The sequence below is a fragment of the Bradyrhizobium sp. AUGA SZCCT0169 genome (assembly GCF_018130085.1).
GTDB lineage: Bacteria > Pseudomonadota > Alphaproteobacteria > Rhizobiales > Xanthobacteraceae > Bradyrhizobium.
In genome coordinates this window covers 57672-115342 of sequence record NZ_JAFCMC010000017.1, presented here as the reverse complement: position 1 = coordinate 115342, position 57671 = coordinate 57672, and the positions used below count along the sequence as shown (strand labels likewise).

Genomic DNA, 57671 nt, shown 5'->3' with positions numbered 1-57671 from the left:
TGCTGCTGTTCGGGCCGTTCGCACAGCCCTGGGCAGCCACCGCGGTTCTGATGGCGTCACTGCCGCCGGCGCTCAACGTGTTCGTGATCGCGCGGCAGAACAACACCTGGATCGAGCCGGCGTCAGTCGCCGTCCTGATCGGCACCTTCGCCTCCGTCGTCACGCTGACCAGCGTGATGTGGTTCATCCAGAGCGGAAGGCTGGGGCTGCCGTAAAGATCGCCAGGGCGCCTACAGTCGGGTTCACGCCCTAGCCCACGCGCTTCCATGTCGGCGCGAGGCCCTCGCGCATGGCGAGCCGCCGCAGCGGACCGAACGAGCCGATCAGGTGCAGCCCCAACGCGCGCAGCGACTGCACGGGGAGGAAATCGCTGAGCAGCGAGCGGTTGGCGAGGTCGATGGCAAACATCCGGCTGGCAACATCGGAACGGCGGGCGGATTGATAGCGCGCCAGCACTTGCGGCGCGCCCGGATCCTCGCCGATCGAGATCGCGTGGCCTGCGATATCGGCGATGTCGGCGGCATCGCGCAATCCCATGTTGAGACCCTGCGCGCCGATCGGCGGCAACACATGGGCGGATTCGCCGACCAGCGCCACGCGATGGCTGGCGAACTGCTTTGGACTTTCGATCGAGAGCGGAAACAGGTTGCGCCCTGGCTCGACCCGCACGCTGCCGAGAATGAAGTGCGATTGCTTTTCCGCGGCGCTGGACAGTTCGTCGTCGCCGAGCGCCTTCAGCCGCTCAGCTTCCCTTGCGGCGGAAACCCACACCACGCTGCTGCGGTTGCCGGGCAGGGGCACGAACACGCACGGCCCGTGCGGGGTATGAAACTCGGTGGAGATATTCTTGTGCGGCCTTGAATGGCTGATGTTGAAGGTCAATGCCGACTGGTGCAGGTCGCGGCGCTTGACGTCGATGCCGGCGGCCTCGCGCGACAGGGACTGCCGCCCGTCGGCGCCGATCACCAGCCGCGCCGACAGCGGGCCGCCCGCACGGGTATGGATGGCAGCCATCGCATCCTGCGGATCGACCGCTGCGGCCTCATCGTCAAATCGCGTCAGGCCGGACAATTCGGCGGCGCGCTCTTCCAGGGAAGCCATCAGCGTCCGGTTGTCGATATTGTAGCCGAATTGGTCGAGGCCGATTTCCTGCGACGAAAACCGCACTTCCGGCGCCCGGATCAGGCGGCCGGTGTCGTCGACGAGCCGCATGGTCCGCAAGGCTGCGGCCTGATCCCGGCAGCGGCGCCAGACATCCAGACGTTCGAGCAGATCGGTGGAGGCGCCCAGCAGCGCTGTGGTGCGGTTGTCGGCATAGGCGGCGCGGCGGGCGAGCAAGGCGGTCCTGGCACCGGTCTCAGCCAGCGCGATGGCGGCGGTCAGTCCCGCCGGTCCGCCGCCGATCACAACGGCGTCATAAATTGGCGATGCATCGTTCATATTGGAACAATCGACATTCGCGGCGGCATTTTCAAGTCATTGACCTCCCTAAATGTTTCCACCGCTTCGCGCGGCGGAAGGCCGCAAGCGCCGATATGCAAAACGGGGCGATTCCTGTAAGCACTGCCGGAGCAATGGACCAGACACAAGAACCAAAAGCATCTCCCGCGACGACGCGAATGCGGACGGCCGCATTCGGCGTCCACGTCTTCACGGCGCTTGGGGCGGGCATCGGCCTGATTGCGATGTTGGAAGCGGTGCGCGAGCACTGGGCCGCCATGTTCGGCTGGCTTGGCGTCGCGCTCATCATCGACGCCATCGACGGTCCGCTCGCGCGCAAATTCGACGTGGTGCGGCTGCAGCCGAACTGGTCGGGGGAGGTGCTCGACCTCGTTGTCGATTTCGTCACTTACGTGTTCGTTCCGGCCTACGCCATCACCGCGAGCGGCTTGCTGTTGCCGCTGGCGGCGCCGCTGCTCGGCATCGGCATCATGACCTCCAGCGCGCTCTATTTTGCCGACCGCCGCATGAAGGCAGCGGACAACCATTTCCGCGGCTTTCCGGCGGTGTGGAACGTCGCGGCATTCTATCTGTTTCTGCTGCATCCATCGCCGGCGCTTGCCACGCTTGGCGTAGCGCTCCTGATCGCGCTGACGTTCGCGCCATTCCACGTGCTGCATCCGATCCGCGTCGTGCGTCTGCGCTGGCTGACCCTGTGGTTGCTGGCCGCATGGGCCGTGCTTGCGGCCTACACCCTTGCCTGCGACTTCGCTGTGGGCATTCCCATCACCGTCGGTCTCTGCGCAATCGCCATCTACGTCGCCGGCAGCGATGCCGTGATCCGCAAACTGAAATCGTTCAAGGCATGATGGAATTACTGACCAGCCCGGAAGCGTGGGTGGCGTTGCTGACGTTGACCACGCTCGAAATCGTCCTCGGAATCGACAACGTCATCTTCCTGTCGGTGATCGTCTCAAGGCTTCCGCCGGAGCAGGCCAATCGCGCGCGCCAGATCGGCTTGCTGCTGGCGCTGGTGTTCCGCATCATGTTGCTCAGCGTGCTGGTGTGGCTGATCGGCCTGACGGAACCTGTACTGATCGTGAAAAGCGTGACGCTGTCCTGGCGCGACATCATCCTGATCGGCGGCGGCATGTTCCTGATCGCGAAGGCGACGCATGAAATTCACGCCGAAGTGGAGGCGCGCGAGGCCGAGCCCGAGGCCAAGCCGAACGCGAGCGTATTCTTCTGGGTGATCATGCAGATCATCGTCGTCGACATGGTGTTCTCGCTGGATTCGATCATCACCGCGATCGGCATGGCCGAGGATATCGAGATCATGGTCGCCGCCGTCGTGATCGCCTGCTTCATCATGTACGTCTCGTCGGGCCCGGTTTCGAAGTTCGTGGCCGATCACCCGACCACCAAGATGCTGGCGCTGGCGTTCCTGGTGCTGATCGGCGTGGCGCTGGTGGCGGACGGATTCAAATTCCACATCCCGCGCGGCTACATCTATTTCGCCATCGTGTTCGCTGCCGCGGTCGAATTGTTCAACGTGCTGGCCCGGCGCAATCGCAAAAAAGTCGTCAAACAACGGGTTTAGGCCCCCGCGAGTTGACATTACGGCCTTGATGGCTTTCGCTCCGCCACGAGCCGGGGCGCTTGAAGCCGATACCGAGGGAGAAAAGGTGATGGTCAAGGCCGTGCGCGTGCACAAGGTAGGGGGTCCGGAAGCCCTGGTGTATGAGAGCGTCGACGTGCCGGCGCCGGGACCGGGCGAGGTCCGCATGCGCCAGCACGCCGTCGGCCTGAACTTCATTGACGTGTATTTCCGCACCGGTCTCTACAAGGCGGCGGGGCTGCCATTCATCCCCGGCAATGAGGCCGCGGGCGAAGTGGTAGCGGTCGGTCCTGGTGTCACCAACTTCCATCCCGGCGACCGCGTCGCCTATTATTTCAATCTCGGCGGCTACGCCTCTGAACGCGTGATCCCGGCGGACAAGCTGGTCAAGCTGCCCGACCACATCACCTACGAGCAGGGCGCGGTGCTGATGCTCAAGGGCCTGACGGTCTGGTACCTCCTGCACAAGACCTTCAAGGTCGAGCCCGGCCATCGCGTGCTGATCCACGCGGCCGCCGGCGGCATCGGCCTGTTGGCCTGCCAATGGGCGAAGGCGCTCGGTGCGCATGTGATCGGCACCGTCGGCACCAAGGCGAAAGCCGACCTCGCGCTTGCCAATGGCTGCGACCACGTCATCCTCTACAACGAGGAGGACTTTGTCGCGCGGGTCAAACAGATCAGCCGCAACGGACTGTGCGACGTCGTCTATGACGGCGTCGGCAAGACCACATTCCCGGGCTCGCTGTCGTGCCTGCGACCGCGCGGCCTGTTCGTCAGCTTCGGCAATGCGTCGGGCCCGGTGCCTCCGTTCGCGCTCGCCGAGCTCAATAACCACGGTTCGCTGTTTGCGACGCGGCCAAAACTCAACGATTACGTCAGCACCCGCCGCGACCTGCTGGAGGGCGCCGACACGTTGTTCGCCGCCGTCATCAACGGCAAACTGCACGTTCCGATCAACCACGCTTATGCGCTGAAGGACGTGGCGAAGGCGCACACCGACCTGGAGGGCAGGGCGACGACGGGTGCGATTATTTTGCGGCCGTGATAGGTGTCGTCCGGCCTTGAGCTCAGATGTGCAATTGCACATCGGGGGACCCATACCGCGTGATCCATCGATGGAAGAAAGGCGATAGAGACCGCCTGCGATTACAACGGCCGCGGCGTATGGGTCCCGGCTCAAGGCCGGGACGACGATAGAGCTACGCCACCATCCGCGCCGCTCCCATCTGGGTCAGCACCGTATCCAGGCAATCGATCATCATCGAGATTTCCTCGCGCGTGACGTTGAGCGCCGGCATGAACCGCAGCGCGTCCGGCTGCGGCGAGTTGAGCAGCACGCCATCCGCAAATGCCTGCGCGACGATCGCGGCGCCGATCGGCAGTTTGAGGTCGAGCGCCAGCAGCAGTCCCCGGCCGCGCACGTTGCCGAGACCGTGGCGCGCCGACAGTTTCTGCAATTCGCTTTCCAGAAACAGACCAGTGTCCGCCACCGACTTCAGGAAGCCTGATGTTGCGACGTGTTCGAGCACCGCAAGGCCGGCGGCGCACATCAGCGGGTTGCCGTTGAAGGTGCCGCCCTGGTCGCCATGCTCGAAACAGGACGCATAGTCGGTCGCCAGCAATGCTGCGAGCGGCACGCCGCCGCCGATGCCTTTGCCGAGCGTCATGATGTCAGGCTCGATCCCGGCATGCTCGTAGTGGAACAGTTTTCCCGACCGGCCCATGCCTGTCTGAATCTCGTCGACGATCAGCAGCAGCCCGCGCTCCTGGGTCAGCGCCCGCAACTCCCTGAGGAATTGATCGGTCGCCGGCCACACGCCGGCTTCGCCCTGCATCGGCTCCAGCATGACGGCAACGGTCTTGCCCGAGATCAGCCGCTTGACGGAATCGAGATCGTTGAGCTGCGCCTTTGGAAATCCGGTGACCTTGGGCTCGAACAGCGGCTCGAAAGCCTTCTTGCCCGACGCCGACATGGTGGCGAGCGTGCGGCCGTGGAAGCCGCCGACGAAGGTGATGATCTCGTGCGCGCCGCCCTTGTACAGCGTGCCAAATTTACGCGCGAGCTTGATGGCGCCCTCGTTGGCTTCCGCCCCCGAATTCGCAAAGAACACCTGGTCGAAGCAGCTGTTGGCGACCAGCGCATTGGCGAGCTTGAGGCTGGGCTCGTTGAAGAACGCCGGACTCGGCGTCAGCAGCAGTTTTGCCTGCGCGGCAATCGCGTCGGCGATGATGGCAGGCGAATGGCCGAGGCAATTGACCGCCCAGCCCTGCATGAAATCGAGATAGCGCTTGCCGCTGTCGTCCCACAGATAGGCGCCTTCGCCCTTGACGAAGACGGCGGACGGCCGTGCGGTGATGTTCATCAGGGCATCGAACGGTTGGGCAGCGTTGGTCATGTCGAACTCCTCGTTGGGTTTGGGTGAAGGGCAGGCCTAAACGCAAGAAGGCCGCACTTTTCGGGTGCGGCCTTCTCGAAAACGTTGCTGAATTTAGTTGATCAGCGGTGTCGTCGGACATGGCGCAGCCCATCATCGTCGCAAGAGCGACGACGGAAAGCTGCGCGGCGGTTGGTCCGGTTCAATGTCATGGCGCAGCCCCATACAGCCGAATGGCCGGCCGTGTCAAGCGGGGAGGGGCATCATCATTCGATCCCATAGCTGCGGAATTCATCTGAAATATCGGCATTGATCGCCCTGGCAGCGGCCATGTCGATCTCTGCACCGGCCTCATCGCCCTTTTTCCGCTTGGCGATGCCACGGCCGTACAGTGAGTTCGCCAGCCTCGGATTGACGTCGAGCGCAACGGTGAAACCCTCGATCGCCGCATCGAGTTGGCCAAGCTTGAGATGGCAGAAGGCGCGGCTGTCGAGCGTATGCGCATCGCCGGGCCTGTGCTTGAGCGACTCTTCGCAGTCCGCAAGCCCTTCCTGTGGCCGGCCGACAATGGCCCGTGTCAGGCAGCGCGCATTGAGCGCGGAGGCGTATCTCGAATTCCACTTGAGCGCCTGGTCGTAGTCGGACAGGGCCCGCGAGTAATCGCGACGGTCGAAATGAACGTTGCCGCGGGCATAGGCGTCGCGATATTCGCTCGGCGCCAGCCGCAGCGATTGATCGAAATCAGCCAGCGCGCGTTCGATGTCGCCCTTGTCCCTGAACAGACGCGCCCGGTTGCCGTAGGCGGCGGCGTAGTTGGGATCGAGCCGGATCGAGGTGTTCAGGTCGGCTAGCGCGCGGGCTTCGTCGCCGCTCTTGCGATAGAAGGTGCCGCGGTTGAAATAGGCGAGCGCGAATTGCGGGTCGAGCTTGATCGCGCGATCATAGTCGGCCATCGCGCGGTCGTTCTGGTTGATGTCGCCATGGGAGTTGCCGCGATTATTGTAGTACCATGCGTCGTCCGATTTTATCCGGATCGCCAGATCATAGTTGGCGATCGCCTTTTCGGGCTCTCCCTTGTCGCTATAGGTAATCCCACGGTTGAACCACGCGAATGAATCGAGCGGATTGAGTGTGACGGCGCGGTCGAGATCGGCAATGGCCTTGACGACCTCACCCTTGCGGCGCCAGGCTTCGCCACGGTTGGTGTAAGCGCCGCCGAGTTTTGGATTGCGCCGGATCAGTTCGCTGAAATCGGCAATGGCCCGGTCGATGTCGTTCTTGGCGAGGTAGTTGGCGCCACGATTGAGGTAGGCACCAGCAAGGTCCTTTGGCTTCGTACCCTTCGCCGCGATCACGCCGGTGCAGCCGGCGATGATCTGGTCAGGAGTGCCCTTACCACCGTTGAAGCACGAGGCTCGGGCCTTCGCCGCGGGAGACGATGGCTTCGCGAAAGCCGGCATAGCCGTGAGCAAGGCCGCCAGACACACCATGGCCTTTACGGCGCCAAAGCCAATCTCTGTCTTGTTAAAGCTCGCCATCATCGATCTCGCGCTGCCAATCCGAAAATTGTCTCCCTTTGTGACTGGAAGGTCCGGCTTGGTTCACATTCCAGGCTTCGCAATTGAACCGGCTCTATGATGCAGCCGACCAAGGCACGCCCATCAACCGCGCAAGGTCATCCCAGTGTCCGACGACTATTCCTATCCCATCGACATCGACAGCATCCGCCGGGCATTTCCGCCCGGCATCGAGGTCCCGCAATTGCTGATTGATTTCGCGGGCTGGCTCAAGGGGCGTGATTGGGGCAATGTCGGCTGCTACGAACTTGTCGGGGACTTTTCCGATAATGCGCCGATCGTCGACGGCAGCCCGCTGCGCGACCAGTTCGCGCTGTTTGCGCGGTTGCCGGAAGGCTCGGTCGTCGGCGCCTGGTACGGGGCCGGCACCAGCGCTGCGAATGCGCCGATCGTGGTGCTGGGCTCCGAAGGCCAATACGAAATCATCGCAGCTTCGCTCGAGGGTTTGCTGGCCAAGATCGCAATCCAGCGATTTGAGGAAGATGTGGTGTGGACCGACTTCACCCCGCACGAAGATGCCGAGGATGAGACGGACGAACTCGCCGATTGGTTGGCCAAGCGTCTGCGCGTCAAGAACCTCCGGAGTTTGACGGAGCCGCCGACCGGGCTGCCGGACTTCGGCCAATGGATGGAGAAATGGTGCAGGGATCGCGAGGCGTTTTGGGAAACGCATCCGGCGATGACGAAGCTAGCGGATCAGCTGGTTGCGCGCCGGCCACCTGGCAAGACGCCGTGGGATCGCACGATTTTCGAGGTCACGATGGCGGGCCAGCAATATCAGGTGCGCGTGCTGGATCGCGGCCGCCAGCCGATCGAAGAAGCCATCGCGATTGAACCGTTGCTGCGCGGTCTGCGCGACTGCATGTGGCGGGCGAAACCGGATCTCGGCCTTTGGTATTCGATGTCGTTTTCGATGGGGGCCGATGGCCGCATCCTGCCGCGGTTCGACTATGAGACGCGTCCGGGGATCAATGACGTTCCCGTCGCAATTGCTGAAGCGCGAGCCGACCTTGTCCGCGCACCCCGGCCTGAACGATGGGTGCCGGCCTGGCTGTCGACTTGAGCAGAAGGGTCAGAAGCCCGCGACGCTGCCGTGCAGATCGTATTGATCCGCGCGCTCGATCTTGGCGGTGACGATTTCGCCGACACGCAACGGCCGTCGGCTGGAAACATAAACCGCGCCATCGATTTCGGGCGCGTCGGCCTTGGAGCGGCCTTTCGAGACGGTCGGGCCGACCTCGTCGATGATGATCTGCTGCCGCGTGCCGACCTTGCGCTTCAGCCGGCGCGCCGAAATCTTCTGCTGCCGCGCCATTAGCGCGTTCCAGCGCTCCTGCTTGATCTCGTCGGGCACGGGACTGCCGATCGCATTCGAGGAGGCGCCGGCGACTGGTTCATATTTGAAGCAGCCGAGGCGATCGATCTCGGCTTCCTCGAGCCAGTCGAGCAAATAGGCAAAGTCGGAATCGGTCTCGCCGGGGAAGCCGACGATGAAGGTCGAGCGCAGCGTCAGCTCGGGACATTGCTCGCGCCATTTCTTGATCCGCGCCAGCGTCTTTTCCTGCGCCGCCGGCCGCTTCATCGCCTTGAGCACTTCCGGGCTCGCATGCTGGAAGGGAATGTCGAGGTAGGGCAAAACTTTGCCCTCGGTCATCAGGCCGATGACTTCGTCGACATGCGGGTAGGGGTAGACATACTGCAGCCGTACCCAGGCGCCGAGTTCGCCGAGTTCTTTTGCGAGATCGAAGAATTTGGCGCGGACCTTGCGGTCCTGCCACGGGCTCTCGGCATACTTGATGTCGACGCCGTAGGCCGACGTGTCCTGCGAGATCACAAGCAGTTCCTTGACGCCGGCGGCGACCAGTTTTTCTGCCTCGCGCAGCACGTCACCCGCCGGACGCGACACCAGGTCGCCTCGCAGCTTCGGGATGATGCAGAAACTGCAGCGATTGTTGCAGCCTTCGGAAATCTTCAGGTAGGCGTAGTGCCGCGGCGTCAGCTTGACGCCCTGTGGCGGCACCAGGTCGAGATGCGGATTATGGACCGGCGGCAGCGCCCGGTGCACCGCATCCAGCACGCTCTCATATTGCTGCGGACCCGTGATCGAGAGCACGCCCGGATAGGCGGCCTCGATCTGCTCGGGTTCCGCACCCATGCAGCCGGTGACGATGACCTTGCCGTTCTCCGCCATCGCCTCGCCGATGGCGCCGAGCGATTCCTGCTTGGCGCTGTCCAGGAACCCGCAGGTATTAACGATAACGATGTCGGCGCCGTCATGCTTGCGCGCCAGTTCATAGCCTTCGGCCCGCAGCCGCGTGATAATGCGCTCGGAATCCACCAGCGCCTTGGGGCATCCCAATGAAACAAAGCTGATCTTGGGCGCTGCGGCCTGTTGCATATCTTATCTGCCTGATTGATCAGCACGAGCTAGTCCCAATTGCCCACAATTACAAGGCTTTGCGCGGGACCATGACGTGCTATGGATGGGCCCGCCGGGTTAAGAGTTGATCGATGAGCGCTGAGTCGTCACCGAAAATCGTCATTGTCGACGAAAGCCCGATCCGCGCGGCCATTCTCGAAGAGGGGCTGCGGGAGGCGGGCTTTACCCGCGTGGTCCATATCAGCGAAATGCAGAGCCTGCTGGCGCGGATCTATTCGGAAGACCCGGATGTCATCCTGATCGACCTGGAAAACCCCAGCCGCGACGTGCTGGAGGCGATGTTCCAGGTCAGCCGCGCCGTGCGCCGCCCGATCGCGATGTTCGTCGACCAGAGCGACGCCGCCTCGATCCAGGCTTCCGTCGATGCCGGCGTCTCTGCCTATATCGTCGACGGCCTGAAGAAGGAGCGGATCAAGCCGATCCTCGACCTCTGCATCTCGCGCTTCAATGCCTTTTCCAAGCTGCAGGACGAGCTCGACCGAACCAAATCCGCGCTGGAGGAACGCAAGGTCATCGACCGCGCCAAGGGGATCCTGATGAAGGTAAAGGGCCTCACGGAAGACGAGGCCTACGTGCTGATGCGGTCGACCGCGATGCGCGAAAAGAAGAAAATCGGCGAGATCGCGCAGTCGATCCTGACCGCGTCGGAGCTGCTGAAATGACGACACCGCTGCATATCGGCTTCATCCCGCTGGTTGACGCCTCTGCGCTGATCATTGCCGTCGACAAGGGCTTTGCTGCCGCCGAAGGGCTCGATGTCACGCTAACGCGGGAAGTGTCGTGGTCCAACGTCCGCGACAAGCTCAATATCGGCCATTTCGACGCGGCGCATCTGCTGGCGCCGGTTGCGATCGCCTCGAGTCTCGGCCTCGGCCACGTCAAGGTGCCGATCGTGGCGCCGTTCAATCTCGGGCTCAACGGCAATGCGATTACAATCTCGCCGGGGCTGCATGCGGCGATCATGGGCGAAATCGACGGCGATCCGCGCAATCCGCTGGTGACGGCGCAGGCGCTGGCCCGGGTGGTCGCCGCACGGCGCAAGGCCGGCGCGGAGCCGCTGACGTTCGGCATGACGTTTCCGTTCTCGACCCATAACTACCAGCTTCGGTTCTGGATGGCGGCGGGTGGGGTCGATCCCGACGAGGATGTCCACCTGGTGGTGCTGCCGCCGCCCTACATGGTGGACAGCCTGGCCAACGGCCATGTCGATGCGTTCTGTGTCGGCGCGCCCTGGAATTCGGTGGCCGTCGATCTCGGCGTCGGTCACATCCTGCATTTCGTCTCCGACATCCTGGTGCGTGCCGCGGAAAAGGTGCTCGCGGTCAGGCAAAGCTGGTCAGACAAGAATCCGGAAGTCCTGGCGGCCCTGATCCGGGCCGCCTCGCGTGCCGCGCAATTCATCGAGCAGCCGGACAATCGCAGCGAGGCTGCGCATATCCTCGCAAGGCCGGAATATATCGGCGTCAATGCCGAAGTGATCCTGCGGACGCTGGATGGCCGGTTGAAGATTTCCCCCGACGGCAAGATCCGCGAAAGCAGCCGCTATCTGCTGGTCGGACGCGAGGGCGCCGCGCGGCCCGATCCCGCACAGGCCGCCTGGCTCTATGCCCAGATGGTGCGCTGGGGACAGACGGCGATGCGGCCGGACGCGCTCAAGACCGCCATGGGGGTGTTCAGGCCGGATCTCTATGACGCGGCCGTGGGACATTCCTTGGGACAGCCGGGCAAGTCCGGCAGCGGTTCGGATGCGGTCGGCGCCTTTGCAGGTCCCGCCTTCACGCCCGACGATATCGCCGGGCATCTCGCGGCGTTCGAGATCGGCCGCTGGAAGCCGTGACAGCCCGACTCGGATGAAGCAAAATTAGGCACTGGTACTGATGCCTAATTGTTAGGCCAAATGCCTTCCAAGTACCTGTGAAGCTAGCTTCAGAGTTTCATCGACCAATTCCCAACGCTTTGATATTTCTTACAATTTTCACCAAATCGGTTTGGCACGCAACTTGTATGTTGCAGTGCAGCCAAGCCGACGCGGATGTCGGTCGGCCCAAGTCCAAGATGGATTTCCGCAGCAACGAAGCTGGTCGGACCGAACAGGAGCAAAAGCCCGGCACCGCGGCTGCGCCGAGTTCCAAACGGTCAAACCCATTCGTTGACGCCACCGATCGTGGCCGCAGGAGCTTCTCACGCGCTATGAAAATGGAAACGCTCACAGTCGACTTTACCGACGAGCAGAAGCGCTACCTCGAGGGCTTCACCACCGGCCTGCAGATCAGCCGGGTCGGGCGCGGGCTCGGCGGCGGTTCGGGCAAGGCAAATGCCGAGCCGAGCGGACCTGAGGCGGCGCACATCAAGGCGCAGGACAGGGTTACCGTCGCCGGCAAGAAGCTCGTCGAGCAGGAAAAGTGGAAGCGCGAGGAGCATCCGTTCGATGTCTATCCGCGGCTGAAGCAACAGGCGCTGGTCGATGCTAGGCCGTCGCCGGCGGACAATTTCCGCTGGCGCTATTACGGCCTGTTTTATGTAGGACCGGCGCAGGACTCTTACATGTGCCGGCTGCGGATCCCGAACGGCATCATGAAGCACTGGCAGTTCGCCGGCATGGCTGACCTCGCCGAACAGCTGTGCGGCCCGTTCTGCCACGTCACCACGCGGGCGAATTTGCAGGTTCGCGAAATTCCGCCGAAGAACGCCGTGGCACTCATCGAAGGCATTCAGGACCTCGGCCTGTGCTCGCGCGGCTCCGGCGCCGACAACATCCGCAACGTCACGGGGACGCCGACGGCGGGGATCGATCCGCAGGAAATTCTCGACACCCGCGAATACGCCCGCGAGTGGCACTATCACGTCCTCAACGACCGCTCGCTGACGGGACTGCCGCGCAAGTTCAACGTCGCCTTCGACGGCGCCGGCAAGATCGCAGTGCTGGAAGACACCAACGACATCGCGTTTTCCGCCGTCGAAGTGAAAGACGGTTTTGGCGTCGAGCCCGGTGTCTGGTTCAAGCTCGGCATCGGCGGCATCACCGGCCACCGGGATTTTGCCGCCGATACCGGCATCATCGTCAAGCCATCAGATGCGACCAGGGTGTCGGATGCCATCGTCCGTGTTTTCATCGATCTCGGCGACCGCACCAACCGGCTCAAGGCGCGTTTGAAATATGTCATCGACGGCATGGGGATGGAAAAATTCCTTGTGCTGGTCGAGGAGAAACTCGGCGACGCCTTTACGCGCGTGCCGGCGGAGGCGCTGGCGCCACGGCCCAAATTCGACCGCACCGCCCATATCGGCGTGCACAAGCAGAAGCAGGTGGGCTTGAACTGGATCGGCGTCGCACTGCCGCTCGGCAAAGTGACCTGCGAGCAGATGCGCGGCCTCGCCAGGATCGCGCAGGATCTCGGCGACGGCGATATTCGCCTGACCGTCTGGCAGAACCTGCTGATTCCGGGTGTGCCCGACGACAAAATTGCGCTGGCTACGGCCGCGATCGAGGCGATCGGGCTGGCGATCGGGACCTCTGAACTCCGCGCCGGCCTGATTGCCTGCACCGGCCGCGCGGGCTGCAAATTCGGCCTTGCCGACACCAAGCGCACGGCCGCCAGGATCGCGGATTGGTGCGATCCGAGGGTGGCGATCGAAACGCCGATCAACATCCATCTCACCGGCTGCCATCATTCCTGCGCGCAGCATTACATCAGCGATATCGGCATGATCGGCGCGCGCATCCCGGTCGGCGATACCGACGACACGGTCGATGGTTTTCACGTTTTCACGGGCGGCGGCTTCGGGCCGGACGCCGATGTCGGGCAGGAGGTGTTTCGCGACGTCACGGCGGAGGACGTGCCTGTCTATGTCGAGCGGCTGCTGAAGGCCTATCTGGCGCATCGTGCTTCGCCCGATGAAACCTTCCTGACATTTGCGCGCCGCCACGACGGCGAGACGCTGCGCAAACTGGCTGACGCTGAGGTGTCCTCATGAACCAGATCACGCCGCCGCCCAAGATCGAGATCATTCCCTCCAGCGCGCCGTTTTCCGAGGCGCAACGTTCGTGGCTGAACGGATTCTTTGTCGGGCTGCTGTCGGATGCGCCGACGCCGCTCTCGGCTGAGCAGGGCGCTGCCGTCATGGACGGCGGCGATGTCGATGACGGCGCGCCGTGGCACGACCAGACCATGCCGATCGCGGACCGCATGAAGCTGGCGGAGGGCCGCCCGCTGCGGCGGCGGATGATGGCGGCGATGGCGCAGCAGGACTGCGGCCAGTGCGGCTACAATTGCAACGACTATTCGGACGCGATCGCCGGCAAGACCGAGGCGCGGCTCAATCTCTGCGTCCCCGGCGGCAAGGAAACCGCCCGGATGCTGAAATCGCTGTATGAGGAACTGGACAAGGCGCCGGCGGCGTCGCCATCGGCGGCTGCGGCACCCGCCGCCGCAGCGCCTGCGGTCGTCGGAGAGCCCGGCCGCTCGCGCGACAATCCCGCGCCGGCAAAATTTCTCGGGCGCTATCTGCTCAACAAAGGCCAATCGGAAAAGGAAACCTGGCACATCGACTTCGACCTGTCGGGCTGCGGCCTCGATTATGTCGTCGGCGATTCCTTCGGCATCTTCGCGCGCAACGATCTCGGCAATGTCGATCAGATCATTGCCTTGCTCGGCGCCTCGCACACCACCAAAGTCCGAGGCAAGACCTTGCGTGAGGTGTTGCTCGACGACGTCTCGCTGGCACCGGCGCCGGATTCGCTGTTCGAACTGATCTCCTACCTCACCGGCGGCACGCAGCGCGAGAAGGCGAGGGCGCTGGCGCAGGGTGAAGATCCCGATGGCGATGCCGCGACGCTCGACGTGATGGCGGTGCTGCAGAAGTTTCCCAACGTGCGGCCGCATCCCGAAGCCTTCGTCGAAGCGCTGGAAGCGTTGCAGCCGCGACTCTATTCGATCTCTTCCTCGCACAATGCGACGCCTGGAAAACTCTCGCTGACGGTGGACTGCGTTCGCTACGTCATCAACAAGCGCAGGCGGCTCGGCCTTGCCTCGACTTTCCTCGCCGAACGGATCCAGCCCGGCGACGAGGTCAAGGTCTATGTACAGAAGGCCCACGGCTTCGCGCTGCCGGAAGATCCAAAGATTCCGATCATCATGATCGGGCCGGGTACCGGCATCGCACCGTTCCGCGCCTTCCTGCATGATCGCCGCGCCACCGGGGCGCCCGGCAAGAACTGGCTGTTCTTCGGCCATCAGCGCAGCGATTGCGACTTCTTCTACCAGGACGAACTCAACGCGATGAAAACGTCGGGGCTTCTGACGCGGCTGTCGCTGGCGTGGTCGCGCGACGGCAACAAGAAGTTCTACGTGCAGGACCGCATGCGCGAAGTCGGCCGCGAAGTGTGGACGTGGCTGGCCGAGGGCGCCAACGTCTACATCTGCGGCGACGCCAAGCGGATGGCCAAGGACGTCGAGCGCGCGCTGGTCGATATCGTCGCCCAGTTCGGCGCAAGGTCCACCGACGAAGCTGTCTTGTTCGTTGCGGAACTCAAGAAAAAAGGCAGGTTCCAGCAGGACGTTTATTGATGAGGGTACAATCGTAGCGCCGCGGGTTCCAATTCGCTCAAATCGGCCCGAATAAAATTCTCACCGGAATTGGGACGAGAGAATTTTTCACTGGAAAGTGAGTCCACAGGAGGGGCCGTATCACTATTTTTCGCGCCCGCTTGCAAGTTGCCGCGAACGATATTCCATATGCATCCCATGCTGCGTTGGAGATCGACAATGCGCGAACTATCGGCGGAAGCCCGCCTGCACCTCTATGCACGTTCCCTGTCCCGCCGGACCGGAACCGGATTCCATACCGCCGCGCTCTACGGCTCGTTTGCGCTCATCGCGGCCATCGTGTTCAGCTCGCTCTCGGTTCACCCGTTCTAATCTTCATGTCCTACGGCCACGCCGCGTAGGACGCGCCGCGCCGCATCTGCTCCAGTCGAGAACGCCGCCGGTAGACGCCCGGCGAAACGCCCTGGTGCTTGCGAAAGAACCGGCTGAAATAACCGGGATCACGAAATCCAAGACCGTAACCGATCTGCTCGACCGGAAGATCGAGCTGCTGCAGGCGCGTGCAGGCTTCCTTGATCAGTCGCAGATGCACGACGGCGCGTGGGCTGACGCCTTTCTCGCGTTTGCAGTGGGCGTGCAGCTTGTCCTCGGTCACGCCAAGTGCGGCCGCATAACGCGCGACCTGCCAGCCATCGCGGTAATGCAATTCGACCATCTGGAGAAAATTTCCGACCAGGCGGGTGCCGTCACCTCGGTGCGCGGCTTCGTCGGGCGGTTCGCCTGAGATGACGGAGCGCCACAGATGCAGGCAAAGCAGCAGCACGTGCGATGACGTCATCGTCGCGGTGCCGCGCCCGGGAGAATGCAGTTCGCGCACCAGCGCGTCGCAGCCATGGACCACGGCATCGAAAGCTTCGCCGACCTGTCCCGCCTTCAAGAGCACCAGCCGGTCGATGGTGCGGCGGAGGTGAAGCGCCTCGGCGCTGCCAGCGACGGTCTTGGTGAGAAAATCTTCGGAGATTGCGATCAGATAACCTTGCGCGCCGGCTTCGACCTGCAGATCGCCCTCGAGATCAGCCGGCAGCCACAGCAGTGCCGGCGCCTCGAACGCCACATGGGTGCCGCGCAGCGCAACGGCGCCACGCCGCGCCTCGATCGCCAAGAGGTGGGAACGGCGAAGTCCGCGCTGACGAATGACCCATTTTGCCGGCGCAAGGCTGGCGGAAAATCGCTCCGCATGGAGGGCCGGAATCGGCTTCTCCGTTAAGGCTTCCAGCCCCGAACCCAACTGCATGGCTCACTCCAACCGTGACAATCTACCGCTTGTTGCGGGCACCCTCTGACGGAAGGATACAATCAATCCCCGGATGCGTCCAATTCTATGCTGACAATGCTCCCATAGGCTGCATCGGGTCGCACGCCGCTCCAAGGCGATGGACGCAAAAGTCTCTGGGAGGAGAACATGGGGTCATCAGTCACCCGCTTCGCAGCGGGATTACTCGCCGTCACCGGGGCGGCCCTTTTCGCAGCCGATGGGCCGGCGCTGGCACAGAGCTCAGTCAAGATCGGCTACGCGCTTTCGCGCACCGGCCCCAATGCCGGCGGCGCCGCGGTGACGACGCTGCCGAACTACGAAATGTGGGTGAAGGAGGTGAACGCCGCGGGCGGCTTGAAACTCGGCGACAAGCGGGTGCCGATCGAAATCGTGCAATATGACGATCGCTCCAGCGCCGAAGAAGCGGCGAGGTCGCTCGAGCGGTTGATCACCCAGGACAAGGTCGACTTCATCCTGCCGCCCTGGGGCACCGGCCTCAATCTTGCGGTCGGGCCGATCCTCAACAAGGCCGGCTATCCGCACCTCGCATCGACAGCGGTGACCGACCGCGCGCCTGAACTGGCCAAACGCTGGCCCAACAGCTTCTGGCTGCTCGGCACCAGCGCCGGCGCCGCCAACACGCTGGTGGATCTGCTGGTCAAGCTGCGCACCGAAGGCAAGATCGGCGACACCGTCGCCATGGTCAGCGTCGCCGACGGTTTTGGCATCGACCTGTCCGGCGCCGCGCGTCCGGCGCTTGCCAAGGCGAACTTCAAGCTGGCCTATGACAAGACCTATCCGGTCGGCACCCAGGACCTCAGCCCGATCGTCAACGAGGTCAAGGCGCTCAATCCGGATGTCTTCATCGCGTTCAGCTATCCGCCGGATACGCTTGGGATCACCGAACAGGCGCGGATCGCCAGCTTCAATCCCAAGATCTTTTACACCGGCGTCGGTACTGCTTTCCCGCTGTTCAAGCAGAAGTTCGGCGCCAATGCGCAGGGCGTGATGGGGATCGGCGGCTGGAGCGGCGACAGCGCTCCGATCAAGGATTATCTGGCGCGCCACAAGGCGTCAGCCGCGAACGGCGCCGAGCCGGATCGCTGGGCCAGTGCGGTGACCTACGCCAGCCTCCAGATGCTGCAGCAGGCGATCGAACGCGTCGGCAAGATCGACCGAGAGGCCGTCATCAAGGATCTGCAGACCGGGACCTTCGACACCATCATCGGCAAGGTCAAGTTCGAGAACAACCTGCCGACCAAATATTGGTGGGTCGGGCAGTGGCAGGACGGCGAATTCTACGGCGTCGCACCGGCCACCAATGAGGGCGCGCGTACGCCCGTTATTCCGAAGCCGGCATGGAAGGCGCCGTGATCGGCGATTGGTCCAGACGGCACTGAGCAATGACGAACGCCATCTTCACCGGCCTGATGCTCGGGGGCATGTACGCGCTGATCGCCATGGGGCTGACGCTCCAATATGGCGTGGCGCGGATCATGAACCTGTCCTACGGCGAGTTTCTCGTCGCGGCAGCCTTTTCCTCCTACTGGCTGTTCACGGGATGGGCATTGAACCCGTTGCTTGGACTGGCGCTCGTCATTCCCCCCGGTTTCGGCGTGAGCCTGTTGCTGTACCGCGTCCTGCTCACGCCACTGGTGCGCCGGGCAAGGACGCGGGGCGCGCTCGAAGTCGACAGCATCCTGGCGACCTTCGGCATGATGTTCATCGTCCAGGGCATCATGCTGTCGATGTTCGGCGGCGCGTACTTCAGCTACTCCTTCCTGGCGATCCCGGTCAGCCTGTTCGGCGAAATCCTCGCCTTGAACCGGCTGATTGCGTTCGGCCTGGCCGTGGCGGTCGGGCTTGCACTGTATCTGGCGCTGACGCGCACCCGGCTTGGCACATCCATCCGCGCGGTTGCGGTCGATCCGATGGCCGCGCAGCTGGTCGCGATCGATGTGGTCAGAACTTCCGCGTTTGCCTTCGCGCTTGGCGGCGCGCTGGTGGCGGCGGCCGGCGTCCTGATCAGCATGTTCCTGACCTTCAGCGCCTCATCGGGCGTGATCTTCACCATGAAGGCGCTGATCGTGGTTGTCATGGGCGGCGTCGGCAATCTGCTCGGCTGTCTCGTCGCCGGGCTGGCGCTGGGCTTGAGTGAATCGCTGGTCGCAACCTTCGTCGATCCGGGCCTGACGCTGGCGGTGAATTTCGCGCTGTTCCTCGGCGTGCTGCTGGTCAAGCCCGCCGGCCTGTTCGGGAGGGCACAGCGATGAGCGCAATGCGCCTTGCCGCCGCGCTCGCGGCCTGTGCTGGTCTTGCCGTGCTGGCGCTGCTGCCGACGTACGTCGATGCCTATTACCTCGCACTCGCGATCGGGCTTTTGCAATTCACCGTGCTGGCGACCGCATGGGGCCTGTTCTCCGGACCGACACGTTATGTCTCGCTGGCGACGACAGCGTTTTTCGGGGTCGGGGCCTATACGGTGGCGGTGCTCGGCGAGCTGCTGCCCTGGCCACTGGTGCTGCTGATCGCGACCGCGATCGGCGCCGTGATGGCCGTTGTCGTGGGCCTTTCGACGCTGCGGCTCAGCGGCCTGCATTTCGTGATCTTCACGTTCGGGCTGGCCGAACTCATTCGCCAGCTCGTGATCTGGTTCGAAGTCAACAAGTCCCGCGTGCTCGGCCGTTACGTGTTCGTCGACATCACCCAGAAGGACATCTACTGGCAGCTTCTCGTGCTGGCGGTCGCGGTGTTCGTGATCGGCTGGCTGATCGCGCGCTCGCGGCTCGGTTTTGCGCTGCGCATCATCGGCGAGGACGAAACCGTCGCCAAGCATTGCGGGATCAACGTCACCGTCGCCAAGGTGACGCTGTTCACGATCAGCGCCGTGTTCATGACGCTGGTCGGCGCGATCATGGCGCCGCGCTGGACCTACATCGAGCCGTCGATCGCCTTCAACGCCACGATTTCCTTCGAAGTCGTGATCATGGCGCTGCTGGGCGGCGCGCACCGGCTCTGGGGACCGGCGCTCGGCGCCATTCCGCTGACCTTGCTGTTCGAGTTCCTGGCGGCGCGGTTTCCGACCGCCTCGACACTGATCATGGGCGTCATCTTCCTGTTGATCGTGTACGCGCTGCCTGCCGGCGTCGTCGGCCTGTGGGACAATTTCCGGCGGCAGTGGCGGCCACAGCGCGTTGAGCAAGGGGCCAAGGCATGACGGCCGCAGGCTCAACCGTTCTCGACATCAAAGGCTTGGTCCGGGCGTTCGGCGGCCTTGTTGCGGTCAATGGGCTGGATATGACGGTTGGGTCCGGCGAGATCGTTGGGCTGCTGGGGCCAAACGGATCAGGAAAGACCACCGCGCTCAATCTCGTCTCGGGCGTGCTGCGTCCGGATTCCGGCGCGATCCACTTCGCCGGGCACGACATTGCGGGGATGGCGACGCATCGCATTGCGCGCCTGGGGTTAGGGCGAACCTTCCAGCTGGTGCGTGTGCTCGACGGCATGAACTGTGCCGAGAATGTCAGGGCGGGTCTCGCTTTTCATCCGGCACGCTTCGCACGCGGCGAAATGGACGCTGCCGCCATCCGGTTGCTGGAGCGGGTCGGATTGAAAGACTCCGATCAACGCATGGCGACCGAGCTGACCTATATCGACCGCAAGCGCCTTGAACTGGCGCGCGCGCTGGCGCTGAAGCCGCGGCTTCTGCTGCTCGACGAATGGCTGGCCGGACTCAATCCTTCCGAGCTTTTGATCGGCATCGCACTGATCCGTTCGTTGAAAGAGGAGGGTTTGTCGATCCTGCTGGTTGAACACGTCATGGACGCGATCCGCTCGCTTTGCGATCGCTGCGTGGTCATGAACAGCGGCCGGAAGATTGCCGAGGGGACGCCGGACAAGGTGCTGTCAGATCCCGCCGTCATCGAGGCCTACCTGGGAGCGCCAGCAGATGCTTGAGGTCGCGGACATCAGCGTCGCCTATGGCCAGCACCGGGCGCTGACGGATGCCGGCTTGAGCGTGGGCCGCAGCGAAATCGTCGTCATCCTCGGCGCCAATGGCGCGGGGAAAACCTCTCTGCTGAAGGCCATCGCCGGCATCGTGGCCTGCTTGCCCGGCAAGCGCGTCACGCTTTCGGGGCGCGATATCGCAGGTCTTCCGCCGCATGAGATCGTCGAGGCAGGTCTGGCGCTGGTGCCGGAAGGCCGCGGCATCTTTGCTGATTTGACGGTCGCGGAAAACCTGTTGCTCGGCGCCAATCCGAAGCGCGCCCGTGACGGGGAGGCGGCGCGGCGGGAGCGGGTGCTGGCGCTGTTTCCGCGCCTCGGCGAACGGCTCGGACAGACGGTGCGGACCATGAGCGGCGGCGAGCAGCAGATGGTCGCGATCGGCCGCGCGCTGATGTCCAATCCGGACGTTCTCCTGCTGGACGAGCCCTCGCTCGGCCTGTCGCCGCTATTGGTACGCGAATTGTTCGCAAGCCTGCGCAAGGTGCGCGAGAGCGGCGTCGGCCTGCTGCTGGTCGAACAGAACGCGCGCGAAAGCCTCGCCATCGCCGATCGCGGCTATCTCATCGAGAACGGCAAGATCACCGGCAGCGGCACCGGGACCGAGCTGATGTCCAACGATGCCGTACAGCGCGCCTATCTCGGCGGAATTGTCGCAAGCGCGGTTTGAAATTCACGAAAATAACCTGAAAACACGGAGGATCACGCCATGAACCAGATCAGTCTGCTGCTCGAAAACCAGGACGTTCAGGCTGTTGACGGCGTCACGTTCGATCGCCTCAACCCCATCACGGGCGAAGTCGCTACCCGCGCTTCCGCCGCGCAGATATCCGATGCCAAACGCGCGGCCGATGCAGCCGCGGCCGCGTTTCCGGCGTGGTCGGTGACCGGGCCGGGCCTGCGCCGAAAGATTTTGCTCAAGGCGGCCGACGCGCTCGAAGCCAAGACGGCGCAGTTCATCGAACTGATGGCGACTGAAACGGGTGCTACCGCCGGTTGGGCCGGGTTCAATGTGATGCTTGCAGCGGGGATGCTGCGCGAAGCCGCCGCCATGACGACGCAGATTTCGGGCGAGGTGATCCCGTCGGACAAGCCGGGCTGCATCGCGATGGCGGTCCGGCAGCCGGCCGGCGTCGTGCTCAGCATCGCGCCCTGGAACGCGCCCGTGATCCTCGGTGTCCGCGCCGTGGCGTTGCCGCTCGCATGCGGAAACACGGTTATTCTGAAGGCCTCGGAAATCTGTCCGGGCACCCACCGTTTGATCGCAGAGTGCCTGCGCGATGCGGGATTGCCGCCCGGCGTGGTCAACGTCATCACCAACGCGCCGGAAGATGCGCCTGATCTGATCGAGGCCCTGATTGCGCATCCGGCGGTCCGCCGCATCAACTTCACTGGCTCGACCCGCGTCGGCCGCATCATCGCCCAGACGGCAGCAAAGTATCTCAAGCCGGCCCTGCTCGAGCTCGGCGGCAAGGCGCCGCTGATCGTGCTTGATGATGCGGATATCGATGCCGCGGTCGCCGCCGCCGCTTTCGGCGCGTTCATGAACCAGGGACAGATCTGCATGTCGACGGAGCGGATCGTGCTCGACAACAAGGTCGCCGACGCCTTCGTCGCCAAACTGGCGACCAAGGCCGACTCGCTGGTGGCGGGCGACCCGCGCAAGGGCGGCACGCCGCTGGGGTCGCTGATCGGCGCTGATGCCGTCGACCGCATCCAGGGTCTGATCAAGGACGCGGTAGCTAAGGGCGCGCGCGTTGTGGCCGGCGGCCGGTCGGAGGGGACGTTGATGTCGGCCACCGTGCTCGATCACGTCACCTCTGTCATGCGGATCTATGGCGAGGAATCGTTCGGTCCAGTGGTCAGCATCGTGCGCGTGAACAGCGTGGATGAGGCGGTGCGGGTCGCGAACGACACCGAATATGGATTGTCAGCGGCGGTGTTTGGCCGTGATATCGGCCGCGCCATGGAGGTCGCCAAGCGGATCGAGTCGGGCATTTGCCATGTCAACGGCCCGACGGTGCACGATGAAGCGCAAATGCCGTTCGGCGGTACGAAGGCGTCCGGTTATGGCCGTTTCGGCGGCAAGGCAGGCATCGCCGAATTCACCGAATTGCGCTGGATCACCATCGAGACCGGTCCGCAGCACTACCCGATCTGAGTTTGGGCTGACATCGCGCCGCGGAAATCCCGCGGCGTGACGCCAAAGAAGCTCTTGAACGTCCGGGTCGCGTGCGCGCCGTCGGCGAAACCGCATTGCATGGCGAGCGCGGCAATTGAAGTTTGCGACAGGGCAGGTTGCAGCAGCAGGTCTCGAAAGTGATCGGCACGCAGCTGGAGCACGTGGCGTTCAAACGTCGTCTGCTGGTCGGCGAAGACGCGATGAAAGGTCCGCTCCGAAACGCCGAAGGCGGCCGCAATCGCCGGGGCCGGCCGGATCGCCGCAATGTTCGCCCTCAAATAAGTGTCGATCAGGCCGAATAGCTCGGTGCGGGTAAGCCCGTGGTCGTCACCGGTTGCGAGGCGCAGCAGGGTCGACAGATAAGCCACGATATCCGTTTCGTGCTGGCCTGGCCGCGCATCCGACAGACGGATGGCCGCACGAATGAAAGCCGCGATCGAGCGCGCGATGGCGCCGGACAGAGGGACGGGTCTCGCGCATAGCCGCTCGGCCTGCGGAAACATCCGGAGCAACGTCGCGGCGGGAACCGTTGCGATCAGCACTTCGGAACGCTGTTCGGGTCCATCGAGCCGGTCCTCGAACGGCCGCCGCGCGTCATAGAGTACGCCATATCCCGGCTCGATCGTGCCTTCGTTACCGGCCTGCGCCATCGAGCTTCGGCCGCGACGCTGAAAATCGAACATGAATTCGTCCGAGCCCGCCTTGCTCACGAGCCTTGCGTCGCGGCTGTAGCATTGCGGGCTGCTGTCGAAACGCACGAGCTTGACGCTGCCGAGTTCCACGAACTCGAAGTGACCGCTGACCCGCGTCGGGCCGATCGGCCTGGTCTCGATATGGGCGAATGATCGACAGATCGACTCGGTCCAGAACGCCTGGCGTTCGGCGGGGTGGATTTGGTCTGTCGAGACGCTGATCGGCATCGCGGATGCGGTTCCACAGGGTGACAGCTACCGTCGCCCGAATTCGGGCCGGCTGGCAAGGTCGAAAAGCTGGCAGGTTCATTCAAGACGGTGCACCCTGGTTACCCTAACGTGCGGTCCAATGCTGCAAGGTGCGAATATGGACCTGACGAGAGAACCGGCCGGTACGGCCGTCACGCATCCCCTCGATCCCCTTAGCGAGGCCGAGGTCGCGCTGGCGTCTGAACTGCTGCGCGACGCCAAGCAGCTTGGCCCGGATACCCGCTTCTCCCACGTCCAGCTCGAGGAACCGGCCAAGGCCGATATCCTGAGTTGGACACCCGGCACGTTGCCGAGGCAGGCGGCGGTCACGCTGTTCGACTGCAAGACCGGGGCGACCCATATCGCGACCGTAGACCTCGGATCGCGGAAGGTGATGGCCTGGCGCGAACATCCGACCAAGGCGCATCCTTATGGCCAGCCCCCCGTCACGATCGAGGAGGTGTTCAAGGTCGGCGACATCGTCAAGCGTGATGCCGGATGGCGACACGCGATGAAGCGTCGCGGGCTGACGGACGAAGACATCGAGCTGGTCCAGGTCGATCCGTTCTCAGCCGGTTATTTCGACCGGGACGTCGAGAAGGGCCGCAGGCTTGTCAGTGGGGTTTCCTTTTGGCGCCGCGATATCAAGGACAATGGCTATGCCCATCCGATCGAGGGCGTGGTCGCGCTGGTTGATCTGATCGAGGACAAGGTCGTCCAGCTCGTGGACGAGCCGGAAATCGTTCCGATCCCGAAGCGGTCTCGCAACTATGATCGCGCGTCGATCCCGAAAATGCGCGAGGATGTCAAGCCGCTCGACATCGTGCAGAAAGACGGTCCCGGTTTCTTCGTCGAGGGTTGGAAGGTTTCCTGGCAGAACTGGTCGTTCCGAGTCGGCTGGACCGCACGCGAAGGCCTCGTGCTGCATCAGATCGGCTTCAACGACAGCGGACGCGAGCGGCCGATCATCTATCGGGCGAGCGTATCCGACATGATCGTGCCCTACGCTGATCCGACCGCGAACCATTTCTGGAAGTGCGCGTTCGACGCCGGCGAATACGGTCTGGGCAAGCTTGCCAACGCGCTGGAACTCGGCTGCGACTGCCTTGGGCACATCCATTATTTCGACGTGCCGGTCGCCGACGATTACGGCAAGCCGTCTGTCATGAAGAACGCGATCTGCCTGCACGAGGAGGATTACGGCATCCTTTGGAAGCACTATGAATTCCGCAACGAGACCTTCGAGGTGCGGCGCTCCCGCCGTCTCGTGATCTCGTTCTTCACGACCGTCGGCAATTACGATTACGGCTTCTACTGGTATTTCTATCAGGACGGCTCGATCCAGCTCGAGGTCAAGCTGACCGGCATTATCCAGACGGCGGCGGTAGCGCCCGGCCAATCCTATCCCTGGGGCGGCATGGTCGCGGAGGGGCTGGGCGGTCCGACGCACCAGCACTTCTTCAACGCGCGCCTGCACATGATGGTCGATGGCGAGCGCAACAGCGTCACCGAGCACGAATTCAAACCACTGCCCTTCGGCAAGGACAATCCGTACGGCAACGTGTTCGACACCACAGCGCGAACGCTCGCGCGCGAACAGGATGCGGCCCGCGAGGCCGACGGCCGCACCGGGCGTTATTGGAAGATCATCAATCCCAATCAAACGAACAGCGTCGGCGGGCCGACCGGGTACAAGCTGCTGGCGCATGCGGCGCCTGTCATGCTGGCGCAGGAGAACTGTTACATGACCGCGCGCGGCGGCTTTGCGACCAAGCACCTCTGGGTCACGCGCTATACGCCCGACGAACGTTATGCCAGCGGAGAATTTCCGAACCAGCACGCCGGCGGCGACGGTCTGCCGAAATACGTGGCGCAGAACCGCGGAATCGAAAACGAGGACATCGTGGTCTGGCACACTTTTGGCGCTACCCATGTCTGCCGGCCCGAGGATTTTCCGGTCATGCCGGTCGAATATGTTGGGTTCGCCCTCAAGCCGAACGGCTTCTTCGCCGAGAATCCGGCGATGGATTTGCCGCCTGACCGCAACGATGCAAGTCGCGACGTCAGGGAGAAGGGGGCGTGCTGCGGCTGATACTACTGGTTTCGCATCCGATCCAAACAGGAGATGGGCCATGAACCGCAGGAACCTTCTCAAGGGCGCCGGTCTTGCCGCCGCCGCAACGGCTGTCAGCGCGCCCGCGATCGCACAGTCCGCTCCAACCGTGCGCTGGCGGCTGACGACGTCGTTCCCAAAATCCCTCGATACGCTCTATGGCGCGTGCGAGATGTTCAGCAAGGCCATGGCGGATCTGTCGGAGCAGAAATTCCAGATCAGCGTGTATGGCCCGGGCGAAATCGTGCCGGCCTTTCAAGTGTTCGACGCGGTGGCCAACAATACCGTGGAGATGGGGAACAGCGCGTCCTACTATTACATCGGCAAGGATCCGGCGTTCGCGTTCGGCACTGCCGTGCCGTTCGGGCTCAACACGCGGCAAATGAATGCCTGGCTCGCCTATGGCGGCGGGCTCGACCTGATGAACGACCTCTACAAGCCCTACGGCATCTACGGCCTGCCGTTCGGCAACACGACCGCGCAGATGGGCGGTTGGTTCCGCAAGGAGATCAAGACGCTCGATGATTTGAAGGGTCTGAAATTCCGGGTCGGCGGCGTGGCCGGGCAGGTGCTGGCCCGCATCGGCGTGGTGCCGCAGCAGATTCCGCCGGGGGATATTTATCCCGCGCTCGAGAAAGGCACGATCGATGCCGCCGAATGGATCGGCCCTTATGACGACGAGAAGCTCGGCTTCCTCAAGGTCGCGCCCTATTACTACTATCCCGGCTGGTGGGAAGGCTGCGCCAATGGCTTTCTCTACATCAACACGGCGAAGTGGGCGGAGCTTCCAAAAGTCTATCAGGACATGATGACGATCGCGGCCGCACAGGTCGCCGCCGACCTGACGGCGAAATATGACGCGCGCAACGCGCAGGCGATCAAGCGCCTGGTCGCGGCCGGCGCCCAGCTTCGGCCGTTCTCGACCGACATCCTCGACGCCTGCTTCAAGGCCACCAATGAGCTGTTTACGGAGGTTGCGGCCAAGAACGACAAGTTCAAGGCCCTGAACGACTCCATGACGGCGTTCCGCAACGAGCAATATCAGTGGCATCAGGTCTGTGAAGCCACCTACGACAATTACATGATCCGGCGAAGCCGCGGCTAGGCTGACATCGCCAGCGGCTCGCCAGAACTGGGGACCCATTTGGATATTCGCACCGGCCGTCCGGTCTCGCTCGCACCTCATGGCATGGTGACGTCACCGCATTCGCTGGCTTCATCAGCCGGCGTCGACGTGCTTCGCGCAGGTGGATCCGCCGTCGATGCCGCGATTGCCGCGAGCGCCGTACTGGCGGTGGTCTATCCGCACATGACAGGGCTGGGCGGCGATGCGTTCTGGCTCGTGCATGACGGCCGCAGCGGAGAGATCAGTTACCTCAACGGCGGCGGCAGGGCGGCAGCGGGTGCGTCGCTGGCGTCCATGGCGGCGAGAGGGTTGAAAGAAATCCCGCTGCGCGGGATCATCCCGGCAACGCTGACGGTACCGGGCGCGGTTGCAAGCTGGGTCGCGGCGCATGAGACCCATGGCCGGCTGCCGCTGCAGCGCGTGCTGGAAGGCGCGATCGGTTATGCGCGCGAAGGCTTTCCGGTCACCGGACGGCTGGCGAGCTTCATCGAGATGATGCGCGACGATCTCCTTCGGCAATGCGAAACCGCCGGGATTTTCCTGCCCGGTGGCGCCGTGCCGTTGCCCGGCACAAAACTCACCAACCCCAATCTGGCGAGGACGCTTGAAGCGATCGGGGATCATGGATGGTCCGGCTTTTACGAGGGGCCGGTCGCCGCTGAAATGCTGCGCTTCTCGCAAGCGCGAGGCGGTTTCTTTCAGCCCGGAGATTTCGAGGCGCAAAGGGCGAGTTGGGATTTGCCGCTGACTGGCCGCTACCGGGACGTCACCATTTTCAACACGCCGCCGCCGACGCAGGGTTTTACCGTGATCGAGATGCTCAATCTGCTCGCGCCGCTCGAACCGCGCCGCATGGACCTCCTCGGACCCGACCGCCTGCACCTGATGGTTCAGGCCAAGCAGATCGCCTATCACGACCGCGATCTCGTGCTCGGCGATCCCGCCTTTGCCAAGGTGCCCGTCGAGACCCTGATTTCCAAAGGCTACGCACGCCAACGCAGCGGGTTGATCGATCCGGCGCGCGCATTGAAATGGGATGAGGTGCCGTCATTCGGCAGCCTGGCCGGCGATACCGTCTACATTGCCGCGGTCGACCGAGACGGCAACGCGGCCTCGCTCATTCAGAGCCTCTATGGCGGGTTCGGGTCATGCGTGGTGGCGGGAGCTACTGGCGTCGTGCTGCAGAACCGAGGCGCGTACTTCTCGCTCGATCCCGATCATCCCAATCGGCTCGAGCCCCGAAAAATCCCGCTGCACACCCTGATCGCCTCGATGGCTAAACGCGACGGCAAGCTCTGCAGCGTGCTGGGCTGCATGGGCGCGGATGGACAGCCGCAGATCCAGCTGCAGCTCTATTCGGCGATGATTGATCACGGGCTCGATATTCAGGAGGCGATCGAACTGCCGCGGTTCCTGTCCGGCCGCTTCGCACTCGGCGAAGCGCGCGACACCCTGCACATGGAAAACCGCTTTCCCGCGGACACGATCCGTGCGCTGGAACAACGAGGCCACACTGTCCATCGCTGGGCCCCGTGGGAGGAGATGGCCGGCCACGCCCATGGCATCACCATCTCCGCGCACGACGGGACCCTGAGCGGCGGTTCGGACCCCCGCAGCGACGGCGCCGCGATTGGATACTGAAAACGTCAATTCGCCGTCTTGAACGGCGCCACCGCGATCCCGGCATCCTTCAACGCCTGACGCACGCCGCGCCCGATCTCGACCGCGCCCGGCGTATCGCCATGAATGCAGACGGTATCGGTGCGCATCTTGATCACCTTGCCGGTGACCGAGACCACGGCGCCGTCCTGCACCATCCGCACCACCCGGTCGGCGATCATCTTGGGATCATGCAGCACCGCGCCCGGCTTCTTGCGCGACACCAGCTGGCCGTCGTCTTCATAGGCGCGGTCGGCAAACACTTCGTGCACCATCGGCAGGTTGGCGGCTTCGCCCGCGGTCACCAGCTTGGAATTGGCCAGCACCACGAAAATCAAATTGGGATCGACCGCCTTGATGCCGTTGGCGATCGCCCGTGCGGTCATGTCGTCCTCGCAGGCGACGTTCGAGATCGCGCCATGCGCCTTGACGTGGGTGACCTTGTGGCCGGCCGCGGTCGCAATCGCCTGCAACGCACCGATCTGGTAGGCGATCAGGTTCTCGATCTCGGATGATTTCAGGCCGGGCATCGGCCGCCGGCCGAATCCGTGCAGGTCGCGGTAGCCGGGGTGGGCGCCGACGCTGACGCCGCGTGCCTTCGCAAGCTCGACCGTGCGGCGCATGATGTCGGGATCGCCGGCATGGAATCCGCAGGCGACGTTGACCGAGGTCGCGAGCTCGATCATCGCGGCATCATTGCCCATTTCCCACGCGCCAAATCCTTCGCCGAGATCGCAGTTGAGGTCGATGGTTGTCATGGTGTTGGTCCGCTTCTTGGTGAGTGGATCTTGAATCAGTCCGGTCCCGATACATCCGCAGGCGACGTGACCTGCCAGGTCGCCGCGTCGACGGCGCTGACGGCATAGCCGGCGACGTTGGCATCTTGCAGCGCGTCGATGTCGAGATCAAAGCTTTCGATGGGCCGCAGCCGGTCGGGCAGGGAACGCAGCAATTCCCAAAACTTTCTTGCCGCGGCTTGTGCCTCAGCCATGCTCACGGCCTTGAAGCGAAAGGCGCGCCCCGCCGGCGTCTGCGCAAACCGGCCGAAGTCGGCGGAAATCACCGTCGCGATCTTGGGATAACCGCCGCTGGTGCCGCGATCCGGCATCAATACGATCGGCTGGCCGTTGCCGGGAACCTGCAGGCTGCCGTTCACGGTTCCGTCGGAAACGATGTTGTGGCCGTGCAGATGCTTGATGGCGGGGCCTTCGAGCCGGTAACCCATGCGGTCGCTGGTGGCCGAAATCTTCCACTCGCTGTCGATAAACAGTTTCTTGGCATCGTCGCCGAATTCGTCATCCTGCGGCCCCCACACGATGCGGATCGGCGCCTCTGCCGTGGCCGGCAGCTCGATCCGGCGTTCCGGTGCGCCGCTGGCCGGTTTCGTCTGCAATTCGTCTCCGCCCTGCAGCGGGCGCGGGTAGGGACTGCCGAGCCCGGCGCGGGCGTTGACGGAGAGGCTGCCAAAGTCAGGTTCGCCGGCGATGCCGCCCTCGATGGCGAGGTAGCTGAACGAACCGCTGCGGGCAAAGCCAAGCGTCAACGTCTCGCCGTCGGCCAGCGTCGCCGATGTATCGATCACAACCGGGCGTCCGGCGATGTCGGCGTTGCGCGACGCGCCTGACAGCGCGATGCGAACGGCGCCGCCGCGCGCGGTGAAGGCGGCGCCGAACGGGCCGATTTCGACAGCGGCAGCAAACGGCTCGTTGCCGACCAGCGTGTTGGCCGCCGCCAATGCCAGCCGGTCCATCGCGCCGCTCGGCACCAGGCCATAGCGCTGCGAGCCGGGGCGGCCGCCGTCTTGCACCGAACTGGCCGGGCCGATGGAGGTGACGACGAGCTTGCTCATGACGGCATCAACTCGGCCACGATCTCGCCCGCGGCCGCAGCGCGGTCCTGGTCGGCAAAGGTTTTGCTGTCGACCGGTACAAACGTGATGGCGTCGCCGGGCTCCAGCAGGAAAGTCGGATCGCGATGCAGCTGATAGGTTCGAACTGCGGTCTGTCCGAGCAGATGCCAGCCGCTCGGGCCGGCCAGGCATTGCACCCCGGTTTGCACGCCGCCGATCGAGACCGTGCCGGCCGGCGTCAGTAGCCGCGGATTTTGCCGCCGTGGCATCTGCAGGGAATCCGCCAATCCCGAGAGATAGGACCAGCCCGGCGTAAAGCCGATCATGGCGACGCGGTAGTCGCCGGCGACATGCCGCGCGACGATGTCGTCGGGCGTGGTCTTGAGCGTCTTGGCGACGTCCTCGAGGTCGACGCCGTGCTCGCCGCCATAGACCACGGGGATGCGCCAGCGCCGCGTCTTTGTCGTTGCCGGTACCGGCAGCTGCGCCAGCGCCAAAATCTGCTCGCCAAGCGCTTCAAATGAAATTCGCACGGGATCGTAATGCACCAGCAACGAGCGATAGGTCGGAACGGTCTCGGTGACGCCTTCAACCGGCGTGGCCGCCATCGCGCGGTCGAGCGCCAGCACCCGCCCGTTGGCGGCATCGTCGATGTTGCGGGAAAACTCTACCGTGATGGCGCTGTCGCCACTGGGCAAAAGGCGGGGCGGGGGTAGCGTCGCGGCCATGGCCTCGGTACTGCCTCGGGGATCTGTCTCAGGGACGGTCTCAGGAACGCTTGGGCTGAGATCAAGCTGTAGCGTGTTTCGCGCGCCAGTGGAATTCGCTTCGTGCGAAATCATTGAGCAAGTTCAATAAATTAATCTGCATGACAGTGATAAGCTGTTGTGATCGAACTCTTCGAACGAACCCTTGACGCGATGCCCGCGCCCCGCAAGATGCGCTACCTTTTGATCCCCTCCCATTGGAGCGTTGCCTTACCGATGTCCCTGACCCCCGAAGCGATCGCGACCCTGTCCCGCGTGTCCACCGCCACCATCACCACAGTCCTCCTGAAGAAGGGCCTGCGGAACGTCTGGATGCGCGGCACCAAACCGTTGCGCCCGGGACAGCCGCGGCTGGTCGGGCCGGCCTTCACGCTGCGCTTCGTGCCCGCGCGCGAAGATCTCGCCACCCCCGAGTCGTGGTCCTCGCCGATCTCCACTCGGACGGCGATCGAAGCGATGCCGCAGGGCTGCATTGCCGTGGTCGACGCGATGGGCGTCAAGGATGCCGGTATCTTCGGCGACATCCTGTGCGCGCGCATGGTCAAGCGCGGGGTCGCGGCGCTGATTACCGACGGCGTCGTGCGTGACGTCGAGGGTGTGCTCGGTACCGGCCTGCCGGTCTGGTGCGATGGTTACGCGGCGCCACCGTCGGTGGCCGGGTTGACCTTCGTCGGTTGGGGCGAGCCGATCGGCTGCGGCGGGGTGGCGGTATTCCCGAACGACGTCGTGGTCGCCGACCAGGACGGCGCGGTGCTGATCCCGCAAGCGTTCCTCGACCTCATTCTGGCCGAAGGCGCCGAGCAGGAGCGGATGGAAGCCTGGATCGTCAACGAAGTGAACAACGGCGCCGCGCTTCCCGGCCTCTACCCCATGAATGCCGAGACCAAGGCCCGCTACGCGGCGACCAAGAAATAACATCAACAAAACGAGGTAATGCCATGGATATTCACGTCTCCGGCTCGAGGCCGACGCGCAAGGCTCCGCCCGATTATTTCACCGGTACGGTCTGGCAGGATCCGATCATCGCCACTGAAGCGCCGGCGCGGCTGGTTTCCACCCGCGTCTCTTTCGAACCCGGCGCGCGTACGGCGTGGCACTCGCATCCGCTCGGGCAGACCCTGTACGTGGTTTCGGGGATCGGCCGTGTGCAGGCCGTGGGCGGACCGGTCCGGGAAATCCGGCCCGGCGACGTCGTCTGGATCCCGCCCGGCGAGAAGCACTGGCATGGCGCCTCGCCAACCAACGGCATGACCCACATCGCGATGCAGGAAGCGCTCGACGGTAGCTACGCGACCTGGATGGAGAAGGTCACGGACGCCGAGTATTCGGCAAAGGTCGGGTAGCGTCTCCCGGATGAAGCGAGCCGAGACCCGTTCTGCTTTGCATGGGGTTGTTTTCGCGATTTTTTGTTCGGGCCCTACCGTTCATCGCCCATAGCGTGAACCGATGGCCTGAGAGGTCGACGCGAACGAGAACCCGCAAACAAAAAGCCCCGCCGGCGAAGGCGAGGCCCTGGTTGAATGTGCGTTGTTGGCGCGTCAGTTCACGCGGGTCCAGGTCTGGCCACCGCAGAACATGCCGCCAAAGGCGCAGCCCTGAACGCGAAGGCTGTCAGTGCCTTTAAGCGCGAGCGTTGAATCATAGGTGCTGCCGGAACTCGGATCGAAAATCCGGCCGCTCCATTTGTTGTCCTTGCCGGGCTTCATGTTGATCAGCACCTGCTCGCCGTTGCGGTTCGACTTCTTGTCGACGGAGTAGCCGCAAAGATTGGGGCCGCATTGTTCGATGCGGACCTTGCCTTCCTTCTCTTCCGTCAGCCAGACGCCAAGCGGCGAGTTTGCCGCCTGCGGGGCCGCCGGCGTCGGTGCGGGCGGCGGCGTTACCGCAGCGACGGCAGGCGCGGGCTTCGGCGCGGGAGGCGGCTCTTGCTGGACCTGCGGGGCTGGTGCGCTGGGCGGCAGTGGGGCGGGCGGCACAGTCACCGGATCCGCCGCCGGGGCAACGGCGACAGTGGCGGTCGAAGGTTCAGCGGGCGCGGCCGCGACCGGTGCGGGAGCTGCAGGGACGGGTGCAGGGGCCGGCGGCACAGCGGCCTGCTCGGCGGGGACGGGCGCGGCGGGGACAGGTGCGGCGGGAGCGACCGTGTCGGGTGGCGTCCTGGAGTCCGTCTTTGCCTGTTGCGGCGACTGCTTGCGCGGGCGATCGCGATCACCGTCCTCGTTGCGCGAGCGTTTGGCCTTCGGCGTATTGTCGTAGACGCCCGGGATCTGAACGGTGCCGCGATCGGGATCGATGCGAATGGTGCGGCCGCCGTAATCGAAGGTGTACTGCGCCTGCGCGGCACTGCTCGCCAGCAAAAACGCGGCGATCGCCAGAAGCTTCTTCATAATGACCTCCTGAGCAGGGAATCCCAACCCCCGAAGCTACGCAATGGCAGCTCGCAAAACGTGATCCAGATCACTTTCAAATGGTAAGTCGTGCACTAGCGGCTTTGGTTCAATGTCGTCTGAGCAGCCTAATTTGCAACCGATTGACGGTCAATTTGCGGCGAAAATTGCATATTTTGCCGGCCGATCAATCGAACCAGGCGGCGTAGATTTTCCTGAAGCTGCCGTCCTCTCTCGCAATGTGCAGCCACTGATCGACGAAGGCTTTCAGCGCGACGTCGCGCTGCAGCCAATAGGCCTTCTCAGCGAAGTCGAACGGCTTTTCGGGATGCACCGCGCACAGCACGCCGGGATGTAGCTTCTGCTGGTACAGCGTCTCCGACGAATCCGTCATCATCAGGTCGGCATTGCCCTTGGCGATCTCGTCGAAGATCGTGACGTTGTCGTTGTGGAGTTTCACTTCCGCGTTCTTGACGTTGGCGCGGGCAAACCGTTCGTTGGTGCCGCCGGGATTGACGATCACGCGCGTGCCTGGCTTGTCGATGTCGGCAATGGTTTCGTACTTGCCCTTGTCGGCGCAGCGGGCGATTGGCGTCTTGCCCTCACGCATGATCGGCGTCGAAAACAGGCCCTTCTTCTGCCGGTCGAGTGTGATCGATACGCCACTCATCGCGACGTCGAAATTGTCGGACTCGAAATCCTTCATCAGTTGCGGCCATGCGGTGTGGACGAATTCGACCTTGACGCCGAGCGCCTTGCCGAGCGCTTCCGCCATGTCGACGTCAAAGCCGCTGAATTTCGAAGTCGTCTTGTCGAGATAGCTGAAGGGCCGGTAGTCGCCGGTCATGCCGACCCGCAGCGTGCCGCGCTTGATGATGTCGTCGAGGCGGGAAGGCGCCGGCTGCTGGGCATGGGCTGACATCGTCAACAGGGCAGCCATGCCCAGACCAAATAGCATTCGAAGCATCAGTTCTTCTCCGCCGGTGAGTTCGATGACACCTTGTTTGTGATGACGCAGGATTTAGACCAGATGTCGGCGCCGCGCCAGACGGAGAGATCCAATCGTGACCATCTCGCTCTGTGAAACGTCGGTCGATGTTTTCGTGCCGTATCTCGGCAATCTGTCGACGTTGCTGGACCACGCCTCGACCTATGCCAAGGCCAAAAACATCGATCCGGCGATCCTGCTCGATATGCGGCTCTATCCCAACATGTACAATCTGACGCGCCAGGTCGGGGAGGCCAACCGTCATGCGGTGGTTGCCTGCGCGCTGCTGGCCGGGCGCGAGCCGCATGTTTTTCCGGTGGCCGAGCCGGATATTCCCGAGCTCCAATCGCGTATCGCGGCAGCGATCGCCTTTGTGCAAAGCCTGCCACGCGCGGAGATTGACGGCGCCGCAGACAAGGAGGTGGTGTTTACATTCAAGAACGGGGCGACACGCAGATTCATCGGGCGGTCGTTGCTGCTGACATTCAGCGTGCCGCAGTTCTTCTTCCACGTCACCACGGCTTACGACATCCTGCGCCATGCCGGCGTGGATCTCGCCAAGAAGGATTTCCTCGGGCCGCGGCGATAGCGCGTCCGATTACGCCTCGCCGTTGTCTTTGCGCACCAGATTGGCGACGGCGGCGCGTCCTGTCATTTCGCTTTTCAGTTGGTCGAACCGGCGACGTGCCGCGGCTTCGCGGTCGTCGACCAGCTGGATCGCGGCATCCTTGTTCATCGGTCCACTGACAATGGGCGTTGAATTCTCCCCAATGGTCTCATCGACGTAATAGTCGCCATCGTCCTCGCGGACCGTCCATTTGAAACGGATCGCGGCCATGGGTCCGGGCCCGACCTTGGAATAGCCATCGGCCTCGAACGGCAGAAAGACCTCAGGTGGGGGGGCCGCCTCGATCGGCGCCGCGGTCTCAAGCGGCGGAGGAACCGCGAGCGAAGGTGCTGCTTCGATCGGTTGAAATTCTTCGAGTGGCGGAGGGGTGGCCGCCACCTCGTCAACGGCAGGCCGTTCCCGCTCGCGGGGGATCACGGGCGGCTGATCGAGAATGCTGGCGATCGCCGCCAGGGCGTTGTCGGTCGGGTCGTTTTGGCTCACGATTCGGCCTCCGGATCGAGCTCCGTCTGCGGAATCGGTGTCCCCGTTGCCGCCCGGTATCTTTTCCTCGCTTCCGAATGAGGCTGAGTTTTGTCCGTTCAGGCGCAAAACCGGCTATGCCGGGCACGGATCTGCACGGTTAGCCCGCAATACGGAATAAGGGTTCCTTATGATCTCGCCAGTATGAAAACATTCCCGGGCGGCCGCTCGATCGTTCAGCCGTCACCCGGTTTGATGATGCCGGATCGCTCAGAGCACGTCCTGGTTGATGACGTTCTGACGCAACGGATCGCCGTCGAGAACGCTCAGGATATTGCGTGCGGTCTGTTCGCTCATGCGATCGACGGCTTCCCTTGTCACACCGGCGACATGGGGTGCGAAGATGACGTTCGGAAGCGCGAACAGCGAATGGCCGGCTGGCGGCGGCTCCTGTTCGAACACGTCGAGACCGGCGCCGGCAAGTTTGCCGGACACCAGCGCGTCATGCAGCGCGGGTTCGTCGATGATGCCGCCGCGCGCGGTATTGATCAGATAGGCGGTCGGCTTCAACCGCCTCAAGCGCGCGGCATTGATCATGCCGACCGTCTCCGGGGTCTTCGGGCAGTGCAGGCTGACGAAGTCGGCGCGCGGCAACGCCGCGTCGAGATCGGTGACTGGCTCGCAGCCGGCGGCCTTGATGTCGGCGGCGGGCTTGTAGGGATCGAAAACCAGCACGTTCATTTCCATTGCCTGGCAGCGCTTGGCGGTGCGGGTGCCGATGCGGCCGAAGCCAACGATCAGCACGGTCTTGCCATAGAGATCGTAGGGCAGCATGCCGAGCCGGCTCGGCCATTTGTTGTCCCTGACGATGGAGTGCATTTCCACCGCGCGTTTTGCCAATGTCAGCATCATGAACAATGCGCACTCGGCAACGGAGGGCGAATTCGCGGTGCCGGCGACCATCAGCGGCACCTTGCGGCGGCTCAGCGCCGGCACATCGACCGCGTCAAAACCGACCCCGATCCGGGTCACCACCAACATGTCCCTGGAAGCTTCCAGTTCCGTTTCGCCGAAGCGGGTGCCGCCGAGGGCGACACCATGGACCGGCGCATGCTCCTTGAGCTTGGCCTGGAAATCCGGTTGCGAGATCATGTTGGGGAATTCAACGAGTTCGATATCCTCGCGTGCGTCGAGCAACGCGCGCCCCTGCTGTGACATCGATTCCGTGACGAAGATTTTCTTCTTGTTGGTCGCCATTTCCTGCCCTTGCGTGACTGTTAACTCCGCCGTCAAATGACGGCGCCGCTCACCTCGTTTAGCAGGTGCATATTGTTGAGGTCCACTGCCAATCGGAGCGGGGCGCCATCCTGTGCGCCGGCGTTGGGATTGACCCGGCCGCAAACCTGCGTGCCCTCGAGCGCGAAGTAGATCAGCGTCTCCATTCCCATCGGCTCGGTTACGTCGAGCGTGGCATCGAAGTTCTCGACGCCGGTTTCCGGATGCGGGCTGGCCTCCGTGATGTGCTCGGGCCGCAGTCCCAGCAGCAGCTTGTCGGTGCGCGACACGCCTTGATATCTGGCGGCGCGTGCCGGCGGCAACGGGAAGGCGAGACGGTCGGTGATCCGGACGTGCAGCTTGCCGCCGGATTCCTCGAGCCGGCAAGGAATGAAGTTCATCGCCGGCGAGCCGATGAAGCTCGCGACGAATTTGGTGGCGGGATTGTGATAGAGTTCGTTCGGCGTTCCGATCTGTTCGATGCGGCCGTGGTTCATCACCACGACCCGGTCGGCGAGCGTCATCGCCTCGACCTGGTCGTGGGTAACGTAAACCGTCGTGGTGCGGACCTTCTGATGCACCTTCTTGATCTCGATCCGCATCTGGACGCGGAGCTTGGCGTCGAGGTTGGACAGCGGCTCGTCGAACAGGAACACCTTGGGGTTACGCACGATGGCGCGGCCCATGGCGACGCGCTGGCGCTGACCGCCTGACAGCTGCTTCGGCTTGCGGTCGACGAGTTCGACGATGTCGAGCATGCGCGCGGCTTCGTCGATCCGGGTCTTGATCTCGGCCTTCGGATAGCGTTTCAGCCGCAGCCCGAACGACATGTTCTCCGCGACCGTCATATGCGGGTAGAGCGCGTAGTTCTGGAACACCATGGCGATGTCGCGATCCTTTGGCGGCACGTCGTTGACGACGTCGCCTCCGATCATGATATCGCCGTCGGTGATGTCCTCGAGCCCGGCGATCATCCGCAGCGTGGTCGATTTTCCGCAACCCGACGGGCCCACCAGCACGACAAACTCATGATCGGCGATATCGAGATCGATGCCGCGCACCGCCTCGACGTCGTCGTACTTCTTGACAACCTTGCGCAACGTCACGTCAGCCATGAGTTCAACCCTTTGTCGCACCGGCGGTCAGGCCGGCAATGTAATAGTCCATCAGGAACGCGTAGATGATCAGCGGCGGCGCGGCGCCGAGCAGGGCGCCGGTCATGATCTGGCCCCATGCGAACACGTCGCCCTTGATCAAGGTCGTGACGATACCGACCGGCAGCACCAGTTGATCCGTCGATGTCGTGAAAACCAGCGGATAGAGAAACTGCGCCCAGGAAACCGTGAAGGCAAAGATGGTCGCCGCGATCAGGCCGGGCAAGGCGACAGGAATGAAGATCCGCGTCAGCGTCTGGAACCAGGACGCGCCGTCGATGATCGCGGCCTCGTCGAGCTCCTTGGGGATGGAGGCGAAGTAACCGATCATGATCCAGGTGCAGAACGGCACCGTGAGCGTCGGATAGATCACCAGCAGCACGTACCATTTGTTGATCAGCTGGATCCCGGTCAGGTCGCCGAACGCCACGAACATCTTGAACAAGGGGAGAAACAGCAGTGTTTCAGGGATGAGGTAAGTCAGGAAAACGCCGGTCGCGAGCGTTGCCGAGCCCCAGAACCGCATCCGCGCCAGCGCAAAGGCCGCGGGCACGCTGATCAGCATGGTGATGGTCACGACGAAGATCGAGACCAGCGCCGAATTGCGGAAGAAGGTCAGGAACTGGTTCGATGTCAGCAACTCGACGTAGTTCGACAAGGTCGGATGGTAAACCCACCACGGGTTCGTCGCCGCGGAGATTTCGGCGCTGGTCTTCAGCGACGTGATCACCATGTAGAGCGGAGGCACCAGCGCGAACACCGCGAACAAAGTGAGGAAGAAGTACGACCATCGGAGCGCCCAGGTGCGGTCGCGGCTCATGCTGCGCAGTTTGACGGGGCGGGTCGGGGCGGCCTTGTCGATCACGACGGTGCTGGTCATCAGGATTCATTCCCGCGTTTGTTGATGTCGCGCAGGATGAACACCGCCGCGATTGCGAGTATCGGCACCATGAACAGCGAGACGCTGGCGCCGAGTGGAATGTCGCCGCCCTCGATACCGATGCGGAATGCCCAGGTGGCGAACATATGGGTCCGGTCCAGCGGACCGCCCGCGGTCAGGATGCGCACGATATCGAAGTTGGCGAAGGTGACGATCAGCGAAAACAGCGTGGTGATCGCGATGATGTTGCGCATCATCGGCAGTGTCACGTACCAGATGCGTTGCCACCAGTTGGCGCCGTCGATGGCCGCGGCCTCATAGAGCTGGTCGGGCACCGACTTCAGTGAAGCCAGGTACATGATCATGAAGAACGGGGCGCCGAACCAGATATTCACCAGGATGACCGAGAAGCGGGCCCAGCCGGTCTCGCCGGTCCATGGAATCCGGTCGATGCCGATGCCGGCCAATAGATAGTTGAAGGCGCTGTACGACGGATCGAACAGCCACAGCCACGCCAGCGTGCTCATGGCCGGCGGAATGACCCAGGGCACCAGCAGCATGCCGCGCCATTTGCGCTGGCCCTTGGCCGGAATGTTGTGGACGAAGTGCGCCACGATGAAACCGATCAGGGCCTTGAAGACGACGGCCGTGATCGCAAAAATGCAGGATTGCTCGACCACCAGCCAGAAGGTTTCCCGCTTGAACAGGAACTGGAAGTTTCCGAGTCCGATGAAGCGCTGCATCGACTTGTTCAGGGTGGCCAGATGCAGCGAGTAGAAGGCAGGATAGATGACCAGCAGCAAGATCAGCAGGATCAGCGGCAGCGTCATCAGGAAGGCCGCGGTCGATTTGCGCTTCAGGGCGGTTCGTAAACTGGCGCGCTTGCGCCCCGTTCGCGGAGCGGCGTTACGCTCAATCGCGACATCAGCCATGATGCATCTTCCTCGCGAGTTTCATTAGAGCAGGGTAGTTTCCTCGTCGAGAAGCCGGCGCGGCGCCGGCTCCCATCGTGTCGGCAGGCGGATGTACGCCGCCACGGCCCGATATCCGACGGGCCGCGGCGGCGAAATCGCCTCAGCTACGCATGAAGCCTTCGAGTTCGCCTTCCGCCCAGGCCAGCGTCTTCTCCATGGGCTCGCCCCGGTAGAAGCGCACGCACATCTTGGTGAGCGTTGCCTGGGTGTAGATCTGCTGGGCGACCTTGGGCGGCGCGGGCGACGCCGAGATCGAAAGCAACTGATGCTTGTGCGGATTCGGATAGTGGTAGAGCGTGCCCTTCGGCGGTCCTTCCTCGGCCCATGTCTTCAGGGTCGTCAGTTTCTCGAAGGCTGGCAGGTCGTAGCCGCCGCTCGCCGCCACCATTTTCTCGACCGCATCCGGCTGCGACAGGCGCGTCAGCACGCTCTTTGCCGCCGGCTTGTTCTTGGAGAAGCTCCAGACGCTCCAGAAGTAGGGCAGGAACGGCGCGAAGCGGCCCTTCGGACCGACCGGGAAGCCGTGGGTCCAGCATTGCTCCGCGATCTGCGGCGCATCGCGCTTGGCGACGGCCCACGCGCTCGGCGGATTCATGATCAGGGCGCCTCTGCCCGAGACCAGCCACCTGTTGTTGGAGCCGTCGTCCCATGACGGCGCGTCCGACGGCAGGAAGGCCATCAGCTTTTTGTAATATTCGAGCGCCTGGCGCACGTTGTCGTTCTTGACGACGACGTTGCCCTTGGCATCGACGACCTCCGCCCCGAAGGCCAGGAAGAACGCCCCGACGGTATCGACGGAATCGCTGGTCTCGCCAAGTCCGATGCCGAAGGGAACGCCGCCCTTGTGACAGGCCTCCGCCGCCTTCAGGAATGTGTCCGTGGTCCAGCCATCGGCTTTCGGCGCCGAACCCGCCGGGTACATGGCCAGGACGTCGATGCCGGCGTGCTGCTTCATCAGATCGATACGCGAGCAGGGTCCCTTGATCTGGCTGCCGACGCAGGCCGGAACGCCCAGCCATTTGTTGCCGGCCTTACCGAGGTACTGGACGGTGCCGTTGACTTCGCCGTTCTGCTTGATGAGCCCCTCGACCACGTCATTCATCGGCTCGAGCAACTCCGCCTGCGCGTGCGGCCACCAGGTCGGCATCGCCAGAATGTCGTGGCCCGACTTCGCCTGGGCTTCGGCGGCGATCGTCAAGAGGTTCTTGTTACCCTGGCTCGGGATGTAGTCGATGGTGACCTCGACCTTTTCCTTCTCGGCCCACTCATTGACAATATCGGTAGAAGCCTTGTTGGCGCCGGGTACCCAGTGGTCCCAAAATCCGATCGATAGCTTGCCGGCGGCATGCGCGCCGCGCACGTAGGGCGCTGTCACGAGTGCAGCCGATGATAGCGCTGTCGCAGCAATGAATTGGCGTCGAGTAAGCTTCTTCCGTGTCATGGCGTTCCTCCCTGGATGGGCCAATCGGATATGAAGGAAATTCCCGTTTTTGCTTTTTTATTCGGCTCCATTCGGACGCCGCGGATATTTCATTATTGACGATCAGAGCAGAATTGCCAGCGTCTGTCGAGAAATCACGTAGGCGCTGTCCTAGAACTAACGTTGCGTGCAAATCGAAGGCGGCGACGACCGTTGGCCCGTTATCTACCGCTCATTCCTGACTCATGACGCGGAATATTGCGTTGCACCTATCGAACTCATCGGAGGGGTGAGGATGCGAAATAGCGCCGCAGGTTCCCCTACCACGTGTCCAAAATGGGGATACGCCGGCGTTTTCATCACTGGGATGACTAGGCGCGGCAGGTAGACTCGCGCGGCGCGAAAACGATAAAATCGGATTCGGCCGCGGTCCTTGGCCCAGCACCACCCCGCCGGAAACTCACGATCGACCATGGAGACCAGACAATGACCAGCCCGACATCGAAGCTGCGCGCGCGGTTCAGATTGTGCGCAGCCCTTGGGGTGGCCGCCCTTATGCTGTTTAGCGCGTCGCTCACGGTGGAGGCACAGGTGGTTGAGGGGGTCCAAAAGGGCGCCCGCGAGGGGAACAAGGCGGCCGGACCGGTCGGCGGCGTGCTTGGCGGCGCTATCGGTGGTGTTGTCGGGGTGGTGACCGGTGTTACCGGCGTCCTCACCGGCGGCGCACAACAGCAACAGCAACAGACGGCCCCTGCGAAGGGTGGCAAACAGGGCGATACCGCAAAGCAGGACGATGCCGCCAAATCGGGCAAGGCGGCCAAGGGGACAAAGACGGCGGCGAAGCAGCCGCAGGTGCTGACCCAGACGGGTGCACCGCAAATCACGGCCGAACAGATCGTTGCCAACAGCGACGCCAATATCGAGCGTATCAAGAAGCAATTGAATCTGACGCCAGAGCAGGAGAAGAATTGGTCCGGCTTCAACAGTGCGATGCACTATCTCGGCCATAATGGCGCCGATCGCCTCAATCTGCGTATTGCGCGCGCCAAACGCGATCCGCCCGACGACATCATCGAGCAGATGCGGAACGAAGCCCAATTTCTCAACGACCGTGCGGTGGACCAGCGCAATGTGGCGGATGCCGCCGAACCTTTATTTGCAAGCCTGGATGAGAAGCAGAAAAAGATATTCATCCAGGAAATGGTCAATCTCAGCCACGAGCGCGGGCTGGATTAGCGCGGATAGACTGACGCATTCGCACCTAACGTCATCCGCCCCGGAACGAGTCCGGGGCGACTTCCCCATCATGGTGGGGCTTACCCGTGGGCGAATAGCCCGGGCACGCATGCCCTGGGGTAGGTGAAAGGCGAGGCACCCGGCTATCCTGCCGCAGCGGCGCGGCGGGTTCCAATCGCCATGCAATGATGAAGAAACCCTGACGGGATCGCGCCCGACTGATGGCTGACTTGCGACCTTGTCGGGAACCGCTAACGCAAAGCCGAAATCAAAAAGCCGGAATTAAAGCAAGTTCGGCCAGCGCTGGGGCTGACCGAATAGTCGAAAATTGCTCGCGGCGGTGGCCCGTTACGCCTTCGGGAAGTTCAGCTCCACACCGACGCCGTCGGGATCGTAGAGAAAGATTTGCGTATCACCGGTTCGCGGCACGATGCTCTCGCGGAATTTTACGCCTTTGGCCTGCAGGCGCTTGCGCACGCCGTCGACGTCGGTCGCGGCAAAGGCAATGTGGTCAAGCCGCCCGGTGTCCTCGTATTTCTTTTTGGTGCCGCGCACCACGATGCCCTCGCGTGGCTCGCGCGTACCCATCAGGTGCACGGTGGCGTTGCCGCCGGAGTAAAGCCAGTAGCCGGGGAAACCGAGCGGTGGACGGTCGCCGTTCTCCAGTCCAAGCACGTCGCAGTAGAAATCCTTGGTGCGCTCGAGATCGGCAGGTTCGATGGTGTAGTGCTGTAATCGGCCAAGTCCCATGGTTTCTTCTCCTTGGACGCAATGGGGTTAGACAAAGGTGAGATCGACATCGACGCCCATCATCCAGGCACCGACGGTTTCAAAATGTCTGATCTGGCCTTGCAGTTGCTGGGTTACGGTATGGATGTCGCGGAAGCGGCGCTCCAGCGGGTGGCCTTCGAAGATCGCGGTGGCTCCCGCCGCATTGTAGGCGAAGTCGACTGCCTCGCGTGCCTTGTGGATCGCGTTGGTGGCGGCCATGCGGACCGTGATGCGCTGCGCGACGGTGATGCTGGCGCCGGCGACGAGGTCCTTCCAGATTTCGGCCATCGACTGCAGCACGAAGCCGCGGGCGGCGCGCAGATTGACCTCGGCCTGGGCGAGGCCGGTTTGGACCACGGCGTTGTCGCGCAAGATGCCTTTGGCGCCGCGCGGCACCTTGTTGCGCGCCACCTCGACGAAATCGTCGAGCGTGCTTCGAGCGATGCCGCAGGCAACGCCGGCAAAGCCGACCTGGTAGCAAGTGCCGGCCCCCATGCGATAGAGCGGACCGCTCTCGCGGCATTCCCGGTCGAATTCACGGGTGATGGAATGGTCCGTTGGAACGAAGAAGTCATTCAGCGCGAACTGGTCGCTGGCGGTGCCGCGCAAGCCGACCGTGTTCCAGATGTCGGTCCATTCGACGTCCTCGGTTCGCACCAGCATGGTTCGCTCTAGCGGCATACCGTTGGCTTCCAATCGGGGAGTGCCGTCGGCCGCAAAGATCGGACAATGCGCGCCGAGCCAGGTCGCGTGCCGACCACCGGAGGCAAAGGCCCAGACGCCGGTGACCCGGTAACCGCCGTCGCATTCGATCGCGCGGACCTTGGGCCCGGGACCCCAGGCCAGTACTGCGCGCGGATCGGCGAAGATCGCACGCGCCACCGGCAGATCGAGATAGGCGGCCGACATCGCGCAGCCGCCGGCCTGGCTGAGACACCATGCCGTGGACGCATCCGCCTTGGCGATGGTTTCAATGACATGGAAGAAGGTGACGGGGTCGGTTTCAATCCCGTCGGTCGAGCGCGGCAGCAACAGACGAAACAGCTGCGCGTCGTGCAGCCTGTCGAGCAACGCGGGCGGCAGCCGTCGCGCACTCTCAATGTCGTTTCCGGCCGCCGCCACATCGGGACGAACGGCCTCGGCACGGGCGATGATCGCCCGGTCGCCGGCAAGGTCGGCAGCAGTCGCGATCAAATTGTCCAAGCCTCCATCGACGCCTTGTGTTCAAGACTATGCCCGCCGGACTCTCGCCGCCGACATATTCAGCCCATCGGCCAATTCCTTGTCGATCTGTTCGATCGACTTGCCCTGGTCTCGAAGCCGATGAAATAGTACACGATGCCGGCCATCAGGAACCAGCAGCCGAGATAAACGAACGCTGTCACCGCCTATCTAAAAGGGTATCGCCGGGCTGTCGCGAGCGACAAGCCCATGAAGACGCGGAGCACATCTGCGCAGAAGCGATGGAGGCATCCTGCCGCTCCGCACAAATCGGAACGTCGCAAGTCCATCGTCGCCGATTGCATTGCGGTGCACACACGCCATTTGCTTAAGGTTTCGTGGCTAGTTAGATAGGTCGAGCGATATTCACGGCCGGAACGTATGGAAGAAAAGCGAAAATATCCGCGAACCGAGATCGAGGAGCCCGCCTATGTCTCATCGGGCGGCTCCGTGATGCGTTGCGTGGTGAGGAATATTTCGCTCGAGGGTGCGGCGATCGACGTCGAGAACCCGGCATTCGTTCCGCAGCACTTCCGTCTCGTGATGGCGAAGGATTCTTCGATCGTTCATGAGTGCCGGGTCGCCTGGATCAAGAAGAACCGGATCGGCCTGACGTTCATGAATGTCGCGCAGGAACCGCCGGAATGAAGTGACGCGTCACTCTATCCTGAGCTTCGCGTCACGTATCACTTTGCCCCATTTTTCCATTTCCAGCTTGATGCGGGCGCCGAACTCCTCCGGCCGGTTCGCGACCGGCTTGAATCCGAGCGCGGTCAGGCGCTCCTTCACGTCTGCCTGCCCGACCGCCTTGGAAATTTCGCGATAGAGCAGGTCGACGATCTCTTTCGGCGTTCCCGCCGGCGCAAGGACACCTGTGATGGTGTCGGCCTCCTGGTCCTTGATGCCTTGTTCGGCAAAGGTCGGCACGTCGGGCAACTGCGTCGCGCGCTCGCTGGCGGCGACGCCGAGCGCGCGCAATTGGCCGGCCTGCACCGCCGAAAGGGCGGGCGGCAACGCGGTGAAAGCGATCGGCGTGTGCCCGCCGACGGTTGACTGGATCGCAGGCGCGGCGCCGGTAAACGGCACGTGCACCAGGTCGAGGCTGAACGCCAGCCGAAACAGCTCACCCCCCAGATGCGGGGTCGAACCGACGCCGGGGCCGGCAAAACCGTATTTGCCGGGACCATCGATCTCGGTCTGGGCGACGACGCTGTAACTATCCACTCGGGAAATACGGCATTCGGCCTCGTCGGTGTCGAGCATCTCAACGGCAGCGGTCAGGACAACGCGCTGACCATTCAGACCAACGCTACCGGCCTCGCAATCAATCTCGGCGGAGGAAACGACTCGGTTTGGCTCGCCAACGGCTCGAATTCCGTCAGTGTGACGGACGTGGAGAATGTCAACGGCAGCGACTTCACCGGTGGCATTACCCCCAGCAACGACACGTTGGAGCTGCTCAACAACGTGTCGGGCGTCACCGTCAATCTTGGCGACGGCACCAACACGTTGAATCTCGCTGACGGCAACAACTCGTTCGACGCGCTCCATGGAGTCAATTTTGTTAACGGCACTTCGTCAAGCGATACGTTGACCCTGAATGGCTATCAAGGCTCCGTCGATCTTGGTGGCGGGACCGACACGCTTAACTTGAACGGAGGCTCGTTCAACCTGACCGTGATCGATGTTGAAACGATCAATGGCAGCGCCCTGCAAGACAACCTTACGATCAGCAACACATCGGGTAGCACGACCGTTACAGCGGGTGCGGGCTACGATGGGATTACGGCCGGCGCGGGGCAGGACAATTTCCGCTTTACCAGCGTGTCGGATTCGCTCGTGGGCGGCTCGGCTGACCAGATTACCAATTTCGATGCCAGCAGCGATACGTTCACCTTCTCCGGCATCGCGATTGGTGACGATCACATCGAGTATGTCGGCACCGGTGCCTTTGCCGGTAGCGGTCAGGCATCGGCCCATCTGCTTAATAATGGGCCCGGTGCCAACGTCCTGCAGATTGATATCGACGGCGACGGCACAATGACGTCGGCCGACATGGAGATCGGGCTGAACAACCTCAACGGCACGCTGAGTAATTCCAACTTCCTGCTGATCTGACGCAAAATCGGCGCAACATACGCATCGTAATCAAGAAGCCGCGCGCCAAGCGTGGCTTCTTCGCATTCTGCAACTGGAGTGGCGCCGTCTGCTGGCTTTTGAGTTGGCGAATCCCGATTTTTCGATGCCTCACGAGTGTGCGCCGCGTGAGAAATGAGGCGATCTGATCGTGCGCTGGATGAGAATCGACACCGTTCGAATTCTCGCCGCCACCGACATTAACGATCGACAGGTCCGCCTGAATGCCAACGGCCCGAACGTTTCCAGGCATCGCAATCCGCTTACAATGCTGTCGCTATAAGCAGCTGATTTGTATCACCAATCCAAAATTCTCCGATGGCATTTGGCTCGACTGTCGCAAGTGCGCAGCATGCCGTATCAGCGCGCACTCGTGTCGGGCCAGCGACGCATCCGCGCCGATATTAGCCATCGATGCTCATTCTCCCATCGCCGCTATGTTCGGTGTGGGGAACGCGGTATTGTTACGGGGTAGCGAGGCCAATTGCTAATTTCCGGTTACCGAATTGCGGCGTTGCCTAAAGTTTATGTCTGGTGTTTCGGAAGGTTTTTGAATGCGCAAGATTTCGATGTTCCTGGCATGTTGCGGTATCGCATCTGTCGTAGCCGGCCCGGCGTATGCACAGAGCACGCCCAAGCAGCAGAAGGCAGTGCCGGCGCCAAGGCCAGCAACCCAGGCCGAGGCGACGGTGCCGGCAGCGGCGGCGGTCGATGAAAAGGCCGCCAAAGCGATCGATGGATTCCGTTCTTCGAAATTCGGCATGAACGAGGCGGATGTCCGCGCGGCGATCACCAAGGATTTCGGCGTCAAGCCGGATGCGATCAAGTCGCAGGACAATCCGGCCGAGCTGACCCGCAGCGTATTGCTGGCCGTTCCGGACCTGCTGCCGAGCGGCGGGATCGCCGAAGTATCTTACGTGTTCGGCTACAAGTCGAAGACGCTCATCCAGGTCGGCACGGTCTGGTCGAAAGGGACGGATCCGGCGATGACGCCGGAGAAGCTGTTCTCGAATGCCAACATTCTGCGCGCCCACTTCCTGGGCGAAGGTTTCAAGCCCGACACCATCGCCGTCAACACGCCCGTCGCCGGCGGTGTCCTGATGTTTCGCGGCAGCGATGCCAAGGATCGATCGGTGATCCTGCTGCTGCAGGGAACGTTCGAGACCAAAGAGAACAACCAGCGGGTCCTGACCCCGACCGGCCTGCTGCTGTTCTATGTGGCCGACACCAAGAGCCCCGACGTTTTCAAGCTCCCGCCTGGTCAATTCTGATGTCGTCCCGCTCCGGATCAACCCGACGCATGGCCGCCGGTCGCGCGCTCGTGTCACCAGCGAAGGTGAGCTGACATGCGTATGCCGCTCTCAGCCAGAAGCGAGGGTGGTCTGACGTTACGCAGGTTCTCGCGCCTGCGTTTCGTCTCGTTGATCTGCATTGCGCAGATGACGATCCTGCCGTTGCTCGGCACCAGTGTAAGAGCGCAGACGGCCAACGTGATCATTCCCGACGGCCGCACCGGAACCAGCCTGCAGACGTCGGGCAATGTCACCAACATCACCACGACCACCGTTTCCGGCGCCAACGCGTTCAATTCGTTTTCGCAGTTCGGGGTCGGGCAGGGCAACACCGTCAATCTGCAGGTGCCCAACGGCAGCCAGAACCTGATCAATATCGTCCGGGACGCGCCGGCGTACGTCAATGGAACGCTCAACTCCTATCAAAACGGCAAAATCGGCGGCAATGTCTATTTCGCCGATCCCTACGGCTTCGTGGTCGGCAAGACCGGCGTCGTCAATGTCGGCAGCCTGAACGTTTCCACGCCGTCGAAGGAATTCACCGACAGCATCATCGGCGCCACGGGGCAGATCAACAATGCTGCCGTAAACAGCCTGATGAACGGCTCATTCCCGATATCGCCGGACGGCAATATCCGGATTCTCGGCCGTATCAACGCCGCGGACGGGGTTCGTCTGACGGGCCAGAACGTCTTCGTCGGCGGCGGGAGGAGCCAGCGCGAGCGTGTCAACCACGAACATGCCTCCAAATTCGCGGCCTCGGTCAATTCCAAGGGCCTGCGCAGCGCCAGCGCCATCACCGTCCGCAACGGATCAATTCACATCGGAGCGGTCAACAACGCAACCATCTCCGGGCGGCTGACGGCGCGCAGCCGCACCACCACGCCGAGCACGATCACCGTCACCGCCGGAAACAATATCCAACTCAGCAAGAACGCCAGCCTGAGCACCGCCGCCAGCAAGACGGGCGACGCCGGCAACATCACGCTCAAGAGCACCGGCGACCTGACCGTGAAGAGCGGTGCCCGGATCAATGCCAGTTCCGCCAAGGGTAACGCGGCGGTCGTTGATCTGAGCGCCAACGGTATCGTCGACATCGCCAGCGGCGTCAAAATCAACGTTGCCGCGCCTAACGGCAATGCCGGCAAGCTCATCCTCGATCCGACGGATATCGTTGTCGGCGCGGCCACCGGTGTCGCCGGCGTCAACATGTCAAATGCCACGGTCGCTGCTGCGATCTCCGCGCTCAACGGCACTGGCACATTCACGCTTTTGGCGAGCAACTCGATCACGATCAATGGAAACGGCGTCGTCGACGGCGGGACCACCGTTAACGTGACCCTGAATGCGCCGACGCTGAACCTGCTGGCGGGCAGCTACGTGAGGGGCGACACGGTCGCCCTGAGTGCCAACACGTCGGGTGGCCAGGTCAATATCAATGCGGCCAGCAATGGCGGCGCTCAGGTTTTGACGAACACCGCACTGCAGATCATTGCGTCACGGGTCGTCCTCTCCAGCACCGCCAACATGATCGTCGGCAATGGCAGCACGAGCACCAACACCGGCGCGGCCGGCTTTGTCTCCAATGCCACGATCTCCCGCTACGCCGGCGTACTAGGCGGCGGCGCCACTCTCTCGCTCAGCGCATCGTCGCAGATCACCGTCGACTCCACTGGTATTGTCGACGGCCGCCGCATGAACGGCGCCGTTTCGAACGCACATTCGGTGGAAAACATCGTATTGAGCGCGCCGACGATCAACATTGACAACGGCGGGCAGGTTCTTGCGCAGGCTGTCAATGCCGGCGGCACCAGTTTTACCTCCGGCCGGGTCATCATGAACGCCTTCGGTGCGGGTTCGGGTTTGAACATTTCGGGCACGGTCAAGGGTGCATTCCTTGGCTTCAGTACGGACCAGGCCTCGATCACCGTGGGATCGACGGCCGTGATCGTTGCCGATCCGTCCCGTGTCATCAATTTCAATGGACCATCGATCAACGTAGTGACCGGCGCGAGCATCACCGGCAGCACCGTCGGCTTCTTCTTCAACCAAAGCACGCTGACGGTCGGTGGCGCCTCGCTTACCGGGGGCAACGTACTCGCCAACAACGGCCAAGCCGGCCAGTTGTCGAATGCGATGATCGCAAAATACATCGCGGCGGTAAACGGCTCCGCAACGTTGTTGCTGTCGGCTCAGGCCAACACGCTGAATCTCAACGCCGATGCGGTGATCAACGCCGGCAGCACGATGAAGGTCGCGCTGCAGGCCCGTACGCTCAACGTCATGTCGGGCGCACAGATCGCCGCGGGCGCCGCCGCGTTTGCCTTCGACCAGGACAACGTCATCATCGGCAGTTCGGCCGATCCCAGTGCCGGGAGCGCCGGGTTCGTCAACAACACCCAGATCGCCTCGTTGATGCTGGCGCTTTCCGGAGCCAGCGGATTCGAGATATCGGCGAACAATTCGATCACCCTCAACGCGACCGCCGTCATCGATTCACGTTCACTGAACGCCTCGCAGAATTCGCAGGCCAACTCGCGGAACGTTACGTTGAGCGCGCCGACGATCACGATGGCCCAGGGATCGAAGATCCTTGCTCAAGCCGTCAATTTCGGTGGCTCGACCTTCACCAGCGGTGCCGTCACGCTCAACGCGACCGCGAGCGACAACCGGTCATCCGGCCATGCCAGCGCGACGACCGGCATTACGATCGACGGCCAAATCACGGGCGGGGCGATCAACATCAGCGCAACGTCGGAGGCCGTATCAAGTTTCTCGAGCAACATCGTGTCCGATTTTGCAGTTCTCGGACAGGCCATTCCAGGTTTAATCCTGGGCCTCAACGGTGGATATGTCGCCGCAAGCGCAACGGCGAATGTTGCCATCAACAGTCACGCAAACATTACCGGCACCGGCAATGTTACGATCAGCGCGAATGGCAAGGAGGTCGCCGAAGATCCCGTCATCGCCAGCACCTTGCTTGGCCTCTCGCCCGTTGGAGCAGGCGTGGTCGTCGGCACCCTCTCAGGAAACGTCTCGACCAATGTCGCATCCGGCGCGACGATCAGCGCCGGCGGCAGCCTGAACATCAACGCCATCAACGATGCGACGCTCAAGGTTTCCGCGGTGGCTGCGACCACCAGCGCACTCGTCGTTGCGACCGTCGCCTATTCGGAGGCCAACGTCACGACGACGGCGAACGTCGCGACCGGCGCCAACCTGACGGTCGGCACGGCGAGTGGGTCGACCGGCGGCTTCGCGCTGCGCGCGCTGAACAACAACAGTTTCTCGACGTCGGCGACGTCGGTAGCCCTCAGTACCCCGGCGCTGAATGGCGGCGTTGGCGGCGCGGTAGCCATCAGCAATGCCACCACGACCGCGACGGCGACGCTCGGCGCATCGCTCGGCACATTCGCAAACCGAATGGTCGGCTCCGTGCTGGTCGAGGCCACATCCAACACCCAGTCAAACTCGACCATGGCCTCGACTACCGTCGGCACCCCGGCATTGATTGGAGCCTTGCAAGGTGCGCTGCTTCCCAGCGCTACGGCGCCTGCCAATTTGTTCTTGCTGCAGATGAGCACGCTGTTCCAGTCGGACCTGGGTCTCAAGGCGGCGGCTGCGTTGTCGGTCGCGAATAGTACCCAAAACGCAACGGCGGCGATCGCGCAAAATCCGAGCGGCGGTGCGCCATCGATTTACTCGACCGGAAATGTAGCCGTCGTCAGCAACGTGATCGACGTCGGCGTCCGCAGCAATTCGACGGCCTCTGCGATCGCCTCAAGCTTCCCCGGCGGTACGCCGGAACCCACCGCCGTCAGTGCGGCGGTGGCATGGGGCAAATTCACACATAATTCGAACGCCTATATCGGTGCCGGTACCTTGATCGACGCACCGAATATCGGCGTGACGGCGAACACCTACATGCCGATAACCAATACCTGGCTGAAATGGGCCGGCCTTGGCGAGGTGTTGAGCCACCTCAACGGCACGCTCGGCGTCGGCGGCAACATCCTGACCAGCTACGCCAACTCGAGCGCGACTGCGGGTGAGACCGTCGCGATCGCCGGTTCGTTGAATGACTTTATCGTCAACAACAACACGACGGCATGGGTCGCGACGGGCGCAAGCCTGAACGCGACCTGTACGATCGCGGTTTGCGGTAGTGGCTCGTGGTCGGTGCCGCTTAACAGCGGCGATACACAGGATTTCAGCGCGAACCTCACCGTCGCTGCAAATACGACAACGAATTCTATCAATGCCGCCGGCAATACCGGCGCGCTCGGTCTCGGCTGGGGTAGCTCGTCAGGCGGCTCCTCGCTGGGAGGTGCGCTCAATCTCGTCCTGTTTACCAGCAATACCATTGCCGGCGTGGCTTCCGGCGCATCACTCGGTGCGGCCAACAAAATCGCCGTCGAGGCGGCGACGACCGACCAATTCTTCGGTGTGGCGCCGACATCGGGCAAGGCTGCGGGCGCCCTGGTACTGAATGGGATCACGTCGATCGCGCTGGTCGACAACACCACGCACGCATCGATTGGGCAGGGAGCCCATGTGTCTGCGCCGACGGTCAATATTCACGCGGCACAGGAACTTTCGATGATTTCGCTGGCCGGCGCGTTCTCGGCCGGCGCCGGCTCCGCTGTCGGCATAGCGGTCGCCTATCTCGGTGCGAACACCGACACCGCCGCCTACATCGGTGACAATCGTTGGGATATCAGGTCGGGTCCCTTCATTGACAATGATCGCTTCTCGGGTAACGGCGGTGGAAACGGCACAGTCGCCGCCAACACCCTCGCGCTTAGCGCGACTACCGCAGGCCGCATCACTGCCGCTTCAATCGCGGCCGCGATAACAAGTCCGACATTTTCCAGCTTTGCCAACAAGGCGGAAGCCGTAACCGACGCCGCCACCGGAGGAACCGCAGGCATCGCTACCGGTGCGAGCAAGGTCAGCCAGAAATCAGGGACCTCACCCGATGGCTTCAGCATCGACGTGGCCGGAAGTTCGTCGGTCAGCGATGTCAGCATGGGTACCAGCGCCTTTATTTCCGGTGTGACGGTCAACCGTTTCGATGCGTCGAGCACCACGGCCAGGACGCTGGTTCAGGCGCTCAACGACACTGTACTGAACAACGGATCGGGATCTGCTTCGGCCAACCTCGCCGGAAGCGATTCGCCGAGCAGCCTCGCGATAGGCGGTGCGATTGCCTCGGCGATGTCGAACAACGCAACTCTGGCCTATATCGATAACACGACCATCAATAACCACAGGTCGGTGTCGGTGCAGGCACTGAACGGCGGCGAGCAAACCGTCGTGGCCATTGCCATCGCCGGATCGCAGGGGGGCAATGCCGCGGCGGTATCGGCTTCTGTCGGCATTATCACTGACAGCGTGAACGCCTATATTCAAAACTCCACCATTAACGGCGTCAGCGGCGGCACTTCGCGCTCAGTCGAGGTGGACGCGTATCAAACCAGCAATATCGCGATCGGTGGCGGCTCGTTGTATATGGCGGGCGGCAAGGGCGGCATCGGCGTCACGATGACCTACGCCTCCATTGGCGATCCGACGGGCGGCAAGGCCGCCGACGCGCATATACGCTCGACGTCGATCAACAATTACGACACGCTTACCGTGCTGTCGGATAACGCCGGCGTCATCGCGGCGGGCGGAGCATCCGGCGGAGTCGGAGGCAACGGTCTTGGCGGCGCCATCGTCGTCTCCGAGATCACCTCATCGACGACCGCCTATATCAGCAGCAGTGCCACCGTAAACATCAATGTCACGGGCGCCGTCGTTGTGACCGCTGATAGTGTGGCTATCTCGGCGCTCGACAACGCGCTGTCAGATCTGGTGAGAGAGTCGAACAACAATCAGCTCGCATCATCCAATTGCGGAACCAGTGGCAGCCCTCAAACCTGCGTTGATTTCAGCTACGCGGCTCTTAATGGTGGCACAACGGGTACGCCTCAGGCACCCGGCGCCGCCATCATTTCGGTTGCCGGTTTGATCCAGGTTGGCAAGAACAATGTTGGCGCGTCGATCGTATACGACGATATCGCGACGACACATTCAGCCTACATCGCGGGCGTGCTGCTGACCTCAAGCAGCGGCTCCGTCTCGGTGACTGCGACCGACTCGTCGGAGATCCAGTCCGTTGCAATCGGTGTTGGCGGCGGAAACGGCCAGTTCTCGGGCCTGGCCGGGATGACCATCAGTTCGATTGGTAACACGGTTTCGGCGACCGTTGGCAACGCGCAGTCGAACACCACAAATTCGACTATTGCTTCGACAAATCTCTTTTTGGCCGCGAAGGATACCTCGAAAATTACCGGGACTGCGGCCGTGGCCGGCGTGTCGACGGGAGGCAGCGCCGCTGGCCTTGCCATTGTCTACAGCGACATTTCGAACAATGTGAGCGCCGGAATAACGGGCTCCAAGGTGGTTTCGAGCGGTCGCGTTGCCGTCGCAGCCGAATCGGTCGCCGCGATATCGACAGTTGCTGTCGGTGTCGCCATGTCGTCACAGCTCGGTCTGGCCGGATCGGTCGCCACTAATCTGATGGGCACCAATGTTACAGCCAGCATTTCCGGTGGTGCCGACGTCATCGGCGAGAACAGCGTTGCCGTGCTGGCGACCAACACCGACAACGCTGCGGTCTTCGCCGGCGCCTTTGCTATCTCGAAGGGCTCGGCCGGGGGCGCAGGCTCGCTCGTCACCAACAAGATCACCGGTAATACGTCAGCCTATATCAGCGGCGCTACCACCAAGGTCGATGCGCGCGGCACCAGTTCGTCGGACACCGTGTCCGTCAATAGCGGCACCCTCAGGTATGGGCTCGATCTAGGTGCGTTCAGCGCCCCGACCGACGATACGCCCGACCTGAGCGAGACACGTGAGAATGTGCGGGGCCTTTCGGTCGTCGCCAGTTCGCACCAGGCGGTCGTCGCCAACGTGGCCAGCCTGGCCGCGAGCAGCGGCGTTTCGATCATGATCAACCCGATCGTCAACGTGATGTCGGGCGCGACCAAAGCCTATATCGACAGCGCCAGCATCGACACCCGCCTGACCAGCTCCACTTCGTTGCCCCAGATCAACGTCGCCGCCAGCAGCATGTCTTACTCCGGCACGTTCGGCCTCGGGATCGTGGCGCCGACCGGCACCGCGGGCGGCGGCGCGACCATCATCAGCACGACGATGTCGCGCGAAACGTTCGCCTATATCACCAACGCCGAAGTCGGCGGCACGGTCAACGTAGGCGGCGTGGTCTCCCCGACGGTCGGTGCGGTCACGGTGAAAGCCAATGCCGAGCAGCACGCGTCCTCGGTCGCGGTCGGCTTCAACAGCGGTTCGGTCGGCCTCAACGTCTTCAATGCCAGCACGGAAGCCTATGTCGATGGCGGCTCCCTGACCGCCTCGTCACTGTCGGTCAAGGCCAAGAACAGCACGGGTATCGCTTCCGCCAACGGCTCCGGCGCCTACGGCAGCAATGTGGCGATCGGCGCTGCCTTCCTGGTCCAGGTCAGTTCGAACAAGACCCTGGCTTACGTAGGCGACGAATTCCACTACCGCGGCAACAGCGCGGCCCATACGACGGCGCTGCAATTGACCGGCGCGCTCGATGTCGATGCAAGAACGATCAACGATTTCCAGGCGTTTTCGGTCGGCGGCGCGATCTCGACCGGCGGCGGGGCTGTTGCTGGCATGGCCAACATCGAGATCGCCAACAACGTCACGATCGCCGGCATCTACGACACCACGTTGACGTCGCCGACCGGCACCGCTGCCGGCGCGGTTACGGTGAACGCCAATGAGGAAGTCTACATCCGGGAGATCGCGGGCGCGCTGTCGGTTGCGACCGGCGGGGTAGGCGTCGGCGCCGCCGCCAACGTGCTGGTGTTCAAGAGCCAGACCGCGGCGGAGACCCGCAACAGCAATCTGAACTCGTCCGGGGCGATCAACGTCAATGCCCAGAGCATCAAGGAAGTGCAGTCCTATGCCGTGACCGTGGGTGCCGGCAGCTCGGTGGGCATCGGCGCGGCGATTGGCGTCATCCTCATCGGCACCAACACGGCGGACGCCGACACGCAGGGCGACCAGACCGGACAGTTCGGCGGCACCATCGCCGCCGCCAACGCCGGAACCAATTCCAGCCAGGGCAGCGGCGCGGTCGCGAGCGGTACAGCCGGCAATCCGAGCGGCGCCAACGCCACCTCGACCTATGACGTGAGCACCGTGCTGACCGGTGGCAATGACAGCGTCACAGCACAGATCGCGGGCGGCAACGTCACCGGCACCCAGGTCAACGTCAACGCCACCAGCGCCAACGCCGCGCAGCAATTCCTGCTCGGCGCCGGTTTCGGCAAGAATGTCGGCGTCGGCGCCGGTATCGGATACACCACCGTTAACAGCAGCGTTCTGGCCAATCTGAGCGCCATCGTCTCGGCTCCCATGGTCAGCGTCGCAGCTGTCGTGAAGGATGCCACCACCGGGCCTTACGCCGGCAAGACCGTGGACACCGAATCCATTGCCGGTGGCTTGTCGCTTTACTTCGGCGCCCAGGCGGCCGTGGCGGTTGGCAATGTCAGCAATAACGTGACGGCGCAGCTCGGCGGCACGGTGACGGGAACGGGCGGAAATGGCGTTCAGGTGAGCGCACGCGACACCTCGACCCAGGCGGCAACGGCCGGGGGCGGCAGCGGCGGCATCGCGGCCGTCGGCGTTACGATCGCCACAACCGCAAAATCCAGTTCGGTCGCCGCCAAGATCCTGGATAACGCCAGCGTCAACAGTTCGACCGTTGCCGTTACGGCAACCGAAGCCGGCGAATTGTCGGCGTCGGCGACGGCGGTTGCCGGCGGCATCGTCTCCGGCACCGGCGCGGCCGCGACCGCGAAGGAAGACTCCACCGTACTGGCGGAGATCGGCAGCAGCGCCGCTATCACCACTTCCTCGACCGGCCTCGGCACCCTGGTATCGGCTTCGGCGACGCCGGACATCTCGGCGACTTCGCTGGGTGTCGCCGTCGGCGGCGGCGCGATCGGTGTCTCCGTGGCGCTGGCGAGTTCGGCGCTCAACGTCACCTCCCGCGTCGGCAACAGCACCACTTTCACCGGGGGCGACGTTTCCGTCACCGCCATGGCGCTGACGCCCAGTAGCGGCAACGGCATCTATGCCCGTGCGATCGCGGGCGGCGGTGGATCGCTGATCGGCGTTCAGGGCAGCTACGCCGAGACCAGGGAGAACTCGACGGTCAGTGCCTATGGCGGGACGGGAATTACGCTGCCGGACGGCGACTTCATCATTGCCGCCCAAAACGACAGCAACCAGTACGCGACAGCGACGGGTATCGCGGCCGGCTATATCGCGGCGGGCGCGACCATCAGCAAGGTCACATCCAACGCCACCACGGAGGCCTATCTGGGGGCGGGGGCGATCACCACCGCGAACCATATCGGGATACTGCAGATCACCGCGGTCGGCACCGACAGCCTTGCGTCCAGCGCGACGGCCGGCTCGGGCGGCACCATCGCCGGCGCCGCGGCGGTCGCGTTGATCAACAACACCGCGACGACGAGCGCGAATCTTTACGGTAACGCGACGTCCAACACGCTTTACCTCGGCGGGCTGAACATCCAGGCCCAGCATCAGACAAATTATGCCGGCAATGGCGACGCCTTCCAGGCGTCCTTTGCCGGCGCCAGCGGCGGCAACGCGACCAACAATATCACCTCGACCACGACGGCCGGCGTCGGAACCAATCTGATCATTCATTCCGCCGGCGGCGACATGCTCGTGATCTCCAACGACATCGTCAATCAGGTCGGTGGCGGAGCGCGGGCAGGGTCGGGCGGCGTGGCTGCGGGCGCCGCGACGGTGAGTGACGCCCAT

48 protein-coding genes (2 of these 48 cut by a window edge) are annotated in these 57671 nt (G+C 63.1%); 27 read left to right on the top strand and 21 right to left on the bottom strand.

Going from position 1 to position 57671, the window contains the following annotated elements; translation table 11 throughout:
- On the top strand, nt 1-215 hold the final stretch of the coding sequence (locus tag JQ609_RS20285; RefSeq protein ID WP_212208632.1) for an AEC family transporter. The gene continues 739 nt to the left of window position 1, outside the view; 215 of the gene's 954 nt are visible here — the last part of the coding sequence; its start codon lies off the left edge, out of view; it ends in the stop codon at nt 213-215.
- A gap of 34 nt (nt 216-249) precedes the next feature.
- Here the strand turns inward: JQ609_RS20285 and JQ609_RS20280 are convergent, their stop codons facing one another.
- Complete coding sequence (locus JQ609_RS20280) at nt 250-1440, bottom strand: UbiH/UbiF family hydroxylase (protein WP_212274700.1); 1191 nt, start codon at nt 1438-1440, stop codon at nt 250-252.
- 134 nt (nt 1441-1574) lie between these two features.
- Here JQ609_RS20280 and pcsA point away from each other — a divergent pair, with 134 nt between their 5' ends.
- From pcsA to JQ609_RS20265, 3 genes are all read left to right on the top strand, one after another.
- Entirely contained in the window at nt 1575-2309 is a 735-nt protein-coding gene (gene pcsA, locus JQ609_RS20275) for a phosphatidylcholine synthase (RefSeq protein WP_212274699.1), read from the top strand.
- Nucleotides 2306-3040, top strand: a complete 735-nt coding sequence (locus tag JQ609_RS20270; protein WP_212274698.1) for a TerC family protein — start codon at nt 2306-2308, stop codon at nt 3038-3040. The genes pcsA and JQ609_RS20270 overlap by 4 nt, the downstream gene beginning before the upstream one ends.
- Before the next feature lie 88 nt (nt 3041-3128).
- Nucleotides 3129-4103 (top strand): quinone oxidoreductase, encoded by a 975-nt coding sequence (locus JQ609_RS20265; protein WP_212208636.1) that lies wholly within the window; start codon nt 3129-3131, stop codon nt 4101-4103.
- A gap of 154 nt (nt 4104-4257) precedes the next feature.
- On the opposite strand, the gene JQ609_RS20260 is transcribed toward JQ609_RS20265, so the two are convergent.
- Together JQ609_RS20260 and JQ609_RS20255 are read right to left on the bottom strand one after the other, a co-directional pair.
- The gene (locus JQ609_RS20260; RefSeq protein WP_212274697.1) at nt 4258-5454 is read right to left on the bottom strand and encodes an acetylornithine transaminase; all 1197 of its coding nucleotides are present in this window, start codon (nt 5452-5454) and stop codon (nt 4258-4260) included.
- Nucleotides 5455-5699: 245 nt separating this feature from the next.
- The gene (locus tag JQ609_RS20255; RefSeq protein ID WP_249128217.1) at nt 5700-6971 is read right to left on the bottom strand and encodes a tetratricopeptide repeat protein; all 1272 of its coding nucleotides are present in this window, start codon (nt 6969-6971) and stop codon (nt 5700-5702) included.
- A 145-nt stretch (nt 6972-7116) separates the two neighbouring features.
- Between JQ609_RS20255 and JQ609_RS20250 the strand changes: the two genes are divergently transcribed.
- Entirely contained in the window at nt 7117-8073 is a 957-nt protein-coding gene (locus JQ609_RS20250) for a hypothetical protein (protein ID WP_212274696.1), read from the top strand.
- A 9-nt stretch (nt 8074-8082) separates the two neighbouring features.
- Here JQ609_RS20250 and rimO read toward each other — a convergent pair whose 3' ends face one another.
- A complete protein-coding gene (gene rimO, locus JQ609_RS20245) occupies nt 8083-9408 on the bottom strand; it encodes a 30S ribosomal protein S12 methylthiotransferase RimO (RefSeq protein ID WP_212274695.1) in 1326 nt (441 codons plus the stop codon).
- Nucleotides 9409-9521: 113 nt separating this feature from the next.
- Here rimO and JQ609_RS20240 point away from each other — a divergent pair, with 113 nt between their 5' ends.
- The 5 genes from JQ609_RS20240 to JQ609_RS20220 all read left to right on the top strand — a co-directional run bounded on the left by JQ609_RS20240 (nt 9522) and on the right by JQ609_RS20220 (nt 15368).
- Complete coding sequence (locus tag JQ609_RS20240) at nt 9522-10112, top strand: ANTAR domain-containing response regulator (RefSeq protein ID WP_209837170.1); 591 nt, start codon at nt 9522-9524, stop codon at nt 10110-10112.
- On the top strand, nt 10109-11287 hold the full coding sequence (locus JQ609_RS20235) for a CmpA/NrtA family ABC transporter substrate-binding protein (protein WP_212274694.1): 1179 nt from the start codon (nt 10109-10111) through the stop codon (nt 11285-11287). Before JQ609_RS20240 ends, JQ609_RS20235 begins: the two co-directional genes overlap by 4 nt.
- 353 nt (nt 11288-11640) lie before the next feature.
- Nucleotides 11641-13425 (top strand): NirA family protein, encoded by a 1785-nt coding sequence (locus JQ609_RS20230; RefSeq protein ID WP_212274693.1) that lies wholly within the window; start codon nt 11641-11643, stop codon nt 13423-13425.
- Nucleotides 13422-15017, top strand: coding sequence for a sulfite reductase subunit alpha (locus JQ609_RS20225; protein WP_212274692.1), 1596 nt, complete (start codon nt 13422-13424; stop codon nt 15015-15017). The genes JQ609_RS20230 and JQ609_RS20225 overlap by 4 nt, the downstream gene beginning before the upstream one ends.
- Before the next feature lie 198 nt (nt 15018-15215).
- Nucleotides 15216-15368, top strand: coding sequence for a hypothetical protein (locus JQ609_RS20220; protein WP_192736006.1), 153 nt, complete (start codon nt 15216-15218; stop codon nt 15366-15368).
- A gap of 10 nt (nt 15369-15378) precedes the next feature.
- On the opposite strand, the gene JQ609_RS20215 is transcribed toward JQ609_RS20220, so the two are convergent.
- Nucleotides 15379-16290: a helix-turn-helix domain-containing protein gene (locus tag JQ609_RS20215; RefSeq protein ID WP_212274691.1), complete on the bottom strand. Its 912-nt coding sequence runs from the start codon at nt 16288-16290 to the stop codon at nt 15379-15381.
- Nucleotides 16291-16458: 168 nt separating this feature from the next.
- On the opposite strand from JQ609_RS20215, the gene JQ609_RS20210 reads away from it, so the two are divergent.
- Genes JQ609_RS20210 through JQ609_RS20185 form a run of 6 tightly spaced genes read left to right on the top strand, consistent with a single transcriptional unit; the run spans nt 16459 to nt 22477 of the window.
- Entirely contained in the window at nt 16459-17685 is a 1227-nt protein-coding gene (locus JQ609_RS20210) for an amino acid ABC transporter substrate-binding protein (protein WP_212274690.1), read from the top strand.
- 29 nt (nt 17686-17714) lie between these two features.
- A complete protein-coding gene (locus JQ609_RS20205) occupies nt 17715-18584 on the top strand; it encodes a branched-chain amino acid ABC transporter permease (RefSeq protein WP_249128216.1) in 870 nt (289 codons plus the stop codon).
- Entirely contained in the window at nt 18581-19528 is a 948-nt protein-coding gene (locus JQ609_RS20200; protein ID WP_249128215.1) for a branched-chain amino acid ABC transporter permease, read from the top strand. Before JQ609_RS20205 ends, JQ609_RS20200 begins: the two co-directional genes overlap by 4 nt.
- Entirely contained in the window at nt 19525-20268 is a 744-nt protein-coding gene (locus tag JQ609_RS20195; RefSeq protein ID WP_212208644.1) for an ABC transporter ATP-binding protein, read from the top strand. Before JQ609_RS20200 ends, JQ609_RS20195 begins: the two co-directional genes overlap by 4 nt.
- A complete protein-coding gene (locus JQ609_RS20190; RefSeq protein ID WP_212274689.1) occupies nt 20261-20986 on the top strand; it encodes an ABC transporter ATP-binding protein in 726 nt (241 codons plus the stop codon). Before JQ609_RS20195 ends, JQ609_RS20190 begins: the two co-directional genes overlap by 8 nt.
- A 39-nt stretch (nt 20987-21025) precedes the next feature.
- Nucleotides 21026-22477 (top strand): aldehyde dehydrogenase, encoded by a 1452-nt coding sequence (locus tag JQ609_RS20185; RefSeq protein ID WP_212274688.1) that lies wholly within the window; start codon nt 21026-21028, stop codon nt 22475-22477.
- Here the strand turns inward: JQ609_RS20185 and JQ609_RS20180 are convergent.
- Complete coding sequence (locus JQ609_RS20180) at nt 22465-23418, bottom strand: helix-turn-helix domain-containing protein (protein ID WP_212274687.1); 954 nt, start codon at nt 23416-23418, stop codon at nt 22465-22467. The genes JQ609_RS20185 and JQ609_RS20180 overlap by 13 nt on opposite strands.
- A gap of 139 nt (nt 23419-23557) precedes the next feature.
- Between JQ609_RS20180 and JQ609_RS20175 the strand changes: the two genes are divergently transcribed.
- Genes JQ609_RS20175 through ggt form a run of 3 tightly spaced genes read left to right on the top strand, consistent with a single transcriptional unit; the run spans nt 23558 to nt 28319 of the window.
- The gene (locus JQ609_RS20175; RefSeq protein WP_212274686.1) at nt 23558-25531 is read left to right on the top strand and encodes a primary-amine oxidase; all 1974 of its coding nucleotides are present in this window, start codon (nt 23558-23560) and stop codon (nt 25529-25531) included.
- A 40-nt stretch (nt 25532-25571) separates the two neighbouring features.
- The gene (locus tag JQ609_RS20170; protein WP_212208648.1) at nt 25572-26657 is read left to right on the top strand and encodes a TRAP transporter substrate-binding protein; all 1086 of its coding nucleotides are present in this window, start codon (nt 25572-25574) and stop codon (nt 26655-26657) included.
- A 39-nt stretch (nt 26658-26696) separates the two neighbouring features.
- Nucleotides 26697-28319, top strand: a complete 1623-nt coding sequence (ggt, locus tag JQ609_RS20165; RefSeq protein WP_212274685.1) for a gamma-glutamyltransferase — start codon at nt 26697-26699, stop codon at nt 28317-28319.
- A 5-nt stretch (nt 28320-28324) separates the two neighbouring features.
- Here ggt and JQ609_RS20160 read toward each other — a convergent pair whose 3' ends face one another.
- The 3 genes from JQ609_RS20160 to pxpB are packed head-to-tail and all read right to left on the bottom strand — an operon-like array spanning nt 28325 to nt 30914.
- A complete protein-coding gene (locus JQ609_RS20160; protein WP_212274684.1) occupies nt 28325-29095 on the bottom strand; it encodes a LamB/YcsF family protein in 771 nt (256 codons plus the stop codon).
- 35 nt (nt 29096-29130) lie between these two features.
- Entirely contained in the window at nt 29131-30186 is a 1056-nt protein-coding gene (locus JQ609_RS20155; protein ID WP_212274683.1) for a biotin-dependent carboxyltransferase family protein, read from the bottom strand.
- The gene (pxpB, locus tag JQ609_RS20150; RefSeq protein WP_212274682.1) at nt 30183-30914 is read right to left on the bottom strand and encodes a 5-oxoprolinase subunit PxpB; all 732 of its coding nucleotides are present in this window, start codon (nt 30912-30914) and stop codon (nt 30183-30185) included. The genes JQ609_RS20155 and pxpB overlap by 4 nt, the downstream gene beginning before the upstream one ends.
- Before the next feature lie 255 nt (nt 30915-31169).
- Between pxpB and JQ609_RS20145 the strand changes: the two genes are divergently transcribed.
- On the top strand, nt 31170-31868 hold the full coding sequence (locus JQ609_RS20145) for a ribonuclease activity regulator RraA (protein WP_212274681.1): 699 nt from the start codon (nt 31170-31172) through the stop codon (nt 31866-31868).
- A 23-nt stretch (nt 31869-31891) separates the two neighbouring features.
- Complete coding sequence (locus JQ609_RS20140) at nt 31892-32296, top strand: cupin domain-containing protein (protein ID WP_212274680.1); 405 nt, start codon at nt 31892-31894, stop codon at nt 32294-32296.
- 195 nt (nt 32297-32491) lie between these two features.
- Here the strand turns inward: JQ609_RS20140 and JQ609_RS20135 are convergent, their stop codons facing one another.
- Together JQ609_RS20135 and JQ609_RS20130 are read right to left on the bottom strand one after the other, a co-directional pair.
- Nucleotides 32492-33340: a DUF2147 domain-containing protein gene (locus tag JQ609_RS20135; RefSeq protein WP_212274679.1), complete on the bottom strand. Its 849-nt coding sequence runs from the start codon at nt 33338-33340 to the stop codon at nt 32492-32494.
- Nucleotides 33341-33527: 187 nt separating this feature from the next.
- Entirely contained in the window at nt 33528-34307 is a 780-nt protein-coding gene (locus JQ609_RS20130) for a transporter substrate-binding domain-containing protein (RefSeq protein WP_212208654.1), read from the bottom strand.
- A 97-nt stretch (nt 34308-34404) separates the two neighbouring features.
- On the opposite strand from JQ609_RS20130, the gene JQ609_RS20125 reads away from it, so the two are divergent.
- Nucleotides 34405-34917, top strand: coding sequence for a DUF1993 family protein (locus JQ609_RS20125; protein WP_212208655.1), 513 nt, complete (start codon nt 34405-34407; stop codon nt 34915-34917).
- 9 nt (nt 34918-34926) lie between these two features.
- On the opposite strand, the gene JQ609_RS20120 is transcribed toward JQ609_RS20125, so the two are convergent.
- From JQ609_RS20120 to JQ609_RS20095, 6 genes are all read right to left on the bottom strand, one after another.
- A complete protein-coding gene (locus tag JQ609_RS20120) occupies nt 34927-35439 on the bottom strand; it encodes a hypothetical protein (protein ID WP_212208792.1) in 513 nt (170 codons plus the stop codon).
- Between the two features lie 249 nt (nt 35440-35688).
- On the bottom strand, nt 35689-36675 hold the full coding sequence (locus JQ609_RS20115) for a hydroxyacid dehydrogenase (protein ID WP_212208656.1): 987 nt from the start codon (nt 36673-36675) through the stop codon (nt 35689-35691).
- A 32-nt stretch (nt 36676-36707) separates the two neighbouring features.
- Nucleotides 36708-37808 (bottom strand): ABC transporter ATP-binding protein, encoded by a 1101-nt coding sequence (locus JQ609_RS20110; RefSeq protein ID WP_211996838.1) that lies wholly within the window; start codon nt 37806-37808, stop codon nt 36708-36710.
- Between the two features lie 4 nt (nt 37809-37812).
- Complete coding sequence (locus tag JQ609_RS20105; protein ID WP_212031516.1) at nt 37813-38727, bottom strand: carbohydrate ABC transporter permease; 915 nt, start codon at nt 38725-38727, stop codon at nt 37813-37815.
- A complete protein-coding gene (locus tag JQ609_RS20100; RefSeq protein ID WP_212208657.1) occupies nt 38727-39659 on the bottom strand; it encodes a carbohydrate ABC transporter permease in 933 nt (310 codons plus the stop codon). Before JQ609_RS20100 ends, JQ609_RS20105 begins: the two co-directional genes overlap by 1 nt.
- Nucleotides 39660-39801: 142 nt before the next feature.
- Entirely contained in the window at nt 39802-41142 is a 1341-nt protein-coding gene (locus tag JQ609_RS20095) for an ABC transporter substrate-binding protein (protein ID WP_212208658.1), read from the bottom strand.
- 465 nt (nt 41143-41607) lie between these two features.
- On the opposite strand from JQ609_RS20095, the gene JQ609_RS20090 reads away from it, so the two are divergent.
- A complete protein-coding gene (locus JQ609_RS20090) occupies nt 41608-42357 on the top strand; it encodes a Spy/CpxP family protein refolding chaperone (protein ID WP_212208794.1) in 750 nt (249 codons plus the stop codon).
- A gap of 348 nt (nt 42358-42705) precedes the next feature.
- Here JQ609_RS20090 and JQ609_RS20085 read toward each other — a convergent pair whose 3' ends face one another.
- The 3 genes from JQ609_RS20085 to JQ609_RS35605 are packed head-to-tail and all read right to left on the bottom strand — an operon-like array spanning nt 42706 to nt 44513.
- Nucleotides 42706-43107, bottom strand: coding sequence for a VOC family protein (locus JQ609_RS20085; protein WP_212274678.1), 402 nt, complete (start codon nt 43105-43107; stop codon nt 42706-42708).
- A 27-nt stretch (nt 43108-43134) separates the two neighbouring features.
- On the bottom strand, nt 43135-44331 hold the full coding sequence (locus tag JQ609_RS20080; RefSeq protein WP_212274677.1) for an acyl-CoA dehydrogenase family protein: 1197 nt from the start codon (nt 44329-44331) through the stop codon (nt 43135-43137).
- A gap of 59 nt (nt 44332-44390) precedes the next feature.
- Complete coding sequence (locus JQ609_RS35605; protein ID WP_283813710.1) at nt 44391-44513, bottom strand: hypothetical protein; 123 nt, start codon at nt 44511-44513, stop codon at nt 44391-44393.
- 217 nt (nt 44514-44730) lie between these two features.
- Between JQ609_RS35605 and JQ609_RS20075 the strand changes: the two genes are divergently transcribed.
- A complete protein-coding gene (locus JQ609_RS20075; RefSeq protein ID WP_212208661.1) occupies nt 44731-44997 on the top strand; it encodes a PilZ domain-containing protein in 267 nt (88 codons plus the stop codon).
- Between the two features lie 9 nt (nt 44998-45006).
- Here JQ609_RS20075 and JQ609_RS20070 read toward each other — a convergent pair whose 3' ends face one another.
- A complete protein-coding gene (locus tag JQ609_RS20070) occupies nt 45007-45612 on the bottom strand; it encodes a tripartite tricarboxylate transporter substrate binding protein (RefSeq protein WP_212274676.1) in 606 nt (201 codons plus the stop codon).
- Between the two features lie 129 nt (nt 45613-45741).
- Between JQ609_RS20070 and JQ609_RS20065 the strand changes: the two genes are divergently transcribed.
- The 3 genes from JQ609_RS20065 to JQ609_RS20055 all read left to right on the top strand — a co-directional run.
- Nucleotides 45742-46467 (top strand): hypothetical protein, encoded by a 726-nt coding sequence (locus JQ609_RS20065; RefSeq protein WP_212208663.1) that lies wholly within the window; start codon nt 45742-45744, stop codon nt 46465-46467.
- Nucleotides 46468-47039: 572 nt separating this feature from the next.
- On the top strand, nt 47040-47756 hold the full coding sequence (locus tag JQ609_RS20060; protein WP_212274675.1) for a hypothetical protein: 717 nt from the start codon (nt 47040-47042) through the stop codon (nt 47754-47756).
- 75 nt (nt 47757-47831) lie between these two features.
- On the top strand, nt 47832-57671 hold the 5' portion of the coding sequence (locus JQ609_RS20055; protein ID WP_212274674.1) for a leukotoxin LktA family filamentous adhesin. Its footprint extends 8463 nt past the window's final position; the window shows 9840 of its 18303 coding nt (coding positions 1-9840); the start codon lies at nt 47832-47834; the stop codon falls past the right edge of the window.

Excerpts from the sequence above, each read along its gene's own strand:
- JQ609_RS20280 (WP_212274700.1), bottom strand. The coding sequence starts at position 1,440 with ATGAACGATGCATCGCCAATTTATGACGCCGTTGTGATCGGCGGCGGA.
- pcsA (WP_212274699.1), top strand. The coding sequence starts at position 1,575 with ATGGACCAGACACAAGAACCAAAAGCATCTCCCGCGACGACGCGAATG.
- JQ609_RS20270 (WP_212274698.1), top strand. The coding sequence starts at position 2,306 with ATGATGGAATTACTGACCAGCCCGGAAGCGTGGGTGGCGTTGCTGACG.
- JQ609_RS20265 (WP_212208636.1), top strand. The coding sequence starts at position 3,129 with ATGGTCAAGGCCGTGCGCGTGCACAAGGTAGGGGGTCCGGAAGCCCTG.
- JQ609_RS20260 (WP_212274697.1), bottom strand. The coding sequence starts at position 5,454 with ATGACCAACGCTGCCCAACCGTTCGATGCCCTGATGAACATCACCGCA.
- JQ609_RS20255 (WP_249128217.1), bottom strand. The coding sequence starts at position 6,971 with ATGGCGAGCTTTAACAAGACAGAGATTGGCTTTGGCGCCGTAAAGGCC.
- rimO (WP_212274695.1), bottom strand. The coding sequence starts at position 9,408 with ATGCAACAGGCCGCAGCGCCCAAGATCAGCTTTGTTTCATTGGGATGC.
- JQ609_RS20240 (WP_209837170.1), top strand. The coding sequence starts at position 9,522 with ATGAGCGCTGAGTCGTCACCGAAAATCGTCATTGTCGACGAAAGCCCG.
- JQ609_RS20235 (WP_212274694.1), top strand. The coding sequence starts at position 10,109 with ATGACGACACCGCTGCATATCGGCTTCATCCCGCTGGTTGACGCCTCT.
- JQ609_RS20230 (WP_212274693.1), top strand. The coding sequence starts at position 11,641 with ATGAAAATGGAAACGCTCACAGTCGACTTTACCGACGAGCAGAAGCGC.
- JQ609_RS20225 (WP_212274692.1), top strand. The coding sequence starts at position 13,422 with ATGAACCAGATCACGCCGCCGCCCAAGATCGAGATCATTCCCTCCAGC.
- JQ609_RS20220 (WP_192736006.1), top strand. The coding sequence starts at position 15,216 with ATGCGCGAACTATCGGCGGAAGCCCGCCTGCACCTCTATGCACGTTCC.
- JQ609_RS20215 (WP_212274691.1), bottom strand. The coding sequence starts at position 16,290 with ATGCAGTTGGGTTCGGGGCTGGAAGCCTTAACGGAGAAGCCGATTCCG.
- JQ609_RS20210 (WP_212274690.1), top strand. The coding sequence starts at position 16,459 with ATGGGGTCATCAGTCACCCGCTTCGCAGCGGGATTACTCGCCGTCACC.
- JQ609_RS20205 (WP_249128216.1), top strand. The coding sequence starts at position 17,715 with ATGACGAACGCCATCTTCACCGGCCTGATGCTCGGGGGCATGTACGCG.
- JQ609_RS20200 (WP_249128215.1), top strand. The coding sequence starts at position 18,581 with ATGAGCGCAATGCGCCTTGCCGCCGCGCTCGCGGCCTGTGCTGGTCTT.
- JQ609_RS20195 (WP_212208644.1), top strand. The coding sequence starts at position 19,525 with ATGACGGCCGCAGGCTCAACCGTTCTCGACATCAAAGGCTTGGTCCGG.
- JQ609_RS20190 (WP_212274689.1), top strand. The coding sequence starts at position 20,261 with ATGCTTGAGGTCGCGGACATCAGCGTCGCCTATGGCCAGCACCGGGCG.
- JQ609_RS20185 (WP_212274688.1), top strand. The coding sequence starts at position 21,026 with ATGAACCAGATCAGTCTGCTGCTCGAAAACCAGGACGTTCAGGCTGTT.
- JQ609_RS20180 (WP_212274687.1), bottom strand. The coding sequence starts at position 23,418 with ATGCCGATCAGCGTCTCGACAGACCAAATCCACCCCGCCGAACGCCAG.
- JQ609_RS20175 (WP_212274686.1), top strand. The coding sequence starts at position 23,558 with ATGGACCTGACGAGAGAACCGGCCGGTACGGCCGTCACGCATCCCCTC.
- JQ609_RS20170 (WP_212208648.1), top strand. The coding sequence starts at position 25,572 with ATGAACCGCAGGAACCTTCTCAAGGGCGCCGGTCTTGCCGCCGCCGCA.
- JQ609_RS20160 (WP_212274684.1), bottom strand. The coding sequence starts at position 29,095 with ATGACAACCATCGACCTCAACTGCGATCTCGGCGAAGGATTTGGCGCG.
- JQ609_RS20155 (WP_212274683.1), bottom strand. The coding sequence starts at position 30,186 with ATGAGCAAGCTCGTCGTCACCTCCATCGGCCCGGCCAGTTCGGTGCAA.
- pxpB (WP_212274682.1), bottom strand. The coding sequence starts at position 30,914 with ATGGCCGCGACGCTACCCCCGCCCCGCCTTTTGCCCAGTGGCGACAGC.
- JQ609_RS20145 (WP_212274681.1), top strand. The coding sequence starts at position 31,170 with ATGTCCCTGACCCCCGAAGCGATCGCGACCCTGTCCCGCGTGTCCACC.
- JQ609_RS20140 (WP_212274680.1), top strand. The coding sequence starts at position 31,892 with ATGGATATTCACGTCTCCGGCTCGAGGCCGACGCGCAAGGCTCCGCCC.
- JQ609_RS20135 (WP_212274679.1), bottom strand. The coding sequence starts at position 33,340 with ATGAAGAAGCTTCTGGCGATCGCCGCGTTTTTGCTGGCGAGCAGTGCC.
- JQ609_RS20130 (WP_212208654.1), bottom strand. The coding sequence starts at position 34,307 with ATGCTTCGAATGCTATTTGGTCTGGGCATGGCTGCCCTGTTGACGATG.
- JQ609_RS20115 (WP_212208656.1), bottom strand. The coding sequence starts at position 36,675 with ATGGCGACCAACAAGAAGAAAATCTTCGTCACGGAATCGATGTCACAG.
- JQ609_RS20110 (WP_211996838.1), bottom strand. The coding sequence starts at position 37,808 with ATGGCTGACGTGACGTTGCGCAAGGTTGTCAAGAAGTACGACGACGTC.
- JQ609_RS20105 (WP_212031516.1), bottom strand. The coding sequence starts at position 38,727 with ATGACCAGCACCGTCGTGATCGACAAGGCCGCCCCGACCCGCCCCGTC.
- JQ609_RS20100 (WP_212208657.1), bottom strand. The coding sequence starts at position 39,659 with ATGGCTGATGTCGCGATTGAGCGTAACGCCGCTCCGCGAACGGGGCGC.
- JQ609_RS20095 (WP_212208658.1), bottom strand. The coding sequence starts at position 41,142 with ATGACACGGAAGAAGCTTACTCGACGCCAATTCATTGCTGCGACAGCG.
- JQ609_RS20090 (WP_212208794.1), top strand. The coding sequence starts at position 41,608 with ATGACCAGCCCGACATCGAAGCTGCGCGCGCGGTTCAGATTGTGCGCA.
- JQ609_RS20085 (WP_212274678.1), bottom strand. The coding sequence starts at position 43,107 with ATGGGACTTGGCCGATTACAGCACTACACCATCGAACCTGCCGATCTC.
- JQ609_RS20075 (WP_212208661.1), top strand. The coding sequence starts at position 44,731 with ATGGAAGAAAAGCGAAAATATCCGCGAACCGAGATCGAGGAGCCCGCC.
- JQ609_RS20070 (WP_212274676.1), bottom strand. The coding sequence starts at position 45,612 with ATGCTCGACACCGACGAGGCCGAATGCCGTATTTCCCGAGTGGATAGT.
- JQ609_RS20060 (WP_212274675.1), top strand. The coding sequence starts at position 47,040 with ATGCGCAAGATTTCGATGTTCCTGGCATGTTGCGGTATCGCATCTGTC.